This is a genomic window from Streptomyces adustus (genome assembly GCF_009377175.1).
Taxonomy (GTDB): Bacteria; Actinomycetota; Actinomycetes; order Streptomycetales; family Streptomycetaceae; genus Streptomyces; species Streptomyces adustus.
On sequence record NZ_VJZD01000052.1, the window covers coordinates 1 to 45,503 of the forward strand.

Genomic DNA, 45,503 nt, shown 5'->3' on the forward strand with positions numbered 1-45,503 from the left:
AGTCCCCCCTGAGCCCCCGCCGTACCGTCGGCTTCCGGCCGGTCCGCGCCGGGGCGTGCCGCCCCGCCCCCTGTCGGACCGGCCCCGGCGGTCCCACCTGCATCGTCGGCTCGGCCGGTACCGCCCTCGGGGCTCCCGGGTCGCGGGGTCGCCCAGGGCGCCCCGGAAGAATTTCCTGTCCGAATCATTGACGCACCCTCAACCCCTCCGTAGCTTGTGGCAGCAAGCGCTTACTTGAAACGATTCATGAGCGGCAACGACGCTGCGGGGAGGGCCCGACTATGGGAACCGGGAATGTTGAGAGGCGCACGATCCTGAAGGTGGCCGGAGCCTCGATGGCCACGCTGGGCCTCGCCGCCACGACCGGCTGCGGCGGTGACAGCGGCACGTCGGCCGACGGGACCGTGACGATCCGTTACTCGTGGTGGGGTGCCGACGAACGGGCCAAGAGGATCAATCAGTCCATCGCGCTCTTCGAGAAGAAGTACCCGAAGATCAAGGTGAAGACCGACTTCCAGGACTACGCCTCTTTCTGGGAGAAGTTCCAGACGCAGGCGGCCGGCGGAAATCCGCCGGACGTATTCCAGAACGCCGTCGGATTTCTTCGGAAGTACGACAAACGCGGCATCCTGATGGACCTCAAGTCGCAGATAGACGCGGGCAATCTGAGCCTCGACCACTTCCGCGCCGGAGTCACCAAGGTGGGCGAGGTCGACGGCAAGCAGCTGGGCATCCCGGTCGGGTCCAACACCATGGCACTGGTCGTCGACAAGAAGGTGCTCGCGAAGGCGGGCGTCGACCCGCAGCCGGGCTGGACCTGGGACGAGTACTTCAAGGCCCTGAAGACCATCCACGACAAGACCAAGGTCCCGGGCGACACCGGCTACTTCGGCATCATGTACCTGTACGACCTCTATCTGCGGCAGAACGGCAAGGCGTTCTTCGACAAGGACGGGCTCGGCTTCGAGCAGACCGATCTGACGGAGTGGTGGACGGACGGCTACAACCGGGTCAAGGCCGGGATCATCACCTCGCCCAAGACCGTCGAGCAGGACAAGCCCAAGTCGTCCCTCTCGGCGGGGCACGCCGCCTGCGAGTTCACCTGGGACAACTTCACGGTCCGCTACTCGGCGGAGGGTACCAGCGAGTACGGCCTCGCCCCGATCCCCACGACGGACGGCAAGGACACCGGCCAGTACCTCGCCTCCCTGATGCTGAGCGCCTCGGCGCGCACCCAGCATCCCAAGGAGGTCGCCCAGTTCATCGACTTCATGGTCCACGACCCCGAGGTCGGCAAGATCATGGGCTACGACCGGGGTGTCCTGGCCACCACCGACCAGTTCGACGCCTACAAGCCGACCGACGCCGTCGGCAAGGAGATCGCGCAGTACGAGCAGGACACCGCGGCGGCGGGCGTCCTCGGGGCCATCACCCCGCACCCGTCCGGCGCCGACACGGTCGAGGCCGCCTTCCTGCGCATCAGCGGCGACATGGCCCAGGGCAAGACCAAGGTCTCCGACGCCGTGAAGCAGTTCTTCTCCGAGTCCGAGGCCGCCTTCCAGGCCTGACCTGATTGGGAACACCCGTGACGCTCGTCAAGGACGCCCCGCCGGCCCTGCGGAAGGCCCGCTCCGCAGCCCCCGCCGTACGCCGGCGGGGGCGCCGGGAGAATCTCGCCGGCTACCTGTTCATGTCCCCGTGGATCGCGGGCTTCCTGCTCCTGACCGCGGGCCCGATGGCCGCCTCGCTGTACTTCGCGTTCACCGACTACAACCTGTTCACCAGCCCCAGGTGGATCGGCTTCGGCAACTTCACCCGGATGTTCGACGATCCGCGCTGGCAGAAGTCGGTCGAGGTGACGGCCAAGTACGTCGTCATCGGCACCCCGCTGAAGCTGCTGCTGGCCCTCGGTGTCGCTCTGCTGCTCGCCCAGAGCCGGCGCGGCCAGGCCTTCTACCGGGCCGCGTTCTACGCCCCGTCCCTGATCGGGGCGAGCGTGTCCGTCGGCTTCGTATGGCGGGCGATGTTCTCCGACGGCGCCGTCGTCGACCAGGGCATGTCGGTGTTCGGCGTCCACGTCGGCGGCTGGGTCGGCAACCCGGACTGGATCCTCTACTGCCTGGTCGCGCTCACGGTCTGGCAGTTCGGCGCCCCGATGGTCATCTTCCTGGCCGGCCTCAAGCAGGTGCCGAAGGAGCTGTACGAGGCGGCGGCGATGGACGGGGCCGGACCGTTGCGCCGGTTCTGGAACATCACCCTGCCGATGATCTCCCCGGTCCTCTTCTTCAACGTGCTGCTGGAGACCATCCACTCGTTCCAGATCTTCGGCTCCGCCTACGTCGTCTCCAACACCAGCTGCGGTCCGGCCGACGCCACGCTCGTCTACACCTGCTACCTCTACCAGCAGGGCTTCAAGAACGCGCAGATGGGCTTCGCCTCCGCGATGGCCTGGATGCTGCTGCTGGCCGTGGCCCTGGTGACGGCCGTCCTCTTCTGGTCGCAGAAGAAGTGGGTGCACTACGAGAACGACACGGAGGACACCCGATGAGCGCCGCCGCCCCGCCGACCGCCGCCCGGCCGACCACCGCCCCCGTCGCGCACCGACCGGCCGCGACCCGCCGCCGGGCCGGCTCGCTGGTCTGGCACCTCGGCTCCCTGCTCGTCCTCGCCGTCGTGCTCTACCCCGTCCTGTGGGTGATCGGCTCGTCGTTCAAGCCGAGCAAGGACATCCTGGGCAGCCTGGAGCTCTTCCCGGCCAAGCCGGTCATGGACAACTTCACCGGCCTCGCCGACGGCATAGCGGATGTCTCGATCTGGTCGTTCTTCCAGAACTCCCTCTTCTACGCGCTCGGCGCCGTGGCCGGTGTGCTGATCTCCTGCTCGCTGACCGCGTACGCCTTCGCCAAGATCAGGTTCGCGGGCCGGAACCTGCTGTTCACCCTGATGATCGGCACGCTGCTGCTGCCGTACCACGTGCTGCTCATCCCGCAGTACGTGATGTTCCAGAAGATGGAGCTCATCAACACCTACGTGCCGCTGCTGCTGGGCAAGTACCTGGCCACCGAGGCGTTCTTCGTCTTCCTGATGGTGCAGTTCATGCGCAACCTGCCGAGGGAACTCGACGAGGCGGCCCGCCTCGACGGCTGCGGCCATCTGCGGATCTACTGGTCGGTCGTGCTGCCGCTGTGCCGGCCGGCCCTCATCACCAGCGCGATCTTCACCTTCATCAACGCCTGGAACGACTTCATGGGCCCGCTGATCTACCTCAACGAACCCGGCAAGTACACCGTCTCGCTGGGCCTGACGATGTTCCGCGACTCCGACGGCCTCGCCTCCAACTACGGCGGGCTGATCGCGATGTCGCTGGTGGCGCTGCTGCCGGTGCTGCTGTTCTTCCTCGCCTTCCAGCGGTACCTCATCGACGGTATGGCGACCTCCGGACTGAAGGGCTGAACGGTCCCACCATGGCCGAAGCACGGGTGAAGGCACGCAAGGAGCACAAGGAGTCCCCGCTCGCCGAGCGGTTCGGGGTGTTCGCCGAGTGTCTGCTCACCGGCGTGTGGATCGCGGTGGCCTCGCTGGGCGTGGTCACCGCCCCCGCCGCGTTCGCCGCCGGGGCGAGCCATCTGCGCCGCCGGGTCCGCCACGAGGTCGGCGGGCTGAGGGAGTTCGTGGCCGACCTCGGCGCGGCCCTGCCCGGCGGCGCGCTCGCCGGGCTGGTCTGGTGGGCGGTCGTCGCTGCGGTCTGGGTCGACGTCCGGGCCTCTCGGGCCGGACTGCCCGGCGGCCCGCTCGTCGGCGCGGCCGGTCTGGCCGCCCTGATCGGCCTCACCGTGGCCGGACTGCGGGCGGCGGCGGTGTGGACACCGGGGGCGCGCTGGCGCTCACTGGTGGCCGCGGCCGGCCGTCGTACGGTGCTCGACCCCGCCGGATCGTTCGTGATCGTCGGCGGACTGGCGGTGGTGGTCCTCTCCGGCTGGTTCACCGCGCCGCTCGCCGTACCCGTCCTCGGCGCGGTCGCGGGGGCCGCGGTCGCCGTGGAAAAACGCCGGGAACGCCACCGGCCCCACTGACACACCATCGACCCCACTCGCGCACCATGGGCCCCACCCGCGTGCCACCGATCCCACCCGCGCGCCACGGGCCCCGCTCAGGTGCCACCGGCACCACCCGCGTGCTACGGGCTCCGCACCCCGCCCCGCCGCACCCTGCTCTGTCATGCCCCTGACCACCCCCTGCATCCGCACGGCAAGGAAAGGCTGCATCCATGTCTCCCATTCCCCGCAGGTCCGTCCTGAAGGCGGCGGCCGTCGCCGGCGCCGCCGCCCAGTTCAGCTGGGCGCTCGGCAGCGGCACCGCCCAGGCAGCCCCGGCCGCGTCGGCCGCCGACGACGATCCGGTGACGCTGGACTGGCTGGAGGACGGCGGCCTCGGCGCCGCTCCCGGCTCCACCCTCGGCGTGCCCTGGCCCATGGGCACCTACCAGGAGGACCAGACCTTCGCGCTGACCGACGCCGACGGCCGGTCCGTTCCCGTCCAGTCCTGGCCGATCGCCTACTGGCCGGACGGTTCCCTGAAGTGGACCGCGCACGCGGTCGCGGAGGGAACCGGCAGACTCACCCTCGCCGCCGGGACACCCGCGCAGGCCGGGAAGAAGGTGACCGTCGACCGCAGCGGCGGCACCGTCGCCGTGTCGACCGGGGTGATCACCGCGCGGATCGGCACCTCCGGAACGACGCTGATCAAGTCCGTCACCCGCGGCTCGACGGAGATCGCCGGCAACGGCCGCCTCGTACTGATCCGCCAGCCGGAGATCGAGGACGAGGACCAGGGCTCGGTGAAGACCGAGCGCTTCGAGAGCGTCATCGCCGAGGTGACCGTCGAGCAGGACGGCCCGGTCCGCGCGGTCGTGCGCATCGACGGCAAGCACCGCAAGGGCAGCCGCAGTTGGCTGCCGTTCTCGATCCGCCTCTACTTCTACGCGGGCGCCGACTCCTTCCGTATGGTGCACACCATCACGTACGACGGCACCCAGGAGCCCGGCAAGGCCGGCGGCGACTTCATCCGCGGCCTCGGCGTCCGCTTCACCGTGCCGATGCGGGACGCGGCCTACGACCGCCACATCCGGCTCGGCGGCGAGGGCACCGGCCTGCTGCGCGAGGCCGTCCAGGGCATCACCGGCCTGCGCCGCGACCCCGGCGCGGCCGTCCAGGCCGCCCAGTACGCCGGCCAGAAGCTGCCCGACCCGTCGACCTGGGACCAGCGGGTGACGACCCGGCTCCAGTACATCCCCGAGTGGGGCGACTACACGCTCTCCCAGTTGTCCGCCGACGGCTTCACGGTCCGCAAGCGCACCAAGAAGGGCCACGGCTGGATCGGCGCGGGCGGCGGCCGACGCGCCTCCGGGTTCGGCTACGTCGGTGGCGCGAGCGGCGGGCTCTCCTTCGGCCTGCGCGACTTCTGGGAGAAGTACCCCGCCCAGCTCGACATCCGCGACGCCCAGACCGACGCGGCCGAGGTGACCGTCTGGCTCTGGTCGCCCGAGGCGCAGCCCATGGACCTGCGCTTCTACCACGACGGCATGGGCCAGGACACGTACGCGGAACAGCTCGAAGGCCTCAACATCACCTACGAGGACTACGAGCCGGAGTTCGGCACCCCGTACGGCATCGCCCGTACCTCCGAACTCCTTTTCTGGGCCAACGAGTCGACCCCCACCCCCGAGCAACTCGCCGCCCAGGTCGAGGCGGTGCGCGTGCTGCCCCAGCTCGCCGCGCCGCCGAAGCAGCTCATCAAGGCCAAGGTCTTCGGCCCCGGGCTCTACTCCGAGCCGGACCGCTCCACCCCGGCCAAGGCGAAGATCGAGGACCATCTCGACTTCCTCTTCACCTATTACAAGGACCAGGTGGAGATGCGCCGTTGGTACGGCTTCTGGGACTACGGCGACATCATGCACACCTACGACACGGTCCGGCACGTGTGGCGCTACGACGTCGGCGGCTACGCCTGGGACAACTCCGAGCTGTCGCCCGACCTCTGGCTCTGGTACGCCTATCTGCGCTCCGGCCGCTCCGACATCTTCCGCTTCGCCGAGGCCATGACCCGGCACACCGGCGAGGTCGACGTCTACCACCTCGGCCAGTGGGCCGGCCTCGGCACCCGCCACGGTGTGCAGCACTACGCCGACAGCGCCAAGCAGCAGCGCATCGCCAACACCACCTACCGGCGCTTCTACTACTTCCTCACCGCCGACGAGCGGGTGGGCGACCTCATGCACGCCAACGTCGACTCCGACGAGACGTTCCTCGTCCTCGACCCCAACCGCAAGGTCCGCACCGACCCCTACACGCCCGACCGGCACGCCCTGTCCATCGGCTTCGGCACCGACTGGAGCGGCCTGGTCTCGGCCTGGCTCACCGAGTGGGAGCGCAAGGGTCCCAAGTGGGAGAAGGCCAAGGCCCGCGTGCTGTCCACGATGGAGGGCATCGCCGCCCAGCCCAACGGCTTCGTCCAGGGCAGCGGCCTGTACGACCTGGACACCGGCAGGTTCGCCGTCGCCACCACCCCCGTCGTCGGCGTCTCCCACCTGTCGGCCGTCTTCGGCCTGAACGAGCTGTGCGCCGAACTGATCCACCTCACCGACATACCGGCCTTCAACGCGGCCTACTACGACTACTGCCGCTACTTCAACGCTTCCAAGACCGAGCAAGCGGCCCGGTACGGCACCAACTTCGGCACCCTGCTGCTCTTCCAGGGCCACTCCCGCCTCGACGCCTTTGCCGCCGTCCAGACCGGTGACGCGGCGCTCGCCCAGCGGGCCTGGGCGAAGTTCTACAACTCCGACGGCTACACGGAGTCCTCGCCGTGGAAGACGGAGCAGCTCAGCGGCCCGGTCACCCTGGTCGCGGGCAGCGAGGCCGCCTGGGTGTCGAGCAACGACACGGCCCTCTACGGCCTGGCCGCCATCGAGAACCTGGCCCTGCTCGGCGACCGGATGCCCGGCTGACCGTGGCGGCCGCTGTCGGGCCCGACCGGGAGCGGCCTTAGGGCGTGGGGACTGGGGCCAGGTCGGCCGGCAGCTGCGGGGGAGGGCCTTGGGTCCACACCACCCGCAGTGCCGCGGCGGAGATCCGCCAGCCGTCGGCCGTCCTGACCAGTTCGGTGTCGGTACGGCCGGCCGAGACGAAGACGCTGCCCGAGCCGTCCGCCAGGACATGGGTGCTCAACAGGGCGCCATGGACGGTGGCCCGGGCACCGTCGACCTCGATGACGGGGTTGGTGCCCAGATGCACGGTCCGGTCGAACAGCGCCATTCCGCGCCGTACCTGTGCCGTCAGGGCGTCACGGCCGTGGACGGTGCCGATCGGCATCTCCGCGGTGACGTCCTCGGTGTGGAACGCGCGGGCCCACTCCTCGTCGAAGACCCCTTCGTCCAGCGAGCGCAGATAGCGGTCCATCCGGTCGGAAATCTCGGCGCGGTCGGTCAGGGCCCGCAACTGCCGCTGCATCTCTTCGATGTCCATGGGGGAAGACTCCTTCCTCAAGCGCGCTTGACGTCAAGGTGTCTTCTCCGGGACCGGCCGGCTGAGCGTGGCCGCCCGGACAGGCTCAATCCATCCGCCCCAGCACCTCCCGCACCCGCCGGACATCGCGGATCCGTCGCTCGTACGTCGCGCCGAGTGCGAGCAGCAGGAGTCCGGCGAGTGCGGGAGGCACCCAGCGGGGCAGCGCACCGGCCATCTGGGCCAGGTACGGGGCGAGTTCGTGCAGACAGTCCAGGACGAGCGTCGCACCGCCCAGCACCAGCGGCGCCTTGAGCCGGTGCCGGGCGCCCACCACGGTGACCAGCAGCGCGGCCGCGCCCAGCAGCAGCGGGCGCGTCGCCTGCGGGTCGCCCCACACGGCGGCGAGGCTCGGCAGCAGCGTGGCGCCCAGTCCGGGCCCGTACGCCGTCCAGGAGGTGACCGACGGATCGCGGCGCCTGCGCAGGGCGCCCACGCACAACGCCGGCACGGTGACCGGCAGCGCGTAGGCCTCCGGGGCGCCGACGCCCCAGGACGCCAGCCGCACCCAGGCGGCCAGGACGAACAGGGCCGCCGCGGCGCGGCCCACGGGACGGCGGTCGGCGCGGACCGCGGTGGCCGCGGCGATCACGCCGGTCAGCGCCAGCACCAGGGCCAGGAACGCAGGCTCGGTGACGGCCAGGCCCACGGCGAGGAGTGCGGCGGCGGCGCCGGTGACCTCGACCGGCACCCTCGCCCCGGACGTGCCGGGCCGGACGGCGAGCAGGGCGGCGAGCCCGGCCGCGGCCACCGGGACCACGAGGACCAGCAGGGCCGTGTACCGCGTCGGCCAGTCCGCCGCAGCGCCGGTCGCGCAGGCCAGCGCGGCCGCCTGGACGAGCGCCGCCGGAGCGGTGACCGCGGTCGCCTCCCGGCGCCCCGAGGCCGCCGCGAACAGCACGGTCAGCACGGACAGCACGGCCAGTGTCGCGGTCTCGGTGGCGAGGGCCAGGAAGGCGAGCGAGAGCGAACCGGCCACGGCGAGGACCAGGGCGGTCAGCCGCACAGGTGCGAGCAGACGTCCGGAGGCCACGGCCGCCAGCGCGGCCGCCGTGACGGCACCCTGCGCCCACAGACCGGCGGCGTAGGGGAGCGCGAGGACCGCGGGCAGGGCGAAGGCCGTGCCCCAGGCCAGGACCAGCGCTCCGGCCAGGGCGCGCGGGCGTCGGACCTCGTCCCGCACCAGCATCACGAGCACGACGGCGATAAGCGCCGGGGCGATCAGGAGCTGCGGCGCGTGCGCGGGCCACGGCAGGTCCGCCGTCACCGCGGCCCGGGCGTCCGCCGGGGCGCCCGACCAGACCCGCCCCGCCCGGCCGAGCGCACCGGCCGACGTGACGGCGACGACCGGCAGTGCCGCGGCGAGCGCCACCCCTTGCACGGCGCCGGAGGCCCGGAGCAGGCCGACGCGCACCGGCTCGGGGAGGCGGCCGCGCGGCGCCGCCGACAGCGCGAGACCGCAGAGCAGCCAGGCGGGCACGGTCCAGCCGTCGGGCAGCAGCGTCCGCAGCAGGCCGCCGCCGGCCGCCACCAGCAGCAGCCCGCCGACCGGCGCGGCCACGAGGGCGACCGACGGCAGGCGCGCCTGCCAGGCGGCCCCCAGCGCGATCGCCGCGGCGAGACAGAGGAGCGCCGCCGCACGGGCGGCGGCGCCCGGACCGGTGGCCGTCCAGGACAGCCAGCCGGCCGCCGACGCGCCCCAGGCGCCCAGGCCGCACGCGCCGCCGAGGGCGACGTACCGTACGGGCCGGGTGGCCGCCCGCAGCGCCACGACCGTGTCCGCCCCGGCCGTCACCAGCAGCGCGGCCGTCACCCCGTACGCCCCCGCGTCGACGGCGATCGCGCCCAGCAGCAGCGGGAGTTGGGCCGCGGCCAGGGCGGCGGGCAGCGGCAGGCGCAGGGCGTCCAGGGCCCGGCCGTACCCCGCCCACAGCGCGGCCAGCACCGCCGACGCGAGCGCCGTGTACGCCGTGCCGTCGATCGCCGTGAGACCGGCCTCGTGCAGCGCGTACGCGTCGAGCGCGGTCAGCGCCACCCCCAGGCCCGCCACGGACTCGGCCGTCGACCGCAGACCGCGCCGCAGCAGCGCCACCGGCGCCGCCAGCACGGCCAGGGTCAGCGCGCCCAGCACCGCACACCGTCCGGTCATCCCCAGGTGGCCCCAGCTGACCAGGGTGAACACCATCGCGGCCAGGGTGAGCAGCACACCGCCGAGCAGCAGCAGCGCGTTCTGCACCCCGGGAGCGGCGGCCTCCGGCCGGGGCGGCGCCACCGGCGGCCGCCAGTCGGACCGCGGGGCTGTGTCCGGTTGCGGATCCGGGCGCAGGACGGTCAGCAGCCAGGCGCGGCGGGCCAGCAGCTGGGCCCGGCGGGCGTCCAGCCGCCACAGCTCGGCGTCGAGGAGCCGCAACTCCTCGGCGGGTGGCGGAACATGTGTCATGTCCGGGAGTGTGGCCCGTATCACGCCGTACGGCATGAGCGTGGGTACTCAGGCCGTACTCAGATCCCGGGAGAAACCGTCGGGGGCCGGGCAGACTCCGGACATGGACTGGACCCACTACCGCTTCCGCAGCCGCTGGACCCTGCCCGCGCCGCCCGCGAGCGTCTACGCGGCGCTGGAGCGGGCCGACCACTACCCCCGGTGGTGGCCGCAGGTCCGCGAGGTGACCCGGCTCGACGACGCCACCGGCGTCATCCGCATCCGCTCGCTCCTGCCGTACGACATGACGTTCACGGCGCGCGAGGTGCGGCGCGACCCGGCGGCCGGCGTCCTGGAGATCGCGATGTCCGGCGACATCGAGGGCTGGGCGCGCTGGACGGTCACCGCGCACGGCGACGGCACCCTCGCGCACTACACGCAGGAGGTGGCGGTGAACAAGCCACTGCTCAGGCGGTTCGCCGTGCCGGGACGGCCCGTCTTCCGCGCCAACCACCGGCTGATGATGCGCGCCGGACGGCGCGGGCTCGCCGCCCATCTGCGCGCGGTTTGAACGAAGCCCGCGGTGCCCTGTATGGTTCAGTCCGTTCCCGGGCGATTAGCTCAGTGGGAGAGCGCTTCGTTCACACCGAAGAGGTCACTGGTTCGAACCCAGTATCGCCCACCGGGAAGGGCCGGTCCGTATCCGTACGGACCGGCCCTTTTGCATGCCGTCCCGATGCGTCCTGATGCGTCCCGACGCCGTTCGGACGCCGTGTGCCCCGCTCAGGCGGCGGCCGGCAGTTCCGGGCGCAGCGGCCAGGCCTGGTCCACCACCTCCTCCGTGCCGCTGCGCGCGAACCAGGCCTGGAGGCCGCGCGCCTGGGCCGCGTGCCAGCCCGTCTGGAGGGTGTGCAGCTCGGCGGGGGAGAGGCGCTCCAGCCGGGTCGCGAACCGGCGCCCGAGCGCCCGTACGACCTCCAGCGCGGCCAGCGCGTCCTCCGCCGCGTCGTGCGCGCCGTCCAGCGTCACGCCGTAGTGCGCGCACAGATCGGTCAGCGTGCGGCGGCCCTTGCGGTAGCGGTCCAGATGCTTGTCCAGCACCCGTGGGTCCAGCACCCGCAACGGCGTCGCGTCGAACCAGCGGTCCAGCGACGAGGCCCGGTGCCGGCGCAGCTCGCGGTCCAGGAGGGTCAGATCAAACGGCGCGTTCATCACCACCAACGGGCGCCCCGCGGCTGCCTGTTCGGCCAGATCCTCGGCTATCTCGTACATCACGGGCGCCGGCCAGCGGCCGTTGCGCTGAAGGTGATCCTCCGTCAGCCCGTGCACCGCCGTCGCCCCGGCTGGCACCGGCACGCCCGGATTCACCAGCCAGCGGCTCACCCGCGGCCGCATGCCCGGGGCGTCCTGGACGACGAGGGCGGCCGACACTATGCGGTCGGTCTCGACGTCCACGCCCGTTGTCTCGGTGTCGAACGCGGCCAGGGGCCCGTCGTACCAGTACGTCATAGGAACACAACTCCTCGTTCACCCACGGCAGGTGACGCACCTTCTTCTGCCTGTTTGGTGATACCCGGGCCGTTTGCGCCGTACGCCGGAAGGACACAACAGGAGTACGGGTCTTTGCAGTTCAGCGGCCCATCACGGGGAAAACTCTGGCTTGGAAGGCTGTTGGTCATGGCGATAGCGCAGCCCGAGCGGGGCGGGCTGCTGCCCGAACGGACGGCACCCCATCGCGGCACACTCGCCACCACCGCCTGCATGGAGACATTGCAGGTGGGGTATCTGCACGCGGTCGCCGCGGCCGCGGGATGCTCGTTGTCCCAGCCCTTTCCGGACAACGGCATCGACTGGCACGTCAGTCACAGCGCGCCCGGACACACGGTCGACGACGAGGTCACCATCAAGGTGCAGCTGAAGTGCACCTACCAGATCCGGCCGAACCCACCGGGCCGCTTCTTCTCCTTCACGCTCGACAACGACCACCTGGCGAAGCTCGCCCGCACGCCCGTCTCGGTGCACAAGATCCTGGTCGTGATGCTCGTGCCCAGATCCCAGGACGACTGGCTGCGCGCCAGCCACGACCGCCTGGACCTGCGGCACTGCTGTTACTGGGTCAACCTGGCGGGGGTGCCCGTCACCGGACGGCACCGCACCACCGTGCGGATACCGACCTCACGCATCTTCGACGACCGGGCGCTGTGCGAGATCATGACGCGGGTCGGGACGGGAGGCAGACCATGACGCACCGCCCCTTGGAAGGGACCCTGCGCCCTGTGCGGCCGCATCCCGAGGCCCAGTGGGAGGGCCCGCCTGCACCGGGCGAGGTGGACCCGGCCGTGCTCGGCGCCCTGCTGCGCCGGCACGGCTGGCAGCGGCGCGGTGGCGCCCCCGGGCGGTACGGGCGCTGGACGCCGCCCGGCCAGGGCGGCGCGGGCACGAGTCTGCTGGTGCCCGAGAGCCGCGCCTTCCCCGACAGCGACGACCTGCTGAGTGAAGCGCTCGTCGCGCTCGCCCGCAGCGGTACGCCCTCCGCGCGCGAGGTGCTGGTCGGGCTCACCGTGCCCAGCGACGAGATCCGCTGGTGGCGGGACGTGCCCAGCGGGCCCGCCGGAGCCGCGCCCTGGAGCGTGCAGGAGCAGTTGCGCTCCGGCGCCCGCCAGATGCTGCTGGCCTGCGCGCTCGCCACCCGCGCCCGCGCCGGCTACTACGGAGCCCGGCACCGGCGGTCGGCCGCCGCGCTGCTGGAGAGCGTCCTCGTCGGCTCGGCCGCCGAGGGCGGCAGCCTGACCGCGTTCGTGCCCGTCGCCGTCGCCCGCCCGCTCGCCGTCCGGCTGCACCAGGCGCTGTACGCGGCCCGGGAGGCCATCGACTACCAGCGCGCCACCGGCGGGATGGACGCCTTCGACGGAGCCGTCGAGGCGGGCGTCAGCCGTGAGCTCACCGAGGCGCTGATCATCCTGGTGCGCGGTGCCGAGGGCGCCCGGATCGCCGTGGACTGGGCGCCCGCGGCCGGCGTGCCCGAGGACTGCGCGGCCGGGGTCGAGCCCGTCGAGTTCTCGCCCGGCGACCTGCCGGTGCTGCGCGAGGCCGGGGCGCGCTACCTGCGCGAGGAACCGTCCGTACCGGTGCGGATCACCGGCACCGTGGAGCGGATGCGCAGGTCCGGACCTCGCGGCGAGGGGGCCGTACGGCTGCGGGTGATCGCCGGCGCCGAGGTCCCGCACGTCCGGCTGACCCTGGACGAGGAGGACTACCGCATCGCCGGACAGGCCCACCTGGTCGGACTGCCCGTGCGGGTGCACGGACGGCTGGAGAGCCGGGGCGGTTTCCGCCGAATCACCGGCGCCGGCGGGGTCGTACCGGTGCAGGTGGACGAGGCGGAGCGGGACCGGCTGATGAAGTCGCTCCAGGAGAACCTGGACTTCTTCGAGGAGGCGTGCACGGGCGAGGACTGAAGGTGACCGTTTCGCGGTCGGCGGGTCGGGGTCGGTACGATCCCAGTCATGCGCGCGCTCCCGTATGGCGCCGCACCCACCTTCAGTCAGGAGAGACCGGTGTCAGATGTCCGCGTGATCATCCAGCGCGATTCCGAGCGGGAAGAACGCGTGGTGACGACGGGCACTACGGCCGCCGACCTCTTCGCCGGCGAGCGCTCGATCATCGCCGCGCGCGTGGGCGGCGAGCTCAAGGACCTCGCCTACGCGGTCCAGGACGGCGAGACCGTCGAGGGTGTCGAGATCTCCTCCGAGGACGGTCTGAACATCCTGCGCCACTCCACCGCGCACGTGATGGCCCAGGCCGTGCAGGAGCTCTTCCCCGAGGCCAAGCTGGGCATCGGTCCGCCGGTCCGGGACGGCTTCTACTACGACTTCGACGTCGAGAAGCCGTTCACGCCCGAGGACCTCAAGGCCGTCGAGAAGAAGATGCAGGAGATCCAGCGGCGCGGGCAGCGCTTCGCCCGCCGTGTCGTCACCGACGAGGACGCCCGCGAGGAGCTCGCGGCCGAGCCGTACAAGCTGGAGCTCATCGGCATCAAGGGTGCCGCCTCCACGGACGACGGCGCGGACGTCGAGGTGGGCGGCGGCGAGCTGACCATCTACGACAACCTCGACGCCAAGACCGGCGAGCTGTGCTGGAAGGACCTCTGCCGCGGTCCCCACCTGCCCACCACCCGCAACATCCCGGCGTTCAAGCTGATGCGCAACGCGGCCGCCTACTGGCGCGGCAGCGAGAAGAACCCCATGCTCCAGCGCATCTACGGCACCGCCTGGCCCTCCAAGGAGGAGCTGAAGGCGCACCTCGACTTCCTCGCCGAGGCCGAGAAGCGCGACCACCGCAAGCTGGGCAACGAGCTGGACCTGTTCTCCATCCCGGAGCAGATCGGCTCCGGCCTCGCCGTCTTCCACCCCAAGGGCGGCATCGTCCGCCGGGTCATGGAGGACTACTCGCGCCGCCGGCACGAGGAGGAGGGCTACGAGTTCGTCTACACCCCGCACGCCACCAAGGGGAAGCTCTTCGAGACCTCGGGCCACCTGGACTGGTACGCCGAGGGCATGTACCCGCCCATGCAGCTCGACGAGGGCGTGGACTACTACCTCAAGCCCATGAACTGCCCGATGCACAACCTGATCTTCGACGCGCGCGGCCGCTCCTACCGCGAACTGCCGCTGCGCCTGTTCGAGTTCGGCACCGTGTACCGGTACGAGAAGTCGGGCGTCGTGCACGGTCTGACCCGTGCCCGCGGCTTCACCCAGGACGACGCGCACATCTACTGCACCCGCGAGCAGATGGCCGACGAGCTCGACAAGACGCTCACCTTCGTCCTGAACCTGCTGCGCGACTACGGCCTGACCGACTTCTACCTGGAGCTGTCCACCAAGGACCCGGAGAAGTTCGTCGGCTCGGACGAGGTCTGGGAGGAGGCCACCGAGACGCTGCGGCAGGTCGCCGAGAAGCAGGGCCTCCCGCTGGTCCCCGACCCGGGCGGCGCCGCCTTCTACGGCCCGAAGATCTCCGTCCAGGCCAAGGACGCGATCGGCCGGACCTGGCAGATGTCGACCGTGCAGCTCGACTTCAACCTGCCCGAGCGCTTCGACCTGGAGTACACCGGTCCCGACGGCTCCAAGCAGCGTCCGGTCATGATCCACCGGGCCCTGTTCGGCTCCATCGAACGGTTCTTCGCGGTGCTCCTGGAGCACTACGCGGGCGCCTTCCCGGCCTGGCTCGCCCCCGTCCAGGCGGTCGGCATCCCGATCGGCGACGCGCACATCGAGTACCTGGAGAAGTTCGCGACGGCGGCCAAGGCCAAGGGTCTGCGCGTCGAGGTGGACTCGTCCTCCGACCGTATGCAGAAGAAGATCCGCAACGCCCAGAAGCAGAAGGTGCCCTTCATGGTCATCGCGGGCGACGAGGACATGTCGGCCGGGTCGGTCTCCTTCCGCTATCGCGACGGCTCGCAGGAGAACGGCATCCCGTTCGACGAGGCCATCGCGAAGATCGCGAAGGTCGTCGAGGAGCGGACGCAGGTCTGATCCCGCAGACCTCAGGGGCCCCCGGAGCGATCGCCGCTGCGGGGGCCCTCGGTCTCTTCCGGGCGGGCGAACACCTGGAGCAGCCAGGAGGAGAACGAGCCGGTGACCGCGCCGAGCAGCGCCAGACCACAGGCCATCATGAACACCGCGATGGTCCGCCCCAGCGGTGTCACCGGCGCGACGTCCCCGTAGCCCACGGTCGACAGGGTGGCGGCGGCCCACCAGACCGAGTCGCCGAACGTCTTGATGGTGGCGTCCGGGGCGCCGCGCTCCTGCTGGAGCACGGCGAGCGCGCCCGAGAAGCCGAGCAGCAGGGACGACAGGCTCGCGTACGCCATCACCCGCAGGGGCAGCGGGAGCCGCGGCTGCCCGCGCCGACGCTGTACGGCGTCGTACGTCTTGACGACGCGCAGCGGCCGCAGCAGGGGCAGGAGCACGACCATCGTGTCCAGAAGATGCCGGTGCACGAAGCTCAGGCGCTGCCCGCTGATCCGCCAGCGCACCAGGTAGTCGGCGATGAACAGGGCCCAGGTCGCACCGGTCACCGCCAGACAGAGCGCATGCCAGAAGTCGGACAGCCCCTGGCCCAGCACGTGGACCGCGTACGAGGCCAGGAAGAGCAGCGATGCCAGCGCGAGCGGGAGCTCCGTGCGGTGCTCCCAGCGCAGCATGCGGTCGTCGTCGTCCATCGGGCCAGCTTCGCCCGCGACGCCTTTGCCCGAACCCCGCCGACACGCCGCGAACGGGCGAAGCCATATGCTGCTTTGCATGACGAGTGAGCCGGAACAGCAGATCGGAGTGGGGACGCAGGACGCGTTCCAGCGCCTGTGGACGCCCCACCGGATGGCCTACATCCAGGGGGAGAACAAGCCGACCGGCCCGGGGGCCGAGGACGGCTGCCCCTTCTGCGCGATACCGGCCAAGTCCGACGAGGACGGGCTGGTCGTCAAGCGGGGCGAGCACGTGTACGCGGTCCTGAACCTTTACCCGTACAACGGCGGCCACCTGATGACCGTGCCCTACCGTCATGTCGCCGACTACACGGACCTGACCGGCGCGGAGACCGTCGAGCTCGCCGAGCTGACCAAGCAGGCCATGGCGGCGCTGCGGGCCGCGTCCGGCGCGCAGGGTTTCAACATCGGCATGAACCAGGGCGCGGTGGCGGGCGCGGGCATCGCCGCCCATCTCCACCAGCACATCGTCCCCCGCTGGGGCGGCGACACGAACTTCATGCCGGTCGTCGGGCACACGCGGGTGCTGCCGCAGCTGCTCGCGGACACTCGCAAGATGCTGGCGGAGGCCTGGCCCACGGCCTGACGCGGGCGTGACCGCGCACCGACACCGCCTTCGTGCGGGCCCGGGAGGCCCGCGCGAAGGCGGTGTCGGTGGCTGAGGGCCCCACGGCCCGGGTCTACGCGTCGTACAGGTCGGCCTTGCGCGGCGAGGCGTCCTGCACCGCCGTGCTGAGGAACCCCGACCGCACCCCGAACTTCTCGATGTCCACGCCGTTCTCCTCCAGGGTCCGCAGCGCCGCGGCGTGCACCACCCGCAGCACCGGCGTCGCCGCGCGCAGCGCGTCGTCCGCCATGAACCGGTGCCGCCACGGCTGGTCCGCCCAGGCGTGGCGCAGACCGAACGGCTCGGGCAGGGCCACGCTCCCGCCGAGCCAGTTCAGCAGCGGCGGATACCAGGTGAGCGGGGCGCGCACGGCGAGCCGGACCACCTCGTTGGTGGTGACCAGCGGAAGCTTCACCGTGCGGGTCTCCCACGGCTTGAAGGACTTCGTGACCTCCTTGCTCGGCGCCTCCGGGGCCGTGGTGAACAGCCCGTTCACCGGACCGAGCGCGTGGCCGGTGACCTCGATGCGCAGCGTCGAGTGCAGCACGGTCACCGTGATCAGCATGGTGATCACCAGCTGTCCGTCCCACAGCGTCCACTGCACGCCCAGGTAGTGCCGGTCACCGGCGCCGAACTGCTGCTTGTTGCAGATGTCCTGTATGGCGTGCGACTTGACCTGGTACGCCTCCACGTCCGTGCCCTCGGGCCGGGACACCGCTTTGGCGTTCTCCCCGATCGGCGTGACGATCCAGTGGCGTATCGACGCCTTCGGGAAGCCGCCGGTGTTCAGCGGCCCGCGCTCCAGCATCCGCAGCTGGTCGTGGATCGACCGGATGACGTCCCAGCTGCGGAACGGGTGGATCTCCTTGGCGGGGTCGGCCGGGCGCAGGTCCTCGGCCAGCTGCCAGGACCCCCAGCGGGTGCCCATGCCGAGGATGCCCTTGGGGCCGGCGTAGAACACCGAGTTCGACTGCTGCTCGGCGCTCAGCTTGGCCAGCGACTGGCGCAGCCCCTCGGCCGCGGTCTCGCGGGGGCTGCTCGGCACCGCCTCGGGGACCTTCGCCCCGATGTTGCTGCCCGACAGCAGCCCGGCCCAGCGCCCCCGCAGGTCCTTGGCCGTGTTCTCGCAGATCCGCCGGGCCAGCACCCAGCCGACCACGGGCAGGATCACGGCCGCGCGGGAGTACCACGCCCAGAAGCCCGTGAACGGCATCCGGATGAGGAAGATCACGGCGAGCGCGCCGACGGCCACGAGCAGCGTGGTGGCCAGGGCGGAGGCGCGCCGGTCGTCGCGCTTGTCGATGTTGGTGCGGATCGCGAAGACCAGCAGCCACACCAGCAGCCCCGGCAGGAAGATCAGGCCGCACAGCACCATGACCGCGCTGAGCCGGTTGTCGCGGTCCCGGCGGATGTTGTTGGCGGCCAGACAGTGCTCGACGACGACCTGCGGCTCGGTGCCGAAGGACTGGATGAGCGGCTTGCGGCCGCTGCCCAGCATGCGGTCCACCACCGCCCGCGAGAACGCCTCGCCGAGGTTCGGCCGGAACAGGGAGACCTTGCCGGCCTTGACGGTCGACTGGTGCCAGTCGTTGTCCGCCTTGGTGATCTCCTCGACCGGGTTGTCCCGGTAGGCCGCCGACGCCAGCGCGAACGTGGCCGTCTGCCCCTCGTCGCCCGTACGCGGCACCTGTGGCCCGAAGATGTCGCCGTACCCGCCGTCAACGGTCATTACCGCCCCCCAACGCCGCCCGATCCCGCTCCTGCGGCCTTCCCGACTTCCCGGCCCCGCACACCTGTTGATCAGGTCATCAGCGTATCCGCAGGCGCGGACCTTCGTCGGCGGTCCGCCGAAGCGGGCCGCCGACGCGGAGGGGGGCATTCCAGCACGGGGGCTCGCGCCGGGCCGTACGGCCGCACCACGCGCGCCGGTTGTGCGCGGCCGCACGCCTGCGCCGACGCCTCCGGCGCGGGTTGTGCGCCGTCGGACACCTGATCCATCGCGACCGGGCGCAGTTGTGCGTGCCCGGGCACCGATCCGGTGCGTCCGGTGGCGGTCGTGCGCGGCCGTACGCCTGGCCCGAGGCCTCCGGCCGGGGTTGTGCGCGGTCGGACATCCGATCTGAGGCCCGCAGAGCGGGTGTTGCGCCGTCGGACATCCGACCCGTTGTGTCCGGGGGGAGTTGTGTGTGCCTGGGCACCGATCCGTTGCGTCCGGCCGCGGTTGTGCTCGGTCGGGCACCCGATCCCCTGCGTCCGGGTGCAGTTGGGCAGGCCGTCGGGCACCCGTACCGATGCGTCCGGCGGCCTGCTCCGGTGTGGGGTCCGGCCGCGGCCGGACCCCACACCGGACCTCGACTACGCCACGTCCACCGTCTGTTCGCGCACCCGGTCGGCGACCTGCTGCGGCATCGGCTCGTGCCGGACGTACGAGCGGTCGAAGCGCGCCGTGCCGTGCGACAGCGACCGCAGGTCGACGGCGTACCTGCCGATCTCGATCTCCGGCACCTCCGCCCTGACCAGGGTGCGCCCGGTGCTCAGCTGCTCGGTGCCGACCACGCGCCCGCGCCGCCCGGACAGATCGCTCATCACCGCGCCCACGTAGTCGTCACCGACCAGCACGGTCACCTCGGCCACCGGCTCCAGCAGGTGGATCTTCGCGCCGGCCGCGGCCTCGCGCAGCGCCAGCGCCCCCGCCGTCTGGAAGGCGGCGTCGGAGGAGTCCACCGAGTGCGCCTTGCCGTCCAGCAGGGTGACCCGGATGTCGACGAGCGGATGCCCCGCCGCGATGCCCCGCGCGGCCTGGGTGCGGATCCCCTTCTCCACCGAAGGGATGAACTGCCGCGGCACCGCGCCGCCGACCACCTTGTCCACGAACTCGATGCCGGAACCGCCCGGCAGGGGCTCGATCTCGATCTCGCAGATGGCGAACTGGCCGTGCCCGCCCGACTGCTTCACGTGCCGTCCCCGCCCGGCGGCCCGGTCCGCGAACGTCTCCCGCAGCGAGACCCGGTACGGCACCACGTCGACCTGGACGCCGTAACGGCTGCGCAGCCGCTCCAGGGCGACGTCCGCGTGCGCCTCGCCGAGGCACCACAGCACCACCTGGTGGGTGTCCTGGTTCTGTTCGAGACGCATCGTCGGATCCTCGGCGACCAGCCGGCCGAGCCCCTGCGACAGCTTGTCCTCGTCGGCCTTGCTGTGCGCCTGGATGGCGAGCGGCAGCAGCGGGTCGGGCATCTGCCAGGGCTCCATGAGCAGCGGGTCGTCCTTGGCCGAGAGGGTGTCCCCGGTCTCCGCGCGGCTCAGCTTCGCCACGCACGCCAGGTCGCCCGCGATGGCCTGCGTCAGCAGCCGCTGCTGCTTGCCGAACGGCGCCGACAGCGCACCGATCCGCTCGTCGACGTCGTGGTCCTCGTGACCGCGGTCGGCCAGCCCGTGCCCGGAGACATGGACCGTCTCGTCGGGCCGCAGGGTGCCGGAGAAGACGCGGACCAGGGAGACCCGGCCGACGTACGGGTCGGACGTGGTCTTCACCACCTCGGCGACCAGCGGTCCGCCGGGGTCGCAGGGCGTCAGCTCGCGCGCCCGGCCGTCGACGGTCGTCACGGCCGGTGCCTCCCGCTCCAGCGGGGTCGGGAAGCCCCCGGTGATCAGTTCCAGCAGTTCGACCGTGCCGATGCCCTGCCGGGCGCCCTCGGCCGCCGGGGCGGCGGCCAGGACCGGGAAGAACGCCCCGCGCGCGACGGCCCGCTCCAGATCCTGCACCAGCGTCTTGATGTCGATCTTCTCGCCGCCGAGGTAGCGGTCCATGAGGGTCTCGTCCTCGCTCTCGGCGATGATCCCCTCGATCAGCCGGTTGCGGGCCTCCTCGATCCCCGGCAGCTGCTCGGGACCCGGCTCGGACTCCTTGCGCTCCCCGGACGCGTAGTCGAACAGCTTCTGCGACAGCAGCCCGGTCAGCCCGGTGACGGGCGCGTGCCCGTCGGGCGCCTGCGGGCCGTGCAGCGGCAGGTGCAGCGGCAGCACCGCGTCGGGGTCGTCGCCGCCGAACGCCTGCGCGCAGATCTGGGTCATCTCCTCGAAGCCGGCGCGGGCCGACTCCAGATGTGTGACGACGATCGCGCGCGGCATCCCGACGGCCGCGCACTCCTCCCACACCATCCGGGTCGAGCCGTCCACCTCGTCGGACGCCGAGACGACGAAGAGGGCCGCGTCCGCCGCGCGCAGACCGGCCCTGAGCTCTCCGACGAAGTCGGCGTATCCGGGGGTGTCGATGATGTTGACCTTGATGCCGTCCCATTCGACGGGCACCAGGGACAGCTGTACCGAGCGTTGCTGGCGGTGCTCGATGTCGTCGTAGTCGGAGACGGTGCCGCCGTCCTCCACGCGGCCCGCCCGGTTCACGGCTCCCGCGGTCAGCGCGAGAGCCTCCACCAGAGTCGTCTTGCCCGATCCGGAGTGGCCGACCAGCACCACATTCCTTATGGACGCGGGGTGGTCGGCCGCCGTAGCCCTGCCGGCGGCTCCGGGGTGTGCGTTCGCCTTGTCGCCCATGGCCTTGCCTCCCGTGCACGGTGAGGTCACTGTGGGCGCGGGCAGGTCGGAACTCCGCTCCCGGACCGAGTCCGGAGGCCCCCCACCGGTGGCGGCTCCGATGACGCCCGCGGTTCTTCGAGCTTTCCACTCCTGTCACGGTGCGTCCATACGAAGGACGGGATCGCGCCACCCGGCCGTGGCCGGGAAGCCGCGACCCGGTCGTGACCCGTACACCGTCGGACCGTGACACGGCCCGACGGCAGCCCGGCCGTCGCAGATGAGCGCGCGTGACTACGATGGGCCAGCCGGAGGTCAGCAGGGGCCGTCCGGCGACACCGACCCTCGGGAAGGCCATGCTGAACAAGTACGCGCGTGCATTCTTCACGCGTGTCCTCACACCGTTCGCCGCGTTTCTCATCCGGCGGGGCGTCAGCCCCGACACGGTGACGCTGATCGGTACCGCCGGGGTGGTGGCGGGCGCGCTGGTCTTCTACCCCAGGGGCGACTTCTTCTGGGGCACGATCGTGATCACACTGTTCGTGTTTTCCGACCTCGTCGACGGGAACATGGCCCGCCAGCTCGGCCGCACCAGCCGCTGGGGCGCCTTCCTGGACTCCACCCTCGACCGGGTCGCCGACGGCGCGATCTTCGGCGGCTTCGCCCTCTGGTACGCGGGCGGCGGCAACGACAACACACTGTGCGCCGTCTCCATCTTCTGCCTGGCCAGCGGTCAGGTGGTGTCGTACACCAAGGCGCGCGGCGAGTCGATCGGCCTGCCGGTCGCCGTCAACGGGCTCGTCGAGCGCGCCGAGCGCCTGGTCATCTCGCTGGTCGCGGCCGGAGTCGCGGGCCTGCATGCGTTCGGCGTGCCCGGCGTCCAGTACCTGCTGCCCGTCGCGCTGTGGATCGTTGCCGTCGGCAGCCTCGTCACGCTGATCCAGCGCGTCGTCACGGTCCGCCGGGAGTCCGCGGAGGCGGAAGCGGAGGCGGAGGCGGCCGTGGCCGGGCACGGCAACGGCTCCCGGGGGAGCGAGGCCGCGAAGTGAACGCCCGGGAACGGCTGACGGACGCGGTCTACGGGCTCGGCTGGAGCACCGTGAAGAAGCTCCCCGAACCGGTCGCCGTACGGCTCGGCCGAGCCGTCGCCGACCTCGCCTGGAAGAAACGCGGCAAGGGCGTCCGGCGCCTGGAGAGCAACTACGCCCGCGTGGTGCCCGACGCGAGCCCCGAGCGGCTGGCGGAGCTCTCGCGCGCGGGCATGCGCTCGTACCTGCGCTACTGGATGGAGTCCTTCCGGCTGCCGGCCTGGAGCGCCGAGCGGATCTGCGACGGCTTCGACCCGGAGGGCGTGGACCATCTGACCGACGCGCTCGCCTCCGGGCGGGGCGTGGTCCTCGCGCTGCCGCACATGGCCAACTGGGACCTCGCGGGCGCCTGGGTCACCACCAGGCTGCGGACGCCGTTCACGACGGTCGCCGAGCGTCTGAAGCCGGAGACGCTGTACGACCGTTTCGTCGCCTACCGCGAGGGCCTCGGCATGGAGGTCCTGCCGCACAGCGGCGGCACCGCCTTCGGCACGCTGGCCCGGCGGCTGCGCGACGGAGGCCTGGTCTGCCTGGTCGCCGAGCGCGACCTGTCCGCCTCGGGCGTCGAGGTGAAGTTCTTCGGCGACACCGCCCGGATGCCCGCGGGTCCGGCGCTGCTCGCCCAGCAGACCGGCGCGCTGCTGCTGCCGGTCACGCTCTGGTACGACGACTCCCCGGTCATGCGCGGCCGGATCCATCCCCCGCTCGAAGTGCCCGAGACAGGTACGCGGGCCGAGAAGACGTCTGTCATGACACAGGCGCTGGCCGACGCCTTCGCCACCGGGATCGCCGACCATCCGGAGGACTGGCACATGCTCCAGCGTCTGTGGCTCGCGGATCTCGACCCCGCTCCTGCTCGTCCCGGAGGGTCCGCATGAGGATCGGGATCGTCTGCCCGTACTCCTGGGACGTCCCGGGCGGCGTCCAGTTCCACATCCGCGACCTCGCCGCGTACTTCATCCGGCTCGGCCACGAGGTGTCGGTCCTCGCGCCCGCCGACGACGACACGCCCCTGCCGCCGTACGTCGTCTCGGCCGGACGCGCGGTCCCGGTGCCCTACAACGGCTCGGTGGCCCGGCTGAACTTCGGCTTCCTGAGCGCCGCGCGGGTGCGCCGCTGGCTGCACGACGGCCGGTTCGACGTGATCCACATCCATGAGCCGACCTCGCCGTCGCTGGGCCTGCTGGCCTGCTGGGCCGCGCAGGGACCGATCGTGGCCACGTTCCACACGTCCAACCCGCGCTCCCGGGCCATGATCGCCGCGTACTCGATCCTCCAGGCCGCCCTGGAGAAGATCAGCGCGCGGATCGCCGTGAGCGAGTACGCCCGCCGCACCCTCGTCGAGCACCTGGGCGGGGACGCGGTGGTGATCCCCAACGGCGTCGACGTCGACTTCTTCGCCGACGCCGAGCCCAGACCCGAGTGGCAGGGCGACACCATCGGCTTCATCGGCCGGATCGACGAACCCCGCAAGGGCCTGCCGGTCCTGATGCGGGCCCTGCCGAAGATCCTCGCCGCCCGCCCGCAGACCAGGCTGCTGATCGCGGGACGCGGCGACGAGGAGGCGGCGGTGGAGTCGCTGCCCGAGGAGATGCGCTCCCGGGTGGAGTTCCTCGGCATGGTCAGCGACGAGGACAAGGCGCGCTTCCTGCGCAGCCTCGACCTGTACATCGCCCCCAACACCGGCGGCGAGAGCTTCGGCATCATCCTCGTCGAGGCGATGTCGGCGGGCGCCCCGGTGCTCGCCTCCGACCTCGACGCCTTCGCCCAGGTCCTGGACCGGGGAGAGGCGGGCGAACTGTTCGCCAACGAGGACGCCGACGCGCTGGCCGAGGCGGCCGTGCGGCTGCTGGCCGACCCGGCCCGCCGCGCCGAGCTGCGCGAACGCGGCAGCGCCCATGTACGGCGCTTCGACTGGTCGACGGTCGGCGCGGACATCCTGTCCGTGTACGAGACGGTCACGGCGGGCGCCGCCGCGGTGGCGGCGACGGACGAACGCGGCCCGGGCCTGCGCGCCCGCCTGGGTCTGGCCCGCGACTGACACCGGGTTGCCGGAAGGGCCGATCCCGGCTGAACCGGCCCCGGGACGGCTCACCGCGACGTCGGCGCCGGCACGGCCCTGCCGCGGTCGCCTTCGGGACGGCCCCGCGGACGCGGAGCCCGGGACGGCCCCGCGGGCGCGGGCCCCGGGACGGCCCCTTCGGCGTCGGCCCCGGTTCGGTACTCCGCCGCCCCGCGCAGCGTCCCGGTAGCCTTGCCGCCCGTGACCTCAACCCTCATCTGGATCCTCGTCGCCCTGGTCGCGTTCGGCCTCTATCTCAGCTGGACCGCGGGCCGGCTGGACCGGCTGCACACCCGGATCGACGCGGCCCGTGCCGCGCTCGACGCGCAGCTGCTGCGCCGGGCCTCCGTGGCGCAGGAGCTGGCGACGGCCGGCGTGCTCGACCCGGCCGCCTCCATCGTGCTGTACGAGGCGGCGCACGCCGCCCGGCAGGCGGAGGAGGAGCAGCGGGAGGTCGCCGAGAGCGAGCTCAGCCAGGCACTGCGGGCCGTGTTCGCGGAGCCGCAGCAGATGGAGGTCGTACACGAGGCACCCGGGGGAGAGGCCGCGACCCACGAACTGACCGAGGCCGTGAGGAGGGTCCCGATGGCCCGGCGCTTCCACAACGACGCCGTGGGCGCGGCCCGCCGCCTCCGCGAGCACCGCAAGGTGCGCTGGTTCCGGCTGGCCGGGCACGCGCCCTTCCCCATGGCCTTCGAGATGGACGACGAGCCTCCCGTCGCCCTCGCGGACCGCGTCGCCTGAGCCACGACGAGCAGGTCAGGGGCCAAAAGGATCCACCGCCTGCTCATTGGCCCTTGCTGTGGCCTGGTCCGATCCCGTTTCCTCCCTGCTGTAGAAACCCTCTTCCCCGAGCGAGGTCACCCCGTGTCCAGCACGATTCCCCCCACCGCCCAGACCCCCGAGACCGGCACCGCCCGCGTGAAGCGCGGCATGGCCGAGCAGCTCAAGGGCGGTGTGATCATGGACGTCGTCAACGCCGAGCAGGCCAAGATCGCCGAGGACGCCGGCGCCGTCGCCGTCATGGCGCTGGAGCGGGTTCCCGCCGACATCCGCAAGGACGGCGGCGTGGCCCGGATGTCGGACCCGAACATGATCGAGGAGATCATCGAGGCCGTCTCCATCCCGGTCATGGCCAAGTCGCGGATCGGCCACTTCGTCGAGGCCCAGGTTCTTCAGTCGCTCGGTGTCGACTACATCGACGAGTCCGAGGTCCTCACCCCGGCCGACGAGGTCAACCACTCCGACAAGTGGGCGTTCACCACCCCCTTCGTCTGTGGTGCCACCAACCTGGGCGAGGCCCTGCGCCGGATCGCCGAGGGCGCCGCGATGATCCGCTCGAAGGGCGAGGCCGGCACCGGCAACGTCGTCGAGGCGGTCCGTCACCTGCGCCAGATCAAGAACGAGATCGCCCGGCTGCGCGGCTTCGACAACAACGAGCTGTACGCCGCCGCCAAGGACCTGCGCGCCCCGTACGAGCTGGTCAAGGAGGTCGCCGAGCTCGGCAAGCTGCCGGTCGTGCTGTTCTCCGCCGGTGGTGTCGCCACCCCCGCCGACGCCGCGCTGATGCGCCAGCTCGGCGCCGAGGGCGTCTTCGTCGGCTCCGGCATCTTCAAGTCCGGCGACCCGGCCAAGCGTGCCGCCGCCATCGTGAAGGCCACCACCTTCTACGACGACCCGAAGATCATCGCGGACGCGTCCCGCAACCTGGGCGAGGCCATGGTCGGCATCAACTGCGACACCCTCCCCGAGACCGAGCGCTACGCCAACCGCGGCTGGTAACCCACATGACCGACGCACCTGTGATCGGCGTCCTGGCCCTTCAGGGCGACGTACGGGAGCACCTCATCGCCCTGGCCGCGGCCGACGCCGTGGCCAGGCCGGTGCGGCGCCCCGAGGAACTCGCCGAGCTGGACGGCCTGGTCCTGCCCGGTGGCGAGTCCACCACCATCTCCAAGCTGGCCGTCCTGTTCGGCGTGATGGAACCGCTCCGCGCGCGCGTGGCGGCCGGAATGCCTGTCTACGGCACCTGTGCGGGCATGATCATGCTCGCCGACAAGATCCTCGACCCGCGCTCGGGCCAGGAGACGATCGGCGGCATCGACATGATCGTGCGCCGCAACGCCTTCGGACGGCAGAACGAGTCCTTCGAGGCGGCGGTCGACGTCAAGGGCATCGAGGGCGATCCTGTAGAGGGTGTCTTCATCCGCGCTCCGTGGGTGGAGTCCGTCGGCGCCGGCGCCGAGGTGCTCGCCGAGCACGCGGGCCATGTCGTCGCCGTACGCCAGGGCAACGTCCTGGCCACGTCGTTCCACCCGGAGCTGACCGGGGACCACCGTGTTCACTCCCTGTTCGTCGACATGGTGCGCGCGAACCGCACGGCGGAGTCCTTGTAGGATCTCCGGGGTACTTCCGGGCGGTGACACCCGGGGGCGTTCGTACAGGATGGGTTACGCGAAGGAGACAGGCAGATGTCCGGCCACTCTAAATGGGCTACGACGAAGCACAAGAAGGCCGTGATCGACGCCAAGCGCGGCAAGCTCTTCGCGAAGCTGATCAAGAACATCGAGGTCGCGGCCCGGATGGGCGGCGTCGACATCGAGGGCAACCCGACTCTCTACGACGCCATCCAGAAGGCGAAGAAGCAGTCGGTCCCCAACAAGAACATCGACTCCGCGGTCAAGCGCGGCGGTGGCCTCGAGGCCGGCGGCGCCGACTACGAGACGATCATGTACGAGGGCTACGGCCCCAACGGTGTCGCCGTGCTCATCGAGTGCCTGACCGACAACCGCAACCGTGCCGCGTCGGACGTCCGGGTCGCCATGACCCGCAACGGCGGCAACATGGCCGACCCGGGCTCGGTGTCGTACCTCTTCAACCGCAAGGGCGTCGTGATCGTGCCCAAGGGCGAGCTGACCGAGGACGACGTCCTGGGTGCCGTCCTGGACGCGGGCGCGGAGGAGGTCAACGACCTCGGTGAGTCCTACGAGGTCCTCAGCGAGGCGACCGACATGGTCGCGGTCCGCACCGCCCTCCAGGACGCCGGGATCGACTACGACTCCGCCGAGGCCAACTTCGTCCCGACCATGCAGGTCGAGCTGGACGAGGACGGCGCCAGGAAGATCTTCAAGCTGATCGACGCGCTCGAGGACAGCGACGACGTGCAGAACGTCTTCGCCAACTTCGACGTCAGCGACGACGTCATGGAGAAGGTCGACGCCTGAGCGCACCCGACGAACGAACGGCCCGCCGAAGTGGACTTCGGCGGGCCGTTCGCTGTGCGGCGCCGGATCAGCCGTCGATGCTCTTCACACTGCCGGCGTGCTTGATGTGGCCCTTGCCGTCGGCGTCGACGGTCGCCGCGCGCATCACGTCGATCTGGCCGTCCTTCCACCAGATGTTGATGGTGGCCTTCTTGTCGCAGATGTTGTGGAAGTAGACGGTCGTCGTCGCGACGCCGTCCGCCCACGACCAGTTGAAGCAGCCGCTGCGGCCGGTGTGCTTGGAGTCGCTGGCGGCCTGCGCGGGCGTGGCCACGGCCATGCCGGCCAGCAGGACGGAAGCGGTCACGGCGGCAGCCTTCGCTATGGAGCGCATGAATTCCCCGATTTGTCGTTGTGATGATGGTGATGCGAACTCCAGTTCGCATCGACGCGCGCAGTGGTCAGCTGTACGCGTCGCTTCGGAAGCTATAAGTGATCAAGAGGATGCGGCAACGGTGATCGCCCGCAGCGGACCCGTTTTCTCGTGATGTGACGGATATGACGGATCATCCGCGCGTGATTCTTTGCCTTTCCTTTGAAGGTCCGGTGGGTTCGGGACGGGTGCCCGGGACCGCGGACCCGGCCCCGGCCGCGGTGCGTTGTCGGTGCCGCCGGATAGCCTGACGCAGCAGGCCGGACGGGATGGGCAGGAGAAGGAGCGCGGTGCGTGTACTCGGTGTGGATCCAGGACTGACCCGATGCGGTGTCGGAGTCGTCGAGGGCGTCGCGGGACGCCCGTTGACGATGCGCGGCGTCGGTGTCGTCCGGACGCCCGCGGACGCGGAACTGAGCCTTCGTCTGCTCGCCGTCGAGCAGGGCATAGAAGAGTGGCTGGACGAGTACCGGCCCGAATTCGTCGCCGTGGAGCGGGTGTTCAGCCAGCACAACGTGCGCACGGTGATGGGCACGGCCCAGGCCAGTGCCGTCGCCATGCTCTGTGCCGCCCGCCGCGGCATCCCCGTCGCCCTGCACACCCCCAGCGAGGTCAAGGCCGCCGTCACCGGCAGCGGCCGGGCCGACAAGGCGCAGGTCGGAGCCATGGTGACCCGTCTGCTGCGGCTCGACGCACCGCCGAAGCCCGCCGACGCGGCCGACGCCCTCGCCCTCGCCATCTGCCACATCTGGCGCGCCCCCGCGCAGAACCGACTCCAGCAGGCCGTTGCCCTGCACACCTCGAAAGGCCGTACGGCATGATCGCCTTCGTCAGCGGCACGGTCGCCGCACTCGCTCCCGACACCGCGGTGATCGAGGTGGGCGGGGTCGGCATGGCCGTCCTGTGCACCCCGAACACGCTGTCCACCCTGCGGATCGGGGAGCCCGCCAAGCTCGCCACCTCCCTCGTCGTCCGTGAGGACTCGCTGACGCTGTACGGCTTCGCGGACGACGACGAGCGCCAGGTGTTCGTGCTGCTCCAGACGGCCAGCGGGGTCGGTCCCCGGCTGGCCCAGGCGATGCTCGCCGTGCACACCCCGGACGCCCTGCGCCGAGCCGTGGCCTCGGGCGACGAGAAGGCGCTGGTGGCCGTCCCCGGCATCGGCAAGCGGGGCGCCCAGAAGCTCCTGCTGGAGCTGAAGGACCGGCTCGGCGCGCCGACCGGCGCCCCCGCCGTGGGCACCGCGGTCACCAGCGGCTGGCGTGAGCAACTGCACGCGGCCCTGATCGGCCTCGGCTACGCGACCCGGGAGGCGGAGGAGGCCGTGTCCGCCGTGGCCCCGCAGGCCGAGGCCGCGGGCGCCACCCCCCAGGTGGGCCAGCTCCTCAAGGCGGCCCTCCAGACCCTGAACCGCGCCCGCTGACCCGTCGGCGACCGGTCCCCACCGCGTCACCGCGCCCCCACGAGACCCCGAGGCACACTTCATGAACTGGGACGACACGACCGACGCCGCCGCCGGCGAGCGGCTGGTGGGCTCTGTCGCCGACCGCGAGGACCAGGCCGTCGAAGCCGCGCTGCGCCCCAAGGACCTGGGCGAGTTCATCGGCCAGGAGAAGGTCCGCGAGCAGCTCGACCTGGTGCTGCGCGCCGCTCGCGCACGCGGTGCCACCGCCGACCACGTGCTGCTCTCCGGCGCGCCCGGCCTCGGCAAGACCACCCTCTCGATGATCATCGCAGCCGAGATGGGCGCCCCGATCCGCATCACCAGCGGCCCCGCCATCCAGCACGCCGGCGACCTGGCGGCGATCCTCTCCTCGCTCCAGGAGGGCGAGGTCCTCTTCCTCGACGAGATCCACCGCATGTCGCGGCCCGCCGAGGAGATGCTCTACATGGCGATGGAGGACTTCCGCGTCGACGTCATCGTCGGCAAGGGGCCCGGCGCCACCGCCATCCCGCTCGAACTGCCGCCGTTCACCCTGGTCGGCGCCACCACCCGGGCCGGACTGCTGCCGCCCCCGCTGCGCGACCGGTTCGGCTTCACCGCGCACATGGAGTTCTACGAGCCCGCCGAGCTGCAACGTGTCATCCACCGCTCGGCGAGCCTGCTCGACGTCGAGATCGACCCCGCCGGCGCGGCCGAGATCGCCGGCCGTTCCCGTGGCACCCCCCGTATCGCCAACCGGCTGCTGCGCCGCGTGCGCGACTACGCGCAGGTCAAGGCGGACGGTTTCATCACCCCGGAGATCGCCTCGGCGGCCCTGGCGGTCTACGAGGTCGACTCGCGTGGTCTGGACCGCCTCGACCGGGCCGTCCTCCAGGCCCTGCTGAAGCTGTTCGGCGGCGGTCCGGTCGGTCTGTCGACGCTGGCCGTCGCGGTGGGCGAGGAACGTGAGACCGTGGAGGAGGTCGCCGAGCCCTTCCTCGTGCGGGAGGGGCTGCTCGCCCGCACCCCCCGCGGACGGGTGGCCACACCGGCGGCCTGGACGCACCTCGGACTGACCCCGCCCCACGCCTCGGCCGGGGGAAACGGACAAGGGGACCTGTTCGGGGCGTGACGGCGCGCGCATTGGCCGGAGCAGGAACCCTGGTGCGATGCTGAGCGTTGTTCCATGCACGCGGACTCGCTTAGACTCCGCCGATGCCGCCTCTCTCGGCGGTACACATACCCCCAACCATCAGGCCGCTCACCTTCGCGGTCGTGTGAAGGAAGTTCCGACCCGTGAGTCTCGTGACCCTCCTCCCGTTCATCGTGCTCATCGGGGCCATGTTCCTGATGACCCGGTCGGCCAAGAAGAAGCAGCAGCAGGCTGCGCAGATGCGCAACGAGATGCAGCCCGGCAGCGGCATCCGCACCATCGGGGGCATGTACGCGACGGTCAAGGAGGTCAACGAGGACACCGTTCTCGTCGACGCCGGCCCGGGTGTGGAGCTGCTCTTCGCCAAGAACGCCATCGGTGCGGTCCTGACCGACGACGAGTACAACCGCATCGTCCACGGCGTCGAGCACGACCTGAAGTCCGACACCGCGATCGTCCCGGACGACGCCTCCTCCCTCACCGAGGCCGACGAGCCCGCCGACGACGCTGCCGCCCTCCCCGGCGACAAGTCCGTCGACCTCGGCAAGAAGGACGAGCCCGCCGAGACGGAGACCGCCGAGGCCGAGGCCGACAAGGCCGACAAGGCCGACAAGGCTGTCGACGCGAAGTCGGACGAAGAGCCGAAGAAGACAGACGGCGACGCCGACGCGAAGTAAGACGTGTGCGGGGACACGCGGAACTGCTCCGCGCGCCCCGGATGCACGGATCTCGCAAGCGGTCCCCCACACCATGGCATGGTCGCTGCCGCGCTGACCCGGCGCGGAGCGGCCCGAGAGGGAGTACGAGAAGGTGGCAGCACCTAAAAAGGGCCGGAACGCGAGCGCCCAGAGCAAGCCGGGGCGCTCGCTGGCCCTGATCCTGATCGCCATCGCGGCGCTCACCGGGGGGATGTTCGCCTCCGGGCACACCACTCCGCGTCTCGGCATCGACCTGGCCGGCGGTACGAGCATCACGCTCCGGGCGGTTCCCGAGGCCGGCCAGGAATCCGCGATCAACAAGACCAACATGGACACCGCGGTCGACATCATGAACCGCCGTGTCAACGGTCTGGGCGTCTCGGAGACCGAGGTCCAGACGCAGGGCACGCGGAACATCATCGTCAACATCCCCAAGGGCACGAACTCGGACGAGGCCCGCAAGCAGGTCGGCACCACGGCGAAGCTGTACTTCCGGCCCGTCCTCGCGACCGAGGCGTCCGGCGCCGCCGCTGCGGCCACCCCGTCGCCGAGCGCCTCCAGCAGCGCTTCGGGCAAGGCGACCGACAAGGCGTCCTCGTCCGCGTCCCCCTCCGGCTCCGCGAGCCCGTCGGCGACGGCCACCTCCCAGGGCCGCGCGGTCAGCGACGCCCTGAAGGACGACGCCACGCCGTCGGCGAGCAGCTCGGCCTCCAGCGACACGAAGGCCTCCGCCTCCCCGTCCGCCAGCGCCTCCGCCGACGCCGCGACCAGCAAGCTGGAAGCGCAGTACGCGGCCTTGGACTGCACGAAGCCGAAGGCCCGTGCCGAGGCCGGCAAGGGCGCCAAGCCCACGGACACCACCGTCGCCTGCGGCAAGAACTCGCAGAACCAGTGGCAGAAGTACATCCTCGGCCCCGCCCAGGTCGACGGCACGGATGTGAAGAAGGCCCAGGCCATCTACAACACCCAGACCGCCGCGGGCTGGACCGTGACCATGGACTTCACGTCCAAGGGCGCCAAGAAGTTCGCCGACATCACCGGTCAGCTGGCCCAGCAGCAGTCCCCGCAGAACCAGTTCGCCATCGTCCTGGACGGCGAGGTCATCTCCGACCCGTACGTCAGGCAGGCGCTGACCGGCGGCAACGCGGAGATCTCCGGCAGCTTCACGCAGGAGGAGGCCCAGGGCCTCGCCAACGTGCTGTCGTACGGCGCGCTGCCGCTGACCTTCAAGGAAGACACCGTCACCACGGTGACCGCCGCCCTCGGTGGCGACCAGCTGCACGCCGGTCTGGTCGCGGGCGCCATCGGCCTCGCGCTCGTCGTGATCTACCTGGTGCTCTACTACCGGGGTCTGTCGCTCATCGCGATCGCCTCGCTGATGGTCTCCGCGACCCTCACCTACGTGATCATGGCGCTGCTCGGTCCGACCATCCACTTCGCGCTGAACCTGCCGGCGGTCTGTGGTGCGATCGTCGCGATCGGTATCACCGCGGACTCGTTCATCGTGTTCTTCGAACGCATAAGGGACGAGATCCGCGAGGGCCGCAGCCTGCGTCCCGCCGTCGAGCGGGCCTGGCCGCGTGCCCGGCGCACCATCCTGGTCTCCGACTTCGTGTCGTTCCTGGCCGCCGCGGTGCTCTTCATCGTCACCGTCGGCAAGGTCCAGGGCTTCGCGTTCACGCTGGGTCTGACCACCGTGCTGGACGTGGTCGTGGTCTTCCTGTTCACCAAGCCGCTGATGACGATCTTGGCCCGCAGGAAGTTCTTCGCCGAGGGTCACAGCTGGTCCGGCCTCGACCCGAAGCGACTGGGTGCCAAGCCGCCGCTGCGCCGCACCCGCCGTCCCTCCGCCCCCGCCGAGACGAAGGAGGCGTGAGAATGTCGAAACTCGGCAACCTCGGCGCCCGACTGCACCGTGGCGAGATCGGTTACGACTTCGTCGGCAACCGCAAGATCTGGTACGGCATCTCGATCCTGATCACCATCACGGCCATCCTCGGCCTGACGGTGCGCGGTCTGAACATGGGCATCGAGTTCAGGGGCGGTGCCGTCTTCACCACCAAGCCGACCAGCGTCTCGGTCTCGCAGGCGGAGCAGTACGCGGAATCGGCGTCCGGTCACCAGGCGGTGGTGCAGAAGCTCGGTGACGGCACGCTTCGCATCCAGATCCCCGATGTGGACACCGGCAAGTCCGACGAGGTCAAGTCCGCGCTGTCCAAGGACCTCAACATGCCCTCGGAGCAGATCGCCGCGGACCTGGTCGGCCCCAGCTGGGGTGACCAGATCGCCAACAAGGCCTGGCAGGGCCTGGCGATCTTCATGATCCTGGTGGTGATCTACCTCGCGATCGCGTTCGAGTGGCGCATGGCCATCGCGGCGCTGGTCGCGCTGATCCACGACATCACCATCACGGTCGGCATCTACGCGCTGGTCGGCTTCGAGGTGACGCCCGGTACGGTCATCGGTCTGCTGACGATCCTCGGTTACTCGCTCTACGACACGGTCGTCGTCTTCGACAGCCTCAAGGAGCAGACCAAGGACCTCACCAAGCAGACCCGCTGGACCTACAGCGACGTCGCCAACCAGTCGATCAACAGCACCCTGGTGCGTTCCATCAACACCACGGTGGTCGCGCTGCTGCCGGTCGCGGGCCTGCTGTTCATCGGCGGCGGTGTGCTCGGCGCCGGCACGCTCAACGACATCTCGCTGTCGCTGTTCGTCGGCCTCGCGGCCGGCGCGTACTCCTCGATCTTCATCGCCACGCCGCTCGTCGCCGACCTCAAGGAGCGCGAGCCGCAGATGAAGGCCCTCAAGAAGCGGGTCATGGCCAAGCGCGCCCAGGCCGCCGCCGAGGAGGAGTACGCCGAGGCGCGGTCCGGGCACGCCGCCGACGGCGACGAGCCGCAGGACGGGGCCGCCGCGGTCGTCGGCCCGCGCACCCGGGGCCGCGGCCGACCGTCGGGCAGGCGTCGATGACCGAGCTCACCGACATCACGACCCTGCTGCTCAGCAGGATCCGTGACGTGGAGGACTACCCGGAGCAGGGCGTGATGTTCAAGGACATCACCCCGCTCCTGGCGGACCCGGTGGCCTTCACCGCGCTCACCGAGACCCTCGCGGAGATCGCCCGGCGCACCGGCGCCACGAAGATCGTCGGCCTGGAGGCCCGGGGATTCATCCTCGGCGCACCCGTCGCCGTCAGCGCGGGCATCGGCTTCATCCCCGTACGCAAGGCGGGCAAGCTCCCCGGAGCGACCCTCAGCCAGAGCTACGACCTGGAGTACGGTTCCGCCGAGATCGAGGTGCACGCCGAGGACCTGAGCGCGCAGGACCGCGTGCTCATCGTCGACGACGTGCTCGCCACCGGTGGCACCGCCGAGGCCGCGATCCAGCTCGTCCGCCGGGCCGGAGCCGAGGTCGCGGGCGCCGCCGTCCTGATGGAGCTCGGCTTCCTCGCGGGCCGTCCCCGCCTGGAGGCGGCCCTGGACGGAGCCCCGCTGGAGGCTCTGATCACCGTCTGATCGCCGTCCGGCCGACGGCGAACGGCATCGAGGCGGGCCCGGAGGAATCCGGCGCCCGCCTCTTGCGTTTCAGGGGTACTCGGCCCTCACAACGGCCTGAAGGCGATCCCGCGGCCGAGGATCGCTACGATGGGTGTTCCGGAGCCTGACCGGGGGACCCGGATCGCGCACGAGGAGTCCTCTTGGCAGACGAGGCCCAGCACCTGACCGCCGCCAAGCCCGAGCCCGCCCCGGGCACCACGGCGACGCCCCCGCCGCACGCGAAGAACGACGCCCGGCGGGCGGTCGAGCACGACCGTTCCGCGCCCGTCGAGAGGCCGGCCGAGCAGGCACGCCCCAAACCGGCCGCGCCCGAGCGCGCCGGAACCGCGTCCGCCGTGCGCCCGACGTCCGGACAGTCCTCCCGCTCCGGCTCCTCCAACCGCGTCCGGGCCCGCCTCGCCCGCCTCGGTGTCCAGCGCGCCAACCCCTACAACCCGGTGCTGGAGCCGCTGCTGCGGATAGTGCGCAGCAACGACCCCAAGATCGAGACCGCGACGCTGCGCCAGATCGAGAAGGCCTACCAGGTCGCCGAGCGCTGGCACCGCGGCCAGAAGCGCAAGAGCGGCGACCCGTACATCACCCATCCGCTGGCCGTCACCACCATCCTGGCCGAGCTGGGCATGGATCCGGCCACGCTGATGGCCGGGCTGCTGCACGACACGGTCGAGGACACCGAGTACGGCCTCGACCAGCTGCGCCGCGACTTCGGCGACACCGTCGCCCTGCTCGTCGACGGCGTGACCAAGCTGGACAAGGTCAAGTTCGGCGAGGCCGCGCAGGCGGAGACCGTGCGCAAGATGGTCGTCGCGATGGCCAAGGACCCCCGTGTCCTGGTCATCAAGCTCGCCGACCGTCTGCACAACATGCGCACCATGCGCTACCTCAAGCGCGAGAAGCAGGAGAAGAAGGCGCGCGAGACCCTGGAGATCTACGCGCCGCTCGCCCATCGCCTGGGCATGAACACCATCAAGTGGGAGCTGGAGGACCTCGCCTTCGCGATTCTCTATCCCAAGATGTACGACGAAATCGTACGGCTGGTGGCCGAAAGGGCACCGAAGCGTGACGAGTATCTGGCCATAGTGACCGACGAGGTCCAGTCGGATCTGCGCGCCGCCCGCATCAAGGCGACCGTCACCGGCCGGCCCAAGCACTACTACAGCGTCTACCAGAAGATGATCGTCCGCGGCCGTGACTTCGCGGAGATCTACGACCTGGTGGGCATCCGCGTGCTCGTGGACACCGTCCGCGACTGCTACGCGGCGCTCGGCACGGTGCACGCGCGATGGAACCCGGTACCCGGCCGGTTCAAGGACTACATCGCGATGCCCAAGTTCAACATGTACCAGTCGCTGCACACGACGGTCATCGGCCCCAACGGCAAGCCGGTCGAACTCCAGATCCGCACCTTCGACATGCACCGCCGCGCCGAGTACGGCATCGCCGCGCACTGGAAGTACAAGCAGGAGGCCGTCGCCGGAGCCTCCAAGGTGCGCTCGGACGCCCCCAAGAGCACCGGCAAGGACGACCACCTCAACGACATGGCGTGGCTGCGCCAGCTCCTCGACTGGCAGAAGGAGACCGAGGACCCCGGCGAGTTCCTGGAGTCCCTGCGCTTCGACCTGTCGCGCAACGAGGTCTTCGTCTTCACGCCGAAGGGCGACGTGATAGCGCTGCCGGCCGGCGCCACGCCCGTGGACTTCTCGTACGCGGTGCACACCGAGGTGGGCCACCGCACCATAGGAGCCCGCGTCAACGGACGCCTCGTACCGCTGGAATCGACCCTCGACAACGGCGACCTGGTGGAGGTCTTCACCTCCAAGGCGGCCGGCGCCGGACCGTCCCGGGACTGGCTGAACTTCGTCAAGTCGCCGCGCGCCCGCAACAAGATCCGCGCCTGGTTCTCCAAGGAGCGCCGCGACGAGGCGATCGAGCAGGGCAAGGACGCCATCGCCCGCGCGATGCGCAAGCAGAACCTGCCCATCCAGCGGATCCTGACCGGCGACTCGCTCGTCACGCTCGCCCACGAGATGCGCTACCCCGACATCTCGTCGCTCTACGCGGCGATCGGGGAGGGGCATGTCGCCGCGCAGAACGTCGTACAGAAACTCGTCCAGGCCCTGGGCGGCGAGGAGGCCGCCACCGAGGAGATCGACGAGAGCGTCCCGCCCGCGCGCGGCCGCAGCCGCAAGCGCCGCTCCAACGCCGACCCGGGCGTGGTGGTCAAGGGCGTCGACGACGTGTGGGTCAAGCTGGCCCGCTGCTGCACCCCGGTGCCCGGCGACCCGATCATCGGCTTCGTCACCCGGGGCAGCGGCGTCTCGGTCCACCGCAGCGACTGCGTCAACGTGGAGTCGCTGTCCCGTGAGCCCGAGCGCATCCTCGACGTCACGTGGGCGCCCACCCAGTCCTCGGTCTTCCTGGTCGCCATCCAGGTCGAGGCGCTGGACCGCTCGCGGCTGCTGTCGGACGTCACCCGGGTGCTGTCCGACCAGCACGTCAACATCCTCTCCGCGGCCGTGCAGACCTCCCGCGACCGCGTCGCCACCTCCCGCTTCACCTTCGAGATGGGCGACCCCAAGCACCTGGGGCACGTCCTGAAGGCCGTCAGGGGCGTGGAGGGCGTCTACGACGTGTACCGGGTGACCTCGGCCCGCCGACCGTAGGACCGGCCGCAGAACGCACCGCAGACGCACCGGAGGCCCCCGTACGCAAGGTACGGGGGCCTCCGGGCACTACGGGGCGGGCCGGGTCAGCCGCCGAACTCGTGCAGACCCTTCAGCGCCTGGTCCAGGAGCGCCTGACGGCCCTCCAGCTCGCGCCCGAGCTTCTCCGCCTTGGCGGTGTTGCCCTGGGCGCGTGCCTGCTCGATCTGGTCGCGCAGCTTGTCGACGGCCGCCTGGAGCTGACCGGTCAGACCCGCGGCACGCGCACGTGCCTCCGGGTTGGTCCGGCGCCACTCGTTCTCCTCGGCCTCCTGGATGGCCCGCTCGACGGCGTGCATCCGGCCCTCGACCTTCGGCCGCGCGTCCCGCGGGACGTGCCCGATGGCCTCCCAGCGCTCGTTGACCGAGCGGAACGCGGCCCGTGCCGCCTTCAGGTCGCCCACCGGCAGGAGCTTCTCGGCCTCCTCGGCCAGCTCCTCCTTCAGCTTCAGGTTCTCCGTCTGCTCGGCGTCCCGCTCGGCGAACACCGAGCTGCGGGCGGCGAAGAAGACGTCCTGGGCACCACGGAAGCGGTTCCACAGGTCGTCCTCGTGCTCGCGCTGGGCGCGGCCCGCGGCCTTCCACTCCGCCATCAGCTCGCGGTAGCGGGCCGCCGTCGGACCCCAGTCGGCCGAGCCGGACAGCGCCTCGGCCTCGGCGACCAGCCGCTCCTTGACCCGGCGGGCGTCCTCGCGCTGCGCGTCCAGCTGCGCGAAGTGCGCCTTGCGCCGCTTGGAGAACGCCGACCGCGCGTGCGAGAAGCGGTGCCACAGCTCGTCGTCCGACTTGCGGTCGAGCCGCGGCAGCCCCTTCCAGGTGTCCACCAGGGACCGCAGCCGCTCACCGGCGGCCCGCCACTGGTCGGACTGCGCCAGCTCCTCCGCCTCGGTGACCAGGGCCTCCTTGGAGTGCCGTGCCTCGTCGGACTGCTTGGCGCGCTGCTGCTTGCGCTCCTCGCGCCGCGTCTCGACCGTCGCCACCAGCTTGTCCAGGCGGCCCCGCAGCGCCTCCAGATCACCCACCGCGTGGTGGGCCTCGACCTGCTCGCGCAGGTGGTCGATGGCCGTCTGCGCGTCCTTGGCGGACAGATCGGTCGTCTGGACTCGCTTCTCGAGGAGGCCGATCTCCACAACCAGGCCCTCGTACTTGCGCTCGAAGTAGGCCAGGGCCTCGTCAGGAGAGCCTGCCTGCCAGGAACCGACGACCTGCTCGCCGTCGGCCGTACGCACGTACACGGTCCCCGTCTCGTCGACGCGGCCCCACGGGTCGCTGCTCACAGCGCCTCCTCCACATGATGCCTGCGGGGGCCTCGGCGCCCGGGCATCGTCCACAGTTTCGTCACGGCCAACATAGGCGACCAGCGGGTTGCCTGTCCGCATCCAGCGCGGCCGAAATTTCGGAGCTGGCCGTGCTGGTCATCAGGATTTCGCGACGGTCGCCTTGTTGATGACGACGGTCGCGTTCGGGGCTCCGTCACCGGCCCCCGTGTTCTCGCCCGCGGCGGCGATCTTCTTCAGTACCTTCAGCCCCGAATCGGACACGGTACCGAACGGTGTGTAGTTGGGCGGAAGCTGGCTGTCCTGGTAGACGAGAAAGAACTGGCTGCCGCCGGTGTGACGCCCCTGACCCGAGCTGGCGTCGTACTGGTTCGCCATCGCGACCGTGCCCGCCGGGTAGACGTTGTTCTTCAGGCTCGCGTCCTTCAGGTTCTCGTCCGGGATCGTGTAGCCGGGACCGCCGGTGCCGGTGCCCTGCGGGTCACCGCACTGAAGCACGTAGATGCCGTTGGTGGTGAGCCGGTGGCACTTGGTGTGGTCGAAGTAGCCCTTGCCCGCGAGGAAGTCGAACGAGTTCACCGTGTGCGGAGCCGCCGACGCCTTCAGGGCGATGTCGATGTCGCCGCACGTCGTGGCCAGCTTCATCGTGTACTTCGCCGACTTGTCGATCGTGACCGCCGGCTCCTTCTTCCAGGTCTGCGACTTGACCGTGCCCGCGGCGGCCTTCTCGCAGGGGTCCTTCGGCGTGCTCGCGCTGGGGGACGCGGTGGCGCTCGCGTTGACCTTGTCGTCGTCGCCCTTGAGGACCCCGGTCGTGTACAGCGCGAGGCTGCCGACCAGGATCACGCCGAGGACCGACGCGATCACCGAGTTGCGAACGCGCGACTTGCGCCTGGCGGATGTACGTCGCTGCTGCTGCCGCAAGAACTTCTCCCGGGCGAGCTGCCGCCGCCGCTGTTCCTGGGTGACCACGGGGTTTTCTCCTCATGCGTCTCGAGCGCCCACGGGGACGCGCGCGTCTGGTGTGCCGATCGCCTGCGTGTGCCCCGTACCGTATATGGGTTCGCTGAGGATTCGGCAGCGCCGGTAGGCTTCTGAGCACTGCCGTAGTCGCCCGTATCGACACAACGAAGGACGATCGTGCTCATTGCCGGGTTCCCAGCCGGGGCTTGGGGGACGAACTGTTATCTCGTCGCCCCCGCCGCCGGCGAGGAGTGCGTGATCATCGACCCGGGCCACCAGGCCACCGCAGGAGTCGAGGAGACGCTCAGGAAGCATCGGCTCAAGCCCGTCGCCGTCGTCCTCACCCACGGCCACATCGACCATGTGGCCTCGGTCGTCCCGGTGTGCGGCGCGCACGACGTGCCGGCCTGGATCCACCCCGAGGACCGGTACATGATGAGCGACCCCGAGAAGGCGCTCGGCCGTTCCATCGGGATGCCGCTGATGGGCGAGCTGACCGTCGGCGAGCCGGACGACGTCAAGGAGCTGACCGACGGCGCACGCCTGGAGCTGGCCGGAATGCAGCTCACCGTCGCGCACGCGCCCGGCCATACCAAGGGGTCGGTGACCTTCGCGCTGCCCGAGGCGGCGGACATCCCGCCGGTCTTCTTCTCGGGCGACCTGCTGTTCGCCGGCTCCATCGGACGCACCGACCTGCCCGGCGGTGACATGGCCGAGATGCTCGACTCGCTGGCCCGCGTGTGCCTGCCGCTCGACGACTCGACCGTGGTGCTGTCCGGCCACGGCCCCCAGACGACCATCGGCCAGGAGCGCGCCGCCAACCCGTATCTGCGGCAGGTGGCGGCCGGCCTCGGGAGCGTGGACGCTCCCCGACGAGGAATGTGACGAAAGACTTTCCGTGAGTACCTTCCAAGCCCCCAAGGGCACCTACGACCTGATCCCGCCGGACTCCGCCGTCTACCTGGCGGTCCGCGAGGCGATCGCCGCGCCCCTGCGCAGCTCCGGCTACGGCTACGTCGAGACACCCGGCTTCGAGAACGTGGAGCTGTTCGCTCGCGGTGTCGGCGAGTCCACCGACATCGTGACGAAGGAGATGTACGCCTTCGAGACCAAGGGCGGCGACCGGCTCGCCCTGCGCCCGGAGGGCACCGCCTCCGTGCTCCGTGCCGCCTTGGAGGCCAACCTCCACAAGACGGGCAACCTGCCGGTCAAGCTCTGGTACTCGGGCTCGTACTACCGCTACGAGCGCCCCCAGAAGGGCCGTTACCGGCACTTCTCCCAGGTCGGCGCCGAGGCGATCGGTGCCGAGGACCCGGCGCTGGACGCCGAGCTGATCATCCTGGCCGACCAGGCGTACCGCTCCCTGGGCCTGCGCGACTTCCGGATCCTGCTCAACAGCCTGGGCGACAAGGAGTGCCGCCCGGTGTACCGGGAGGCGCTCCAGACCTTCCTGCGGGGCCTGGACCTGGACGAGGACACCCTGCGCCGCGCGGACATCAACCCGCTGCGCGTCCTGGACGACAAGCGCCCCGACGTCCAGAAGCAGCTGACCGAGGCGCCGCTGTTGCGCGACTACCTCTGCGACGCCTGCAAGGCGTACCACGAGGAGGTCCGCGAACTGGTCACGGCGGCGGGCGTGGTCTTCGAGGACGATCCGAAGCTGGTGCGCGGCCTGGACTACTACACGCGCACCACCTTCGAGTTCGTCCACGACGGCCTGGGCGCGCAGTCCGCGGTCGGCGGCGGCGGCCGCTACGACGGCCTGTCCGAGATGATCGGCGGCCCCGCGCTGCCGTCGGTCGGCTGGGCGCTGGGCGTCGACCGCACGGTCCTGGCGCTGGAGGCCGAGGGCATCGAGCTCGAACTGCCCGCGGCCACCAGTGTGTTCGCCGTCCCGCTCGGCGAGGAGGCGCGCCGCGTCCTGTTCGCGAAGGTCACCGAACTGCGCAAGAACGGCGTCGCCGCCGACTTCGCCTACGGCGGCAAGGGCCTGAAGGCCGCGATGAAGGCCGCCAACCGCTCCGGCGCCCGCTACGCCCTGGTCCTCGGCGAACGCGACCTCGCCGAGGGCGTCGTCCAGCTCAAGGACATGGAGTCCGGCGAGCAGACGGCGGTCGGCGTGAACGAGATCGTGGCGGAACTGGAGTCACGACTCGGCTAGCACGTCCCGTCAGTCCTGCGGGATTTCCCGTCAGTCGTACGGGTGGAAGGGCGCCGGTGCCGAAGGGGCACCGGCGCCCTTCTCGTCCCCTGCGGCACCTGGCCGGAACGGGCCGCCGGGCCCTGCCGCACGCGCTTCCTTATCCGCACCGAACGGTGCGCACGGGCACCCGTACGGCACAATGGCCCCAGCCCGCAAGCAGGTCCCCCCTCTCAAGTGACGGAATCGGCGTGATGAGCAAGACGACAGTCAAGGACGTCTCCACCGACCCCGAGCCCGGACGCGCCGCCCCCGCGCCGCGCACGGTGGGCGGTAGCCGCGCGTTTGCGATCCTGCTGCTGATCACCGGCGCCGCGGGACTGCTCGCCGCCTGGGTCATCACGATCGACAAGTTCAAGCTGCTCGAGGCCAAGGTCGCCGGCACCACGTTCACGCCCGGGTGCAGCCTCAACCCGGTCGTCTCCTGCGGCAGCGTGATGGAGAGCAAGCAGGCCGCCGCCTTCGGGTTCCCCAACCCGATGCTCGGCCTGGTCTGCTACGGCATCGTGATCTGCGTCGCCATGAGCCTGCTGGCCCGCGCCCGCTTCCCGCGCTGGTACTGGCTCACCTTCAACTTCGGCACCCTCTTCGGGGTGGCCTTCTGCACCTGGCTCCAGTTCCAGTCCCTGTACCGGATCAACGCGCTGTGCCTGTGGTGCTCCCTGGCCTGGGTCGCCACCATCACCATGTTCTGGTACGTCACCTCGTTCAACGTCCGCAACGACTTCCTGCCCGCCCCCCGCTGGCTGAAGAACTTCTTCGGCGAGTTCACCTGGGTCGTGCCGGTCCTGCACGTCGGCATCATCGGCATGCTGATCCTGACCCGCTGGTGGGAGTTCTGGACCAGCTGACCGGTCCGTCGGGATTGTCGGTGTGGTGATTTAGGGTTTCCAGGGTGGAGCCCGATCTGTTCACCGCAGCTGCCGAAGACCGCCAGGAGAAGGACCCCGCGGGGAGCCCCCTGGCGGTCCGTATGCGTCCGCGCACCCTCGACGAGGTGGTGGGCCAGCAGCACCTGCTGAAGTCGGGCTCGCCCCTGCGACGGCTGGTCGGCGAGGGCACGGGCGGCCCCGCGGGCCCCTCCTCGGTGATCCTCTGGGGCCCGCCCGGCACCGGTAAGACGACCCTGGCGTACGTGGTCTCGAAGGCCACCGACAAGCGGTTCGTGGAACTCTCCGCGATCACCGCCGGCGTCAAGGAGGTCCGCGCGGTCATCGACGGCGCCCGCCGCGCCAGTGGTGGCTACGGCAAGGAGACCGTCCTCTTCCTCGACGAGATCCACCGGTTCAGCAAGGCCCAGCAGGACTCCCTCCTCCCGGCGGTCGAGAACCGCTGGGTGACCCTGATCGCCGCGACCACCGAGAACCCGTACTTCTCCGTGATCTCGCCGCTGCTGTCCCGCTCCCTGCTGCTCACCCTCGAACCGCTCACCGACGACGACCTGCGCGGCCTGCTGCGCCGCGCCCTGGACGACGACCGCGGACTCAAGGGCACCGTCACCCTCGCCGAGGACAGCGAGGACCATCTGCTGCGCATCGCGGGCGGCGACGCCCGTCGCGCCCTGACCGCGCTGGAGGCCGCGGCCGGCGCCGCCCTCGACAAGGGCGAGCCGCGGATCTCGCTGACCACCCTGGAGGAGACGGTCGACCGTGCCGCGGTGAAGTACGACCGCGACGGCGACCAGCACTACGACGTCGCCAGCGCCCTGATCAAGTCCATCCGCGGCTCCGACGTCGACGCGGCCCTGCACTACCTGGCCCGGATGATCGAGGCCGGCGAGGACCCCCGGTTCATCGCCCGCCGACTGATGATCTCCGCCAGCGAGGACATCGGCCTGGCCGACCCGAACGCGCTGTCCATAGCGGTCGCCGCCGCCCAGGCCGTCGCCATGATCGGATTCCCCGAGGCCGCCCTCACCCTCAGCCACGCGACCATCGCGCTCGCCCTGGCCCCCAAGTCCAACGCCGCGACCACGGCGATCGGCGCCGCCCTGGACGACGTACGCAAGGGACTGGCCGGGTCGGTGCCGCCGCATCTGCGCGACGGGCACTACAAGGGCGCGGCCAAGCTGGGTCACGCGCAGGGCTATGTGTATCCGCACGACGTGCCCGAGGGCATCGCGGCCCAGCAGTACGCACCGGACGCCCTCAAGGACCGCGAGTACTACACCCCCACCCGGCACGGCGGCGAGGCACGCTACGCGGACGCGGTCGAATGGACCAGGAAGCACCTCGGTCGCAGGGCGCCCTGAGCAGCCTGTAGAATCCACCGGAGTGCTGAGTCCCGTGTCCGGCCCGTCGTAAGAAGGCGCCGGCATCACCAGAACGGGACATCCAGCCGGAACCCTGCCGCAGGGCGGGGATTCCAGGAGCGTCGCGCACCGTCGAAGGTGTCGCGGGCAGCCCACCACCACCCGGATTCCCGGGAGAGGTCGGTGGGCCACTCGCGTGCTGCACGTATGTGCCCAGACCAGGGAGCGGCTGCCCGCCCCGTCCGCAGGGACGAGACGGGTTTCCCAGGCTGCGGATGCGACCTCCCTTAACTCTGGTGAGCCGAAACCCAGGAAAGAGATACAGACAGTGGCGAATCAGTCCCGCCCCAAGGTCAAGAAGTCGCGTGCCCTCGGCATCGCGCTGACCCCGAAGGCCGTCAAGTACTTCGAGGCCCGCCCCTACCCGCCGGGCGAGCACGGCCGCGGCCGCAAGCAGAACTCGGACTACAAGGTCCGTCTGCTGGAGAAGCAGCGTCTGCGCGCGCAGTACGACGTGTCCGAGCGTCAGCTCGTCCGCGCCTACGAGCGTGCCTCCAAGGTCCAGGGCAAGACCGGTGAGGCCCTGATCATCGAGCTGGAGCGTCGTCTCGACGCGCTGGTCCTGCGTTCGGGCATCGCCCGCACGATCTACCAGGCCCGCCAGATGGTCGTTCACGGCCACATCGAGGTCAACGGCGGCAAGGTCGACAAGCCGTCGTTCCGCGTCCGTCCCGACGACGTCGTGATGGTCCGCGAGCGCAGCCGCAACAAGCCGCTGTTCGAGGTCTCCCGCGCCGGTGGGTTCGCCCCCGACGGCGAGACCCCGCGCTACCTCCAGGTGAACCTCGCCGCCCTGGCCTTCCGCCTGGACCGTGAGCCGAACCGCAAGGAGATCCCGGTGATCTGCGACGAGCAGCTCGTCGTCGAGTACTACGCCCGCTGATCCTCAGCCGGGTGTAGCACCTCAGCCCGCCGTCTCCCCGCCCTTCCGGGTGGGCGAGGCGGCGGGTTCTCGCGTTCCGGCGGCGTCCCGGACCGGCCGCACCGACCCGCGCGGTCCGGGCAGGGCCGCCGGCGACCGCCCCCGGCCCCGCCCCAGCG

Annotated in this window: 39 protein-coding genes and 1 tRNA gene; 31 read left to right on the forward strand and 9 right to left on the reverse strand. The window is 70.9% G+C overall.

The features are described 5' to 3' along the window. The first annotated feature begins 281 nt into the window (after positions 1 to 281). The 5 genes from FNH09_RS15585 (at position 282) to FNH09_RS15605 (ending at position 7,006) form a co-directional block, all read left to right on the forward strand. The gene (locus FNH09_RS15585; RefSeq protein WP_152888235.1) at positions 282 to 1,568 is read left to right on the forward strand and encodes an ABC transporter substrate-binding protein; all 1,287 of its coding nucleotides are present in this window, start codon (positions 282 to 284) and stop codon (positions 1,566 to 1,568) included. Between the two features lie 17 nt (positions 1,569 to 1,585). Continuing rightward, the gene (locus FNH09_RS15590) at positions 1,586 to 2,548 is read left to right on the forward strand and encodes an ABC transporter permease subunit (protein ID WP_162468625.1); all 963 of its coding nucleotides are present in this window, start codon (positions 1,586 to 1,588) and stop codon (positions 2,546 to 2,548) included. After that, positions 2,545 to 3,453, forward strand: coding sequence for a carbohydrate ABC transporter permease (locus tag FNH09_RS15595; RefSeq protein ID WP_152888239.1), 909 nt, complete (start codon positions 2,545 to 2,547; stop codon positions 3,451 to 3,453). Before FNH09_RS15590 ends, FNH09_RS15595 begins: the two co-directional genes overlap by 4 nt. A gap of 11 nt (positions 3,454 to 3,464) precedes the next feature. Next, a complete protein-coding gene (locus tag FNH09_RS15600) occupies positions 3,465 to 4,073 on the forward strand; it encodes a hypothetical protein (protein ID WP_152888241.1) in 609 nt (202 codons plus the stop codon). Positions 4,074 to 4,267: 194 nt separating this feature from the next. Next, on the forward strand, positions 4,268 to 7,006 hold the full coding sequence (locus FNH09_RS15605) for an exo-rhamnogalacturonan lyase family protein (RefSeq protein ID WP_152888243.1): 2,739 nt from the start codon (positions 4,268 to 4,270) through the stop codon (positions 7,004 to 7,006). A 37-nt stretch (positions 7,007 to 7,043) separates the two neighbouring features. On the opposite strand, the gene FNH09_RS15610 is transcribed toward FNH09_RS15605, so the two are convergent. Beyond that, positions 7,044 to 7,523, reverse strand: a complete 480-nt coding sequence (locus FNH09_RS15610; RefSeq protein ID WP_152888245.1) for a nuclear transport factor 2 family protein — start codon at positions 7,521 to 7,523, stop codon at positions 7,044 to 7,046. Positions 7,524 to 7,608: 85 nt separating this feature from the next. Further along, positions 7,609 to 10,002: an SCO7613 C-terminal domain-containing membrane protein gene (locus FNH09_RS15615; protein WP_238426696.1), complete on the reverse strand. Its 2,394-nt coding sequence runs from the start codon at positions 10,000 to 10,002 to the stop codon at positions 7,609 to 7,611. 103 nt (positions 10,003 to 10,105) lie between these two features. On the opposite strand from FNH09_RS15615, the gene FNH09_RS15620 reads away from it, so the two are divergent. Further along, on the forward strand, positions 10,106 to 10,552 hold the full coding sequence (locus FNH09_RS15620; RefSeq protein ID WP_152888249.1) for an SRPBCC family protein: 447 nt from the start codon (positions 10,106 to 10,108) through the stop codon (positions 10,550 to 10,552). A gap of 39 nt (positions 10,553 to 10,591) precedes the next feature. Continuing rightward, a tRNA-Val gene (locus FNH09_RS15625) sits at positions 10,592 to 10,663 on the forward strand. 101 nt (positions 10,664 to 10,764) lie between these two features. Here FNH09_RS15625 and FNH09_RS15630 read toward each other — a convergent pair. Continuing rightward, entirely contained in the window at positions 10,765 to 11,490 is a 726-nt protein-coding gene (locus FNH09_RS15630; RefSeq protein ID WP_152888251.1) for a 3'-5' exonuclease, read from the reverse strand. 168 nt (positions 11,491 to 11,658) lie between these two features. Between FNH09_RS15630 and FNH09_RS15635 the strand changes: the two genes are divergently transcribed. From FNH09_RS15635 to thrS, 3 genes are all read left to right on the forward strand, one after another. Next, on the forward strand, positions 11,659 to 12,225 hold the full coding sequence (locus FNH09_RS15635; RefSeq protein ID WP_152888253.1) for a DUF4365 domain-containing protein: 567 nt from the start codon (positions 11,659 to 11,661) through the stop codon (positions 12,223 to 12,225). Then, entirely contained in the window at positions 12,222 to 13,439 is a 1,218-nt protein-coding gene (locus tag FNH09_RS15640; protein WP_152888254.1) for a hypothetical protein, read from the forward strand. The genes FNH09_RS15635 and FNH09_RS15640 overlap by 4 nt, the downstream gene beginning before the upstream one ends. Before the next feature lie 99 nt (positions 13,440 to 13,538). Next, positions 13,539 to 15,515, forward strand: a complete 1,977-nt coding sequence (gene thrS, locus FNH09_RS15645) for a threonine--tRNA ligase (RefSeq protein WP_162468626.1) — start codon at positions 13,539 to 13,541, stop codon at positions 15,513 to 15,515. 11 nt (positions 15,516 to 15,526) lie between these two features. On the opposite strand, the gene FNH09_RS15650 is transcribed toward thrS, so the two are convergent. Continuing rightward, on the reverse strand, positions 15,527 to 16,204 hold the full coding sequence (locus FNH09_RS15650; protein ID WP_152888258.1) for a potassium channel family protein: 678 nt from the start codon (positions 16,202 to 16,204) through the stop codon (positions 15,527 to 15,529). Between the two features lie 67 nt (positions 16,205 to 16,271). On the opposite strand from FNH09_RS15650, the gene FNH09_RS15655 reads away from it, so the two are divergent. Beyond that, entirely contained in the window at positions 16,272 to 16,832 is a 561-nt protein-coding gene (locus tag FNH09_RS15655; RefSeq protein WP_152888259.1) for an HIT family protein, read from the forward strand. A 94-nt stretch (positions 16,833 to 16,926) separates the two neighbouring features. Here FNH09_RS15655 and FNH09_RS15660 read toward each other — a convergent pair whose 3' ends face one another. Then, on the reverse strand, positions 16,927 to 18,582 hold the full coding sequence (locus tag FNH09_RS15660; protein WP_152888261.1) for a hypothetical protein: 1,656 nt from the start codon (positions 18,580 to 18,582) through the stop codon (positions 16,927 to 16,929). A gap of 626 nt (positions 18,583 to 19,208) precedes the next feature. Continuing rightward, entirely contained in the window at positions 19,209 to 21,407 is a 2,199-nt protein-coding gene (locus tag FNH09_RS15665; RefSeq protein ID WP_152888264.1) for an elongation factor G-like protein EF-G2, read from the reverse strand. A 278-nt stretch (positions 21,408 to 21,685) separates the two neighbouring features. On the opposite strand from FNH09_RS15665, the gene pgsA reads away from it, so the two are divergent. From pgsA to FNH09_RS15700, 7 genes are all read left to right on the forward strand, one after another. Further along, on the forward strand, positions 21,686 to 22,435 hold the full coding sequence (gene pgsA, locus FNH09_RS15670) for a phosphatidylinositol phosphate synthase (RefSeq protein WP_152888296.1): 750 nt from the start codon (positions 21,686 to 21,688) through the stop codon (positions 22,433 to 22,435). Further along, positions 22,432 to 23,352, forward strand: a complete 921-nt coding sequence (locus FNH09_RS15675; protein ID WP_162468627.1) for a phosphatidylinositol mannoside acyltransferase — start codon at positions 22,432 to 22,434, stop codon at positions 23,350 to 23,352. The genes pgsA and FNH09_RS15675 overlap by 4 nt, the downstream gene beginning before the upstream one ends. Then, positions 23,349 to 24,515, forward strand: a complete 1,167-nt coding sequence (locus FNH09_RS15680) for a glycosyltransferase family 4 protein (protein ID WP_152888265.1) — start codon at positions 23,349 to 23,351, stop codon at positions 24,513 to 24,515. Before FNH09_RS15675 ends, FNH09_RS15680 begins: the two co-directional genes overlap by 4 nt. Positions 24,516 to 24,728: 213 nt before the next feature. Then, the gene (locus FNH09_RS15685) at positions 24,729 to 25,280 is read left to right on the forward strand and encodes a LemA family protein (RefSeq protein ID WP_152888267.1); all 552 of its coding nucleotides are present in this window, start codon (positions 24,729 to 24,731) and stop codon (positions 25,278 to 25,280) included. Positions 25,281 to 25,403: 123 nt separating this feature from the next. Beyond that, positions 25,404 to 26,318, forward strand: a complete 915-nt coding sequence (gene pdxS / locus FNH09_RS15690) for a pyridoxal 5'-phosphate synthase lyase subunit PdxS (RefSeq protein ID WP_162468628.1) — start codon at positions 25,404 to 25,406, stop codon at positions 26,316 to 26,318. Positions 26,319 to 26,323: 5 nt separating this feature from the next. Then, complete coding sequence (gene pdxT, locus FNH09_RS15695; RefSeq protein ID WP_152888271.1) at positions 26,324 to 26,932, forward strand: pyridoxal 5'-phosphate synthase glutaminase subunit PdxT; 609 nt, start codon at positions 26,324 to 26,326, stop codon at positions 26,930 to 26,932. 75 nt (positions 26,933 to 27,007) lie between these two features. Beyond that, positions 27,008 to 27,760, forward strand: a complete 753-nt coding sequence (locus FNH09_RS15700) for a YebC/PmpR family DNA-binding transcriptional regulator (RefSeq protein ID WP_152888274.1) — start codon at positions 27,008 to 27,010, stop codon at positions 27,758 to 27,760. Between the two features lie 67 nt (positions 27,761 to 27,827). Here the strand turns inward: FNH09_RS15700 and FNH09_RS15705 are convergent, their stop codons facing one another. Then, a complete protein-coding gene (locus FNH09_RS15705) occupies positions 27,828 to 28,106 on the reverse strand; it encodes a hypothetical protein (RefSeq protein WP_152888276.1) in 279 nt (92 codons plus the stop codon). 356 nt (positions 28,107 to 28,462) lie between these two features. Between FNH09_RS15705 and ruvC the strand changes: the two genes are divergently transcribed. The 8 genes from ruvC (at position 28,463) to FNH09_RS15745 (ending at position 37,672) form a co-directional block, all read left to right on the forward strand. Continuing rightward, positions 28,463 to 28,993: a crossover junction endodeoxyribonuclease RuvC gene (gene ruvC / locus FNH09_RS15710; RefSeq protein WP_162468629.1), complete on the forward strand. Its 531-nt coding sequence runs from the start codon at positions 28,463 to 28,465 to the stop codon at positions 28,991 to 28,993. Then, positions 28,990 to 29,595, forward strand: a complete 606-nt coding sequence (ruvA, locus tag FNH09_RS15715; RefSeq protein WP_152888280.1) for a Holliday junction branch migration protein RuvA — start codon at positions 28,990 to 28,992, stop codon at positions 29,593 to 29,595. Before ruvC ends, ruvA begins: the two co-directional genes overlap by 4 nt. A 61-nt stretch (positions 29,596 to 29,656) precedes the next feature. Continuing rightward, positions 29,657 to 30,727, forward strand: a complete 1,071-nt coding sequence (gene ruvB / locus FNH09_RS15720) for a Holliday junction branch migration DNA helicase RuvB (RefSeq protein WP_152888282.1) — start codon at positions 29,657 to 29,659, stop codon at positions 30,725 to 30,727. Positions 30,728 to 30,891: 164 nt separating this feature from the next. Then, a complete protein-coding gene (gene yajC, locus FNH09_RS15725; protein WP_162468630.1) occupies positions 30,892 to 31,425 on the forward strand; it encodes a preprotein translocase subunit YajC in 534 nt (177 codons plus the stop codon). A 133-nt stretch (positions 31,426 to 31,558) separates the two neighbouring features. Continuing rightward, positions 31,559 to 33,322 carry a protein translocase subunit SecD gene (gene secD / locus FNH09_RS15730; protein ID WP_162468631.1) on the forward strand — a complete coding sequence of 588 codons (1,764 nt, stop codon included), beginning with the start codon at positions 31,559 to 31,561 and terminating at the stop codon, positions 33,320 to 33,322. 2 nt (positions 33,323 to 33,324) lie between these two features. Next, the gene (gene secF, locus FNH09_RS15735) at positions 33,325 to 34,422 is read left to right on the forward strand and encodes a protein translocase subunit SecF (RefSeq protein WP_152888287.1); all 1,098 of its coding nucleotides are present in this window, start codon (positions 33,325 to 33,327) and stop codon (positions 34,420 to 34,422) included. Continuing rightward, a complete protein-coding gene (locus FNH09_RS15740; protein WP_152888289.1) occupies positions 34,419 to 34,967 on the forward strand; it encodes an adenine phosphoribosyltransferase in 549 nt (182 codons plus the stop codon). The genes secF and FNH09_RS15740 overlap by 4 nt, the downstream gene beginning before the upstream one ends. Before the next feature lie 182 nt (positions 34,968 to 35,149). Beyond that, complete coding sequence (locus FNH09_RS15745; protein WP_152888291.1) at positions 35,150 to 37,672, forward strand: RelA/SpoT family protein; 2,523 nt, start codon at positions 35,150 to 35,152, stop codon at positions 37,670 to 37,672. 86 nt (positions 37,673 to 37,758) lie between these two features. Here the strand turns inward: FNH09_RS15745 and FNH09_RS15750 are convergent, their stop codons facing one another. Continuing rightward, positions 37,759 to 38,988: a DUF349 domain-containing protein gene (locus FNH09_RS15750; protein ID WP_162468633.1), complete on the reverse strand. Its 1,230-nt coding sequence runs from the start codon at positions 38,986 to 38,988 to the stop codon at positions 37,759 to 37,761. A gap of 141 nt (positions 38,989 to 39,129) precedes the next feature. Then, positions 39,130 to 39,960, reverse strand: coding sequence for a peptidylprolyl isomerase (locus tag FNH09_RS15755; protein ID WP_162468634.1), 831 nt, complete (start codon positions 39,958 to 39,960; stop codon positions 39,130 to 39,132). 168 nt (positions 39,961 to 40,128) lie between these two features. Between FNH09_RS15755 and FNH09_RS15760 the strand changes: the two genes are divergently transcribed. The 5 genes from FNH09_RS15760 to rpsD all read left to right on the forward strand — a co-directional run bounded on the left by FNH09_RS15760 (position 40,129) and on the right by rpsD (position 45,345). Further along, entirely contained in the window at positions 40,129 to 40,836 is a 708-nt protein-coding gene (locus tag FNH09_RS15760) for an MBL fold metallo-hydrolase (RefSeq protein WP_162468635.1), read from the forward strand. A 13-nt stretch (positions 40,837 to 40,849) separates the two neighbouring features. Continuing rightward, positions 40,850 to 42,112, forward strand: a complete 1,263-nt coding sequence (hisS, locus tag FNH09_RS15765) for a histidine--tRNA ligase (protein WP_162468636.1) — start codon at positions 40,850 to 40,852, stop codon at positions 42,110 to 42,112. Positions 42,113 to 42,345: 233 nt separating this feature from the next. After that, positions 42,346 to 43,002, forward strand: a complete 657-nt coding sequence (locus FNH09_RS15770; RefSeq protein ID WP_152888294.1) for a vitamin K epoxide reductase family protein — start codon at positions 42,346 to 42,348, stop codon at positions 43,000 to 43,002. A gap of 44 nt (positions 43,003 to 43,046) precedes the next feature. Beyond that, positions 43,047 to 44,402, forward strand: coding sequence for an AAA family ATPase (locus tag FNH09_RS15775; RefSeq protein WP_162468637.1), 1,356 nt, complete (start codon positions 43,047 to 43,049; stop codon positions 44,400 to 44,402). A gap of 328 nt (positions 44,403 to 44,730) precedes the next feature. Then, positions 44,731 to 45,345, forward strand: coding sequence for a 30S ribosomal protein S4 (gene rpsD, locus FNH09_RS15780; RefSeq protein ID WP_162468638.1), 615 nt, complete (start codon positions 44,731 to 44,733; stop codon positions 45,343 to 45,345). Positions 45,346 to 45,503: the final 158 nt, after the last annotated feature.

Bases quoted from the DNA above. Each gene is read 5' to 3' on its own strand.
- FNH09_RS15585 (WP_152888235.1), top strand. From the start codon at position 282: ATGGGAACCGGGAATGTTGAGAGGCGCACGATCCTGAAGGTGGCCGGA.
- FNH09_RS15595 (WP_152888239.1), top strand. From the start codon at position 2,545: ATGAGCGCCGCCGCCCCGCCGACCGCCGCCCGGCCGACCACCGCCCCC.
- FNH09_RS15600 (WP_152888241.1), top strand. From the start codon at position 3,465: ATGGCCGAAGCACGGGTGAAGGCACGCAAGGAGCACAAGGAGTCCCCG.
- FNH09_RS15605 (WP_152888243.1), top strand. From the start codon at position 4,268: ATGTCTCCCATTCCCCGCAGGTCCGTCCTGAAGGCGGCGGCCGTCGCC.
- FNH09_RS15610 (WP_152888245.1), bottom strand. From the start codon at position 7,523: ATGGACATCGAAGAGATGCAGCGGCAGTTGCGGGCCCTGACCGACCGC.
- FNH09_RS15615 (WP_238426696.1), bottom strand. From the start codon at position 10,002: ATGACACATGTTCCGCCACCCGCCGAGGAGTTGCGGCTCCTCGACGCC.
- FNH09_RS15620 (WP_152888249.1), top strand. From the start codon at position 10,106: ATGGACTGGACCCACTACCGCTTCCGCAGCCGCTGGACCCTGCCCGCG.
- FNH09_RS15630 (WP_152888251.1), bottom strand. From the start codon at position 11,490: ATGACGTACTGGTACGACGGGCCCCTGGCCGCGTTCGACACCGAGACA.
- FNH09_RS15635 (WP_152888253.1), top strand. From the start codon at position 11,659: ATGGCGATAGCGCAGCCCGAGCGGGGCGGGCTGCTGCCCGAACGGACG.
- FNH09_RS15640 (WP_152888254.1), top strand. From the start codon at position 12,222: ATGACGCACCGCCCCTTGGAAGGGACCCTGCGCCCTGTGCGGCCGCAT.
- FNH09_RS15650 (WP_152888258.1), bottom strand. From the start codon at position 16,204: ATGGACGACGACGACCGCATGCTGCGCTGGGAGCACCGCACGGAGCTC.
- FNH09_RS15655 (WP_152888259.1), top strand. From the start codon at position 16,272: ATGCTGCTTTGCATGACGAGTGAGCCGGAACAGCAGATCGGAGTGGGG.
- FNH09_RS15660 (WP_152888261.1), bottom strand. From the start codon at position 18,582: ATGACCGTTGACGGCGGGTACGGCGACATCTTCGGGCCACAGGTGCCG.
- FNH09_RS15665 (WP_152888264.1), bottom strand. From the start codon at position 21,407: ATGGGCGACAAGGCGAACGCACACCCCGGAGCCGCCGGCAGGGCTACG.
- pgsA (WP_152888296.1), top strand. From the start codon at position 21,686: ATGGGCCAGCCGGAGGTCAGCAGGGGCCGTCCGGCGACACCGACCCTC.
- FNH09_RS15680 (WP_152888265.1), top strand. From the start codon at position 23,349: ATGAGGATCGGGATCGTCTGCCCGTACTCCTGGGACGTCCCGGGCGGC.
- pdxT (WP_152888271.1), top strand. From the start codon at position 26,324: ATGACCGACGCACCTGTGATCGGCGTCCTGGCCCTTCAGGGCGACGTA.
- FNH09_RS15700 (WP_152888274.1), top strand. From the start codon at position 27,008: ATGTCCGGCCACTCTAAATGGGCTACGACGAAGCACAAGAAGGCCGTG.
- ruvA (WP_152888280.1), top strand. From the start codon at position 28,990: ATGATCGCCTTCGTCAGCGGCACGGTCGCCGCACTCGCTCCCGACACC.
- ruvB (WP_152888282.1), top strand. From the start codon at position 29,657: ATGAACTGGGACGACACGACCGACGCCGCCGCCGGCGAGCGGCTGGTG.
- secF (WP_152888287.1), top strand. From the start codon at position 33,325: ATGTCGAAACTCGGCAACCTCGGCGCCCGACTGCACCGTGGCGAGATC.
- FNH09_RS15740 (WP_152888289.1), top strand. From the start codon at position 34,419: ATGACCGAGCTCACCGACATCACGACCCTGCTGCTCAGCAGGATCCGT.
- FNH09_RS15770 (WP_152888294.1), top strand. From the start codon at position 42,346: ATGAGCAAGACGACAGTCAAGGACGTCTCCACCGACCCCGAGCCCGGA.